The sequence below is a fragment of the Novosphingobium sp. 1529 genome, from assembly GCF_040544855.1.
Lineage (GTDB): Bacteria > Pseudomonadota > Alphaproteobacteria > Sphingomonadales > Sphingomonadaceae > Novosphingobium > Novosphingobium capsulatum.
Map to the genome: position 1 here is coordinate 114,759 of NZ_JBEPKW010000009.1, position 57,671 is coordinate 172,429.

A 57,671-nucleotide genomic window follows, 5' to 3' on the forward strand; every position below is an offset into this window, starting at 1 on the left:
GGGGACCGCGTGCCAGCGCACCGGGGCGCGGCAGCGGGCAGCGCGCGCGGCGTCGACCACCGCGGCGCAGCGGTCTTGCGCCACGATCAGCGTCAGCGCGGCGCGGCGCAGCAGGCCTTCGACCTGCTCGCCCGTGCCGGCGTCGGCATAGTCGTGGCCCAGCACCATTTCGTCAGTGCGGTGCACCGGGGCTGCGGCGGCATCGCGCAGCGCCAGCGCCAGGCCTTCGGCATCGCCACGTGCGCAGTGGAAGGTGAGCAGCAGATCAGCCATGGTGCGCCTCTGTCGGGAGGTCAGTCTGGTTGTCACGCTCGGCCGCGCTTTCCCCGAACCGGGCAAACAGGATCGGTAGCAGCACCAGCGTGAGCAGAGTGGAGGTGACCAGCCCACCGATCACCACGATGGCCAGCGGCCGCTGGATTTCCGAGCCGGGCCCGCTGGAAAACAGCAGCGGCACCAGCCCGAACGCGGTGATGCTGGCAGTCATCAGCACGGGGCGCAGGCGCCGTTCCGCGCCCTGGCGCACGACGTCTGCCATGGGCAGGCCCTCTTCCCGCAGTTGGCGGAAATACGCGACCAGCACCAGCCCGTTGAGCACGGCGATGCCAAGCAGCGCGATGAACCCGACCGAGGCCGGCACCGAGAGATATTCCCCCGAGAGCCACAGCGACACGATGCCGCCGACCATGGCAAAGGGAATGTTGGCGAGGATCAGCCCCGAGGCGCGCAGCGAGCGCAGCGTGGCCAGCAACACACCAAAGATCAGCAGCAGCGCCATGGGAATGACCAGCATCAGCCGCGCGGCGGCGCGCTGCTGGTTTTCGAACTGGCCGCCCCATTGGATGCGATAGCCTGCCGGCAGCGGCACGGCTCGCGCCACCTGCGCCTTGGCATCCTCGACATAGCCGACCAGATCGCGCCCCGAAACGAAGGCCTGGACCAGGGCAAAGCGCGAGGCGTTTTCATGGTCGAGCTTGACCGGCCCTGCCGTGCGCGAGACGTGTGCCATATCGGCGACGCGCGCCACGCTGCCCGATGGGGTGACCATCTGCATATCGGCAAAGCGGGTGGGATCGCTGCGCAAGCTGTCATCGCCACGGATCACGATCGGCACGCGCCGCTGCCCTTCGGCGACGATGCCGGCGGGCATCCCTTCCACCCCGGCGCGCAGAGTGTCTTCCAGCTGATCGACCGGCATGCCCAGCCGCCCGGCCGCGACGCGATCGATGTTCAATTGCAGGTAATCGACATTGTCGTTGGCCACGGTCAGCACTTCAGTGGCGCCGCGCACACCCTTGAGCGTTGCCTGGATGCGCGTGGCCAGATCCGCCAGCACGCGGGTGTCGGGGCCAAAGATCTTCACCGCCAGATCGCCGCGCGCGCCGGTGAGCATTTCGGACACGCGCATTTCGATGGGCTGGGTGAAGGTGGTCTGCACGCCGGGCAGGCCCTCGGTCGCCTTGCGCAGTTCCTCGACCACGAAATCCTTGTTGCCGCGCCATTCGGACTGCGGCTTGAGCACCACGAAGCTGTCGGTTTCATTGAGGCCCATGGGATCGAGGCCGATCTCGTCAGAGCCGGTGCGGGCGATCACGTCGGCCACTTCGGGCACGGTCTTGAGCGCGCGTTGCACTGCCATGTCGATCTGCGTCGATTGCGCCAGGTTGATCGTGGGCAGCTTGGTCAGCTGCACGATGACCGAGCCTTCATCCATCGTCGGCATGAAGGTCTTGCCCACCGCGCCATAGGCCAGCACTGCCACGGCGAGGCCACCGGCAGACAGGGCATAGACCAGACCCTTGCGGGCAAAGGCACCATCGAGCAGGCGGCGATAGCGTGGGGCCAGCCAGCGCATGATCCACGGCTCGCCATGGTGGCCCTGGCCCAGGCCGAACGAGGCCAGCACCGGCACCAGGGTGAGCGCCAGCAGCAGCGAGCCGACCAGCGCGAACACGATGGTCAGCGCCACCGGGGCAAACAGCTTGCCTTCCAGTCCCTGGAGCGAGAGCAGCGGCAGGAACACCAGGGCAATGATCACGATCCCGGCCGAAACCGGCACGATCACATCGGCCGTGGCGCGGAACACCTGGTTGAGCCGGGGCAGGCTGTCATTCTTGGCCTGGCCCAGCCGCTCCACCACGTTTTCCACCACCACCACAGCGCCATCGACCAGCATGCCGATGGCGATGGCCAGGCCCCCCAGGCTCATCAGGTTGGCCGAGAGCCCGAACAGGTGCATGAGCAGGAACGTGATCAGCGCGGCCATCGGCAGCGTGGTGGCCACGATCGCCGCCGCGCGCCAATCACCCAGGAACAGCACCAGCAGCACGATCACCAGGATCGTCGCCTCGACCAGCGCCTCTTCCACGGTGAACACCGCGCGGCCGACCAGGTCAGAGCGATCGTAGAATGTGTGGATGGTAGTGCCGGCGGGCAGGGCGTGTTGCAGTTCGGCGAGGCGGGTCTTCACCCCCGAAACCACCTTTTGCGCGTCGGCCCCGCGCAGGGCGATCACCAGCCCTTCGACCGTCTCTGCCTTGCCCCCGCGCGACACCGCGCCATAGCGGGTAAGGCTGCCGGTGCCGACTTGCGCCACATCGCCCAGACGCAGCACGCGCCCTTGCGGATTGGCGATGACCAGCGCGGCCAGGTCAGCCTCGGTCTGGATCGCGCCGACGGTGCGCACGATCAGCGCTTCCTCGCCGGTGACCAGGCGACCGGCGCCATCGTTGCGGTTGCCGCTTTCGATCGCCGCCTTGATCTGCGCGATCGACAGGTGCGCGGCGGCCAGCGCGGTGGGATCGGGGCGCACCTCGAACGTGCGGACAAAGCCGCCCAGCGCATTGACATCGGCCACGCCGGGCACGGTGCGCAGCGCGGGGCGGATCGTCCAGTCGAGCAGCTCGCGCTTTTGCTGAAGCGACAGGGGGCCATCGATGGTGAACATCAGCACGTCGGATAGCGGCGTGGAAATCGGCGCCATTCCGCCGCTGACCGAACCGGGCAGATCGGCCATCACGCCTGAAAGCCGCTCGGCCACTTGGTTACGCGCCCAATAGATGTCGGTCCCGTCGACGAAATCGATGGTCACGTCGGCAATCGCGTATTTCGCGGTAGAGCGCAGCACCGCTTGGCCGGGAATGCCCAGCATTTCGGTTTCGATCGGCGTGATCACCCGGCTTTCGACTTCCTCGGGCGTCATGCCCGGCGCCTTGAGGATGATCTTGACCTGGGTTTGCGCGATATTGGGATAGGCATCGACCGGCAGGCCGATGAAGGCCCAGGTGCCCAGGAGCGCCACGGCCAGCGCCAGGCCGAGCACGAGCAGCCGATAGGAGAGCGAGAGCGCGACTAGCTTGCGCAGCATGGGGCGGGCCTGCTCAGTTCGCTTCGGCCAGCGCCTTCAAGGCGCTGGTGCCATGAACGACGACGGCCTCGCCGGCGCGCACGCCGTCCTTGAGGATGACCTGGCCATCGGCCGCGCCCAGGCGGTGCACGGTGCGGCGCTGATAGCCACGCGGCGTGGCGATAAAGACCACCTCGTCCACGCCGATCGTGGTCACCGCGCCTTCGGGCACGGCAACCGCCCCGCCGCTGGCCGCACCCCACACGGTGATCGAGCCGACCCGACCGGCCACGATGCCGGGATCGGCGGGCAACTGCGCCTTGAGCGTGGCGGATCGGGTGGCGGGATCGATCGCGTTGCCCACCGCCGTGACCGTGCCGGTCACGCTGCCACTGCCACCGGCCACTGGCAGGCGCACGGTCTGGCCCACGCGCATCTGGCCGATCAGCCGCTCGGGCAGCTGGGCGGTTGCTTCATAGCGGCCGGCCGCGTCGATCACGAACGGCGCAGTGGTGCCATCGACCGGCATGCCGGCCTGGATATCGGCCTTGGTCACCCGGCCGGCGATCGGCGCGGTCAGGGTATAAGTGCCGCTGCTGCCGCGCGCGCCGACCAGCGCCAGGATGCGCGCCTTTTCGCTGACGTCGGCGCCGGCCTCGGCGGCGACGGCGCGGGCTTCATCGGCGCGGGCCCCGGCGATGATGCCTTCGCGGTTCAATTGCGCCAGGCGCGCCGCGCTCGATTGCGCCACCCCGGCGCGGGCATGGGCGCGGGCGAGATCGGCTGACAGGGTCATCACGTCGCGGCTGGCGACCACGGCCAGGGCCTGGCCCCGCGTCACCGCATCGCCTTCGACCACCAGGGTGCGCAGCACGGTGCCGGGCAGGGTGGCGGCCACGGCCACGCGGGCATTGGCCGGCGGCGCGATCATCGCGGGAAGATCAGCCAGCGGTGCCTGATCGGCCGCGTGGGCCGGCGCGGTGGCAATGCCAAGCGCGGCTGCCTTGGCCGGATCGACCACGAGCAGGCCATTGGCGGCTGGCGCGCTGGCCGGCGTTTGCGCGGTTTGCGACGTGGCCGGGGCAGGCGCCCGCGTAACCCACCAGGCGCCCGCCGCCGCCACAGCCAAGGCGGCCGCGCCGCCCAGAATCGCCCGTTTCAATGCCCTGTTCTGCATGGGGCCCGGTTATCGTCCCGGCCTGACGAAAACCTGACGGGGTAGCGTTTTGGTGGTGTTTTCTCAGGCCTCGTCAGGCAAATGCGCGGGAAAACGCAGGATCAGCGTGCGCGCTTCCGGCGCGGTGGCCAATTCCCCGCCATGGCCGGCCATGATCCGCTCGACGATGCTCAGGCCCAGGCCGGCGCCATCGCGGCTGGCATGATCGGCGCGGGCATGGCGCCGCGCCAGCCGGGCCAGCGCTTCGGGAGCAAGCCCGGGGCCTTCGTCTGTCACGCGCAGGCAGCGGCCCGGCCCGACCGCAACCCGCACCAGGCCGCCTGGCGGGGTAACACGCACGGCGTTTTCGATCAGGTTGCGCAGCGCGGCGGCCACGGCCTCGCGGTGGCCTTGCACGGTAGTCGCGGCCATCTCGGCCGGCTCGTCCAGCGCGATCTCGCGCCCCTGGGTGATGATCTGCGGGGCGAGCGCGGCCACCACGTCTTCGGCCACGCCGGCCAGGATAAAGCTTTGCGGGGGTTGCGGGGTGGCGGCCTCTGCCTCGATCTGGGCCAGCAGCAGCAGCTGTTCGACCAGGCGCCGCATCGCGCCGATCTCGCGCCGCAGGTGGGCGCGGTCCAGTGGCTCGGGGCTGTCGAGCTGCATCGCCATGATCGCCAGCGGGGTGCGCAGTTCATGGGCAACATCGGCGGCAAAGGCTTCGTGCTGGGCAGCAGCATCGTCCAGCCGGGCGAGCAGCGCGTTGATCGAGGTGACGAAAGGCGCCACTTCCACGGGCAGCTCGGCATGCGGCAGGCGCAGCCCGCGCCGGGCCGGGGCATGGGCGATGCTTTGTGCGGTACGGTCCAGCGGGCTGAGCGCGCGGTTGATCACCCAGCTCGTTGCCAACAGCGTGGGCACGATCACCACCAGGATCGGCAGCAGCACGTGATCGCGTATCTCGCGCCAGGCCGCTCTAGTGTTGGCGCCGGTCAGATCCTGCGGCGTGATGTCGTATTCCCAGAACAGCGCAAAGATCAGCGTGGCCACGGCAAACACGCAGATCACCGCCAGCCCGGCCGACAGCCGCAGGCGGATCGAGCCGCGCCCCTGGCCCAGCGCGGCGATCATTCCTGCTGGTCCTGCAACAGATAGCCCAGCCCACGGATGGTGTGCAGCATGCTGCCCAGGCCCTTGTCCTCCAGCCGGCGGCGCAGGCGCGAGGCGGCGGCATCGACGGCGTTGGGCGAAACCGCGTCATCGAAGTTATAGAGCGCGTTCTCGATCTGGCTGCGCCGCACCACGCTGCCCGCGCCGCGCATCAGCAGTTCGAGCAGGTCCGCCTCGCGCCGGGCGAGGTCAAGCCGCTGGCCAGCGACGCTGGCCACGCGGCTGGCGGTGTCAAAGCGCAGCGGCCCCACCTCGATCACCGGATTGGCGCGCGGGCCGGGGCGGCGCAGCAGGGCGCGCAGCCGCGCCGCGATCTCGGCGGTTTCGGCCGGCTTGACCAGGTAATCGTCGGCCCCGGCATCCAGCCCGCCGATGCGATCATCCAGCCCGCTGCGCGCGGTCAGCACCAAGACCGGCAGCGCCAGCCCCTCGGCTCGGCGCCGTTCCAGCCAGGCGCGGCCATCGCCATCGGGCAGGCCCAGATCGAGCAGCAGCGCATCGAACTGCGCGCAGGCGAGCGCGACGTCGGCATCATCCAGACTGGTCGCGCGATCGCAGACGATGCCGGCGCGCGACAGCCCTTCGCCCATCAGCCCCGCCAGCCGCACGTTGTCTTCCACGATCAGCACCCGCATGGCCGGCGTGTTTAGCCATTAGGCGCCGCCAATGCCATGGTCCTGCAACAATTCCCTGCTGGAGCGGGCCGGCAGGGCACATTCCACTCTGCGATTAATCGCGTGGTGCGTATGACCAATTCTTGACGATTCGCCTGCGCAACCTCTAGCGGGCGCGAAGACTTGCTATGCAACCGGAGTGCGTCCCGTTCGCCAAATCGCTGCCTTGCCCTATCGCACTATCGGTGATGGCCTTTCTGCGCCCATCGAAGTGCTCCTCGTCACCTCGCGCGGGACGGGCCGCTGGGTCATACCCAAGGGCAATTTCGGCAAGAGCGAAGCCGCCCATGCCGCCGCCGCCCGCGAGGCGGAGGAGGAGGCCGGTGTGATCGGGGCGATCTGCCCCGCCGCGCTCGGCCGGTTCGAATACCGCAAGACCCTGCGTTCCGGCGCGTCGGTGATGGTCCAGGTCCAGGTTTTCCCCCTGGCCGTGACCGAGGAACTGCCGCACTGGGCCGAAGGGGAACAACGTACCCGCCAATGGTTTTCGCTTGCTGCTGCCGCCGACGCGGTGGACGAGCCAGACCTGCAGGCATTGATTCGCAGCTTCCGGGCCACGGAATTCCGGGCCCTTGCCACCACCGCACCGCTTGTCCGCCGCTTGGGCAGCGTGAAAGAAAGACTGGGCATGTTTCACTGGTTCCAGAACCTGTTGCCGCGCCAGGGCAACTTCTTCGAACTGTTCGAGGCGCACGGCCAAACCCTGATCGCCGGCAGCAATGCCTTGGCGCGCCTGCTTCAGGGCGGGCCGGGCATGGCCGACCATGTGCGCGAGATTGCCGAGCGCGAGCACGATGCCGACGCGATCACCCGCGAAGTTCTGGTGACCGTGCGCCGCACGTTCCTCACGCCGTTCGATCGCGGGGCAATCACCTCGCTGATCAGTGCGATGGACGATTCGATCGACCAGATGCACCAGACCTCCAACGCGATTTCGCTCTATGAAGTGACCGCGTTCGAGCAGGAAATGGCCGATATGGCCGCGATCATCGTGGAATGCGCGCGCGTGATTGCCGAGGCGCTGCCGCTGCTGCGCTCGATCCACGCCAATGCCGCGCGCCTGCACGAGCTGACCGAGCGACTGGTGCGCCTGGAAGGCAAGGCTGACGAGATCCACGACGCCGGCCTGTCCAAGGCGTTCAAGGCCCACGGCCAGACCGCGCCGATGCAGTTCTTCGTCGCCCGCGAAATCTATAGCCACCTTGAACGCGTGGTCGACCGCTTCGAGGATGTCGCCAACGAGATCGACGGCCTGGTCATCGACCACGCCTAAGGAGCCGGGTTCATGAACCATGTGGCCGTGGCGCTGCCCCTGATCATCGCACTGGTGATCATGGCCTTGGCGTTCGATTTCATCAACGGACTGCACGACGCGGCAAATTCGATTGCCACGGTGGTGTCCACGCGCTTGCTCACACCGGTGCAGGCCGTGCTGTTTGCCGCGTTCTTCAACTTTGCCGCCTATTTCACCTTTGGCCTGAAAGTGGCCGAAACGGTGGGCAAGGGCATCATCGACAAGGACGTGATCACCCCGCAGGTGATCTTTGGCGCTCTGGTCGGCGCAATGACCTGGAACGTGATCACCTGGTGGCGCGGCATCCCCTCCTCGTCCAGCCACGCCCTGATCGGCGGGTTGCTGGGCGCGGGCACGATGCATGCCGGCACCAGCGCGATCGTGTGGAAGGGGGTTACCTCCACAACCTCGGCCATTGTGCTCTCGCCGGTGGTCGGCCTGGTTGTCTCGATGCTGCTGATGCTTTTGTCCTCGTGGCTGTTCGCCAAGGCTTCGGCGCGCACGGCGGAAGGCTCGTTCAAGAAGCTGCACCTCATTTCGGCGGCGGCCTATTCGATCGGCCACGGTGCCAACGACGCGCAAAAGACGATGGGGATCATCGCCGTGCTGCTCTATTCGCAGGGTATGCTGGGCGGCACGTTCCACGTACCCGGGTGGGTGGTGATCTCTTGCTACATCGCCATGGGTCTGGGCACGCTGTCGGGCGGGTGGAAGATCATCGAAACGATGGGCAGCCGCATCACCAAGCTGTCGCACCACCAGGGCTTCTGTGCCTCGGCCGGCGGCTCGATCATGCTCTTCGCCGCCAGCGCCTTTGGCATTCCGGTCTCGACCACGCACACCATCACCGGCTGCGTCGTCGGCGTGGGCGCGGCGCGCCGTGCCTCGGCCGTGCGCTGGAGCGTGGCGCAGCGCGTGGTCGTCGCTTGGCTTGTGACCATTCCCGCCTCGGCTTTGGTCGGCGCGATCTTCTACGAGATTGCCAAGGTTTTTTGAGCGCTTGAGGAGCCGACCGGCTCCCCTGGCGTTGCGTGGCCATGATGTATTTCGAACACGCCGTGGTCGCGCTCGCGCTGCAGTTCCTTATCCGCCGCTGCGGCGGATCGTGGTGGCTGGGCGCGGCGATCGCATCTGCCTATTTCATCGGCCGGGAAGTGGCCCAGGCGGAATATCGCTGGATCGAGATGTTCGGCCAGGGCCGGCGGGCCAATATGCCGTGGTGGGGGCCACTCGATCTGCGCGTATGGCCCAAGCTGGACCAGTGGATTGACTGGATCGGGCCGCTCGTGGCGACCAATGGTCTGGCGCTGATCATGCAGCTGTGGCCGCGCTGGCGCTGAATCCCGGTCGGAACGGTTTCGATCCGCTATTGCGAAGTGTGCGGCGAACGCTATCGCAAACCTTTATGCACCAGCACTCTACGTTGGCGGAGCCAAGCGTGCGAACGTGCGGTCGGAGTCTTGCGTGCCCCCTCGTGACAAACTTTACCTACCCGAAGTCACTCTCTGCGCCGCCACGTCTGTCAACGTTGCAGCGACCGTGTCGGCCTTGCGGGCAAGCCTCGATCACGTTGCGGTAGCGGACTGTGTGCTTCTCACGGATGCCGATGTCGATCCGGGCGACAGTCGCATTCGCGTGGCCCGCATCGCCCCGCTGCGATCCTCGGCGGCATACTCCGATTTCATCCTGACCAGATTGCTCGATCATGTTTCCACCAGCCACTGCCTTGTCGCGCAATGGGATGGGCATGTGCTGGACGCACGGCACTGGCAGCCGGCATTTCTGGATTTCGACTATATCGGCGCCAGTTGGCCGCAATTTGCCGATGGGTATGATGTTGGCAACGGAGGCTTTTCGCTGCGCAGCCGGCGGCTGATGGAAGCATGCCGCGCGGCGCAGTTTGAGCAGGTCCATCCTGAGGACATTGCGATCGGACGGGTCAACCGTGCGTGGCTGGAGCAACAGGGCATGCGCTTCGCCCCGCGTGAAATGGCCGACCTGTTTGCGGCCGAACGCGCCAGCGATCCCCAGTGCACGTTCGGCTATCACGGGGTTTTCAACATGCCTCGCGCACTGGGCATGGCCGCGTTCTGGGATATCTATCAGTCGCTCGATTACCGCGGCACGATCCGGCCAGATTTCTGGCCCCTGGTGCGTGCCGTCAGCGCAGGACGCGGCGGATTGCGGCGGGGTTGGCGCATGATATCCGATCGCTATATCGCGGGCCACTATGCCTGAGCGGTGCAGTATCGAATCTGATGCCGATGGCGCGATGACCACAGGCGTCACCAGGTTGCCGCTGCATCGGCGCATCGCGCGCCGTGTCATGCTGTCTTGGCTGACTTTTCGCGTCTATTGCGACACGTTCCTGGCTGAGCCAAACCAGTTTGCCACCGCAATCAAGTGGCTCATCCTGGGCAAGCGCGTAAGGGCGCGCAGCCAGCTTGCAGCGCTGCTCGGCCTGTCGCCACGGGCGTACCGACTGTGGGTGCTGCGGCGGGAAACTGGGACGCCCGCCGTGCAAGCCCCGCATTTGTCGCCGCCGATCGTGGCACTCGTGGATGCGGTGGGCGCGCACGATGCGTCTGCCTTGCGTGACACATTGGATTGCCTGCGGGCATTGGGTGTTCCTGCCCACTTGGTTGGTTCCGAAGCACATCCTGATCTCGAAAGTGTCGCCGCGCGTATTGCGTGGGACCAGCAGCCATGGCTCTTGCCGATGCGCGTGGGAGATATCCTGGCTCCCCGCGCGCTGGAGCGTTATCGCCACGGCATCGCGCAAGGCAGTCCTGCGGTCATCTATGCCGACGATGACATCATTCCGGCGGGGTCGCGCCATCGTCGCGATCCGCATTTCAAGCCGGCGTGGAACGCGCCGCTGTTCGAGCATTGGGATTTCGTAAGCGGCGCGTGCGTGGTGCAAGCCCGGCCTGAGGATCTGCGGGCGGTGACAACCGCGCCAGATTGGGTATCGGCCTTGGTGACGCGGATCATTGCCAGCGCAGCAACAGAACCACTTCACCTGCCTGCCATGCTGCATCACCGGCGGATGCGGCCACAACCGGTGCTGCCGCCGCAACCAGTCAATCCGCCGCGTGATCTCCCCTCGCTATCGGTGATAGTCCCGACCCGTAACGGCCTTGATCTGCTGCGCACGTGTCTCGATGGCCTGGCCAAGACTCGCTATCCGGATATGGAAGTGATCGTGGTGGACAACAACAGCGATGACCCCGAAACGCTGGAGTTTCTGGCCAAGCTGGACTCAAACCGATACCGCGTCCTGCGCCATCCTGGCCCATTTAACTACTCGGCAATCAACAACCGTGCTGTCGAACAGGCGCGCGGGACGCTGATCTGCCTGCTCAACAACGATATCGAAATCACCGATCCGGATTGGTTGGCCACCATGGCCGCCACGGCTATCCGGCCCGACGTGGGGGCAGTGGGTGCGCGGTTGCTCTATCCCGATGGGCGCATCCAGCACGCCGGCGTAGTCCTCGGCGTTGGCAAGGCGGCGGGCCATGCGCACAAATTGCTGCGCCCCGAAGAGCGCGGGTATCACTGGCGCCACGCCCTGCCGCAATTCACCTCGGCCGTGACAGCCGCTTGCCTGGTGGTGATGCGGGAGCGCTTCATGGCCGTAGGGATGCTCAACGAGGTTGATTTTCCAGTTGCGTTCAATGATGTCGATCTTTGCCTGCGCCTCAACGCGCGGGGCTGGCAATCGTTTTACGAGCCGCGTGCGACATTGATCCATCACGAATCCGTGTCGCGCGGGCATGATCACGATCCTGTCAGCGCCGCGCGCTTTGCCGGTGAGTTGGCCGCGCTCAAACGCCTGTGGAGAACAGACGCTCTGTGTGACCCGTACCACCATCCCCAGCTCAGCGATGCTAGTGAACGTTTCGCCATCGCGCTCTAAACTGATCGCCGCACCTTGTGGGCATCTGGGCAAAGCTGGCTGCTGAGACACGCCGAAGTCGAAAAGGAAGCACACGTTGCACAACCCATTGCCTGGAATTCCCTTGGTGGAATCGCCGCTGTTTCCGCAATTGAAGGCGACGATGGCGCTGACGGATACGGAGATGGGGATCGCCGATAGCCTGGCGACGCGTGGATTTGCCGTGTTCGACTTTCCCGATGCCGCGCTCGACGCGCGCATCGACCGGATCAAGGCCAATCTCGGACCGCGGTTCGGGATCGCCTTCGAAGATGCCCAGAGTGACAAGACGGGCGGCGAGCGCCGCGTTCAGGATGCGTGGCAATTCGACGCCGATGTGCGTGCCATTGCCACGAACCAGGTGGTGCTGGACCTGTTGACCAAGCTTTATGGCCGCCAGGCGTTCCCGTTCCAGACGCTCAACTTTCCAGTCGGCACGCAGCAAGACGCGCATACCGACATGGTCCACTTCTCCAGCCTGCCGGAGCGGTTCATGTGCGGGGTGTGGTTGGCCATGGAAGATATTGGCCCCGATGCCGGCCCCCTGTTCTACCTGCTAGGTTCGCATCGCTGGCCAGCGCTGAACAATGGCATGATCGGCCGCCGTGGCTTCGGTAGCAAGTTGTCGTCTGCACAGGATCCTTTCGCCGAGGCATGGCGAGCCCTTGCCGAGGCGAATGGCGCAGCGCCCGAGACGTTTCTCGCGCGCAAGGGGCAGGCCCTGATCTGGACGGCCAACCTGCTGCACGGGGGCAGTGTGCAAAACGACCCACGGCTGACGCGCTGGTCGCAGGTGACGCATTACTATTTTGATGACTGCATCTATTACACGCCGGCGTTCTCCGACGAGTTTGTGGGGCGGCTGGATGTGCGCCGGCCTTATGCGATCACCGAAGGAGCGATGCGGCAGGGCAGCTATCTGGGGGTGCCGTTGCCGAAGCCAACAAAGCGCGGATGGCGCGGTTTGCTTCGCCGGTTGCGGGGTAGAAAGTGATGGGGCAACGGTGGGGCAGGGTTGTTACGCAATGATACGGAGCTTGCGCATTCCTGTGTGGTGGGAAGCCCTTTCGGATCATCGGTTTTATCCTGCTGATGGTGTTGGCAGCGCTTGCACTGCCTTGTGCCATGGCCTAGCGATGCGCTGCTATCTGGCGGGCGTAGGGAGCGATCTTGCGCCTACTCGTTCTATGCAGGTAATATGAGCGCTGAAACGGCCTATTCGACGAATGTTGTAGTGTCACCACAAAGTTCGGGCGTGCCGGGCTGGTTGAAACGGCATCGTTGGTTTGTTATTTTTGTCATTCTGCCAACGCTTGTTGCGGGGATCTATTATGGGTTCTTTGCAGGTGACATCTATGTGTCGGAATCGCGTTTTGTTATCAAGGCGCCCGATGAAAAGCGACCGCAGCTTTCTTCGCTGGCGAATTTGATCCAGACGACGGGGCTTTCTGCGGGGCAGGAACAGGCAAACGAAGTTCTGGAATTTGTGCGTTCGCGCGATGCGCTTGCTGCCCTGGATCGGCAGGTTGCAGTGCGCCAGCGGTTTGCCAATGGCGGCGATTTTCTCGCGCGCTTCCCCAGCGTTTTTTCCGGCAACTCTTTCGAGTATCTCTATCGATATTACTCGAAAATGGTGGATGCCAGTCTCGATCCCCAGACCGGCACAGCGGTGGTAAAGGTCAAGGCCTTCACGCCCGAGGATGCCTATCAGATCAACCGGACCTTGCTTGCGCTCAGCGAAGACATGGTCAACCGGTTGAATGCCCGCGCGCATGACCGCGGCATCGCCGAAGCAGAGCGCCAGGTACAGATCGCGACCGAGCGCACCCGCAAGATCACGGCTACGTTGACTGGTTACCGCAACCAGGCAGCCCTGATCGATCCGGCCAAGCAGGCCAGCGGTGTGATCGAGATTGCCAATCAAATGGTGGCGCAGCGTGCGGCTTTGCAAGCGCAGTTGGATACCATGGAGCGCGAAACGCCGCGCAATCCGTCCATTCCAGCCCTGCGCAATCGCATCGCGGCCATCTCCGCGCAGATCGCGCAGCAGAACGGCAGGGTGGTTGGCGGTGCCGGCACAATTGCATCCAAGCTCGGCAATTACGAAGATTTGCTGGTCGAGCAGAAGTTCGCAAACGAAAGCCTGATGGCTGCGAATGCGGGCCTGGTCCAAGCGCGTGCCGATGCCCAGAAACAGCAATTCTACCTTGAACGGGTTGTGGAACCCAACAAGCCTGATACCGCCCTGTTGCCGCATCGCCTGCTGAGCATTTTGACGGTCGCTGCGTCGCTCCTGTGTCTCTATTTCGTTGGCTGGATGCTGGTCATCGGCATTCTCGAGCACGCGCCAGAGAATTGATGCGATGCGCAGCGCCAAGCCGTCTCGTCTTCGCCAAAGTCTGCAGGTTCAGGGGCGTGTCATCCATGCACTGATCATCCGCGAGTTGATCACGCGGTTCGGGCGCGAGAACATCGGTTTTCTATGGATGATGTTCGAGCCTTTGCTTTTTGCCGGACTGGTCGCCATCATCTGGCGCCTGATGCGTGGATCGGAAGAGCATGGCATCAGCATCGTCGCTTTCGTCGTGACGGGCTATATCCCGCTCACGCTTTTCCGCCATGTCGTGGCGCGCAGCGTGGCGATTTTCCAGGCCAACAGCGGCCTGATGTATCACCGCCAGATTCAGGTCCTCGACTTTGTCATCGTGCGTTTTCTGATCGAGATGCTCGGTACCATGATGGCTTTTGTGTTCATCGCCACCATTCTCGTCTGCTTTGACGCGTTCCCCATCCCGGCCGATCCGGGTCTGATGATTGCGGGCTGGCTTGTATATTGCGCTTTCTCGTTTTCCTTGTGCCTGTTGATCGCGCCGTTGTCGGAAATGTCTGAAGTTCTGGAAAAATTCATTCCAGTTACCACCTACATCATGATTCCGTTTTCAGGCTCGTTCACGATGGTGTCCTGGCTGGCGCCCGGGCTTCGTCAGTACATCTTGTGGTCGCCGTTCGTTAACGGCGTCGAAATGATGCGCGGCGGCATTTGGGGCGAAAAAATCGTGGTTTATTACGATGTCTGGTACACGCTGGGCATCTCGCTGGTGATTTCGGCAATTGGTCTGGTACTAATTCGCCGTGTTCGTCGAAAGCTTGTCGTTGAATGATTGTTTGTGAAAACATCTGCAAGTCGTACCCGATGGGGCACGGCCGCAAGCACGTATTGCGCGACATGAGTCTGCGTGTCGATCCGGCCGACAAGATAGCTCTTTTGGGACGGAACGGGGCCGGAAAATCAACCTTCATCAAATTGCTGGGCGGGGTAGAACTTCCGACATCCGGCGTAATTCGGCGAAGCATGTCAATCTCTTGGCCGCTGGGTTTCAATGGCGGCTTTCAGGGCAGCTTGACTGGTTACGATAATGCGCGGTTTATAGCCCGCATTTACGGGAAATCCTATAATTGGATGAAGGATTTCATCGAGGATTTTACGGAACTTGGCCGCCAGTTGACTATGCCGGTAAAGACGTACTCATCCGGTATGCGCGCGAGATTGGCGTTCGGATTGTCTTTAGCTATCGATTTTGATTGCTATCTTATCGACGAAATCATTCTTGTCGGTGATGCCAATTTTCGAGAAAAATGCCATTATGAACTTTTTGAGCGTAGAAAAGACCGAACGCTGATTTTGGCATCACATGACATGGTGTCGATCCGTGAGTTCTGCAATCGTGCCATTCTGTTCAGGGACGGCCGAGCAACCGAAACGAACGATGTGGACCAGGCAATCTGGGAGTATGAGCGCCTTTAGACGGCTCTTTCCACCACGGTCGCGGTGTTGACATTTTGTGGCATTCGCCGGGATGAATACCGAAGCATGCACGTGGGTTGGTCTGACCGGGACATGCCGAGAGCGCGGGCAGTGGGCAACTGAAGACAGAGGCGATGGCGATCAGGATCCTTCACGGCTTACGCGCACGTTACCAGGGATGGAACGCGGGGCGTGGCAGTGCGGCCATCGCCGCGCAGCGCGCGCGTATCGTTACTGAGCAGAATCGCCGTGCGGGGCTGTTTGACGCCGCATGGTATCTGGCCACCAACCCCGACGTTGCAGCGGCAGGGGCCGATCCGTTCTTGCACTACATGAAGTTTGGCCACAAGGAGGGACGCAACCCAGGTCCCAACTTCGACACCGCCCGCTATGCGGCGATGTATCCTGAAGCGGCGAATGCCGGGATCGTGCCGCTGTTGCATTATCTCGATCACGCGCGCTCTTCCGCCGGCGCGGGCGCTGCTGCAGCAAGTCCTTCCGCTGTACGGCACGAAATCGTCAAATCCTTCGCCATCGTGCCGGGCGCCGAAGTCGCGGTGCTGGTTTCGCACAGCGCGTCGGGCCGGTTGAAGCCGCATGTCCTGCCCTACATGCGCCTGCTGTCGGATCAAGGCATCGCCGTCGTGCTCGTCGCGGTGGTTGATCGGCCGCTGGAACTGCTCGACGCCGAGATCGCGGTCGCTGCAGGCATCATCGTGCGCGAGAACGCAGGCTATGATTTCGGGGCTTGGGCGCACGCGCTCGAGATCGAGCCGCTACTCTATGGTGCCGGCCTGCTGGTGCTGGCCAACGACAGCGTGATTCCAACGGCAGAAGCGTCGGTTTTCGCCGAGATGATCTCCCGGGTGCGCAACTGCCCGGCTGACATTGTCGCGCTGACCGCGAGTCATGAATATGGCTGGCATGTGCAGAGCTATTTCATGGCGCTGCGCCCACGCGCGCTGTCGTCGTGGGCGTTCCAGCACTGGATGCGCGGCATTGAACGGCTGGAGGACAAGGATGCGGTGATCCGCGCCTACGAAGTGCCGTTCGCCACACGGATGCAAGCGGCGGGCCTGTCCGTGCACGCGCTCTATCCCAGTTCGCTGTCGGCCAATCCCACCTTCTTCGGCTGGCGCGAACTGATCGGTAAGGGGTTTCCTTTCGTCAAGCTGCTGATCCTGCGCGAGCAGTTCGCTGCTGCCGTCCCCGATTATCTCGATGTCCTGGAAGATATTAACCAGCATTGGCCCGAGGTACTGGCCGCGGCGGGCTTTGATGTCGATCTGGTCAGAACAACCATACGTGCCGCTGATGTCACTCCGCCCGGCATAGCCGACGCGCGCCTACTGATGCACGTGCCTGCGTTCCCCGCTGCCATCGGCCAGCCAGCGCTGCGCGTCGCGTTTTTCGGGCCATGGAATTATGACAGCGATCTGGGCGCAGCCAGCCGGAATGTGATCGCCGCCTTGCGACGCACCGGGGCGCGGCTCAATCTCCATCCGATCGAGCGGCCATTTCATAGCGACCGCAGGCTGTGTCCGGCAGTGCCATTGTGCGATTTCGGCGGACAGGCCGATGTCGCCGTGGTGCACCTCAATCCCGATTCCTGGCATCTGCTGACGCCCGAACAGGGACAACTGATCGCGGGCGCGAAACACCGGATCGGCTATTGGGCTTGGGCAACCGATACGTTGCCCGAGGATTGGCTGCGGCATCGCGGTCTGGTCGATCGGATATGGGCGCCTAGCCGCTATTGTGCCGAGATTTTTGCCACGCAGGCGCACCTGCCAGTCGATGTCGTGCCCCTGGCGGTGGTAACGTCCAAACCGGCAGCCCTGGAACGCGAAGGGATCCTGACGCGCTTCGGGCTACCAGTGGATGGGTGGGTGATCCTCCACGTATTCGATGGTGCCAGCCATTTGGCGCGAAAAGGTCTTCCCGCGTTGATCCATGCGTTTGCTGCGGCCCAACTCGGGCCGCGCGGGTGGACGTTGTTGCTCAAGACACAGTATCCGTTCGACCAGCCTGAGGCCGCAGTCGCGCTGGCTGAACTGGTGGCGGCAGTGCCGCATGTGGTCTTCGTTGACGGCCATCTTCATGCGCGCGAAACCGTCGAACTGATCGCCGCTGCCGACATTTACGCCTCGCCGCATAGTTCCGAAGGGGTTGGCCTTGTGGTGGCCGAGGCCATGGCGGCAGGAAAACCGGTAGTCGTGACCGACTTTGGCGGCAGCCGCGATGTCGTTGACGCGACTTGCGGCTACCCGGTCGCCTGGACGCTGCAGATGCTCGACGCCGATCTCGGGCGTCATCGTAAAGGGCACGGCTGGGCATCGGTTGATGAAGCGGAACTGACCCGGATGTTGGCAGCGGCGGCGCAAACGGTCGAACGGGGCGATGCCAGCATCGGCGAGGCTGCCCGCATCCGCATCGTGCGCGACCGATCATACGACGCCGTTGCGTCCAGCATCGTGCGCAGTTTCGACCTGATGATCCGCGGCGAGGGGATCGAGGGCGAGAGCAGAGGCAGCCGCCCCCAGCCGCCGCCGCCACCACAGCCGCTGGCGATTTCCGTCACCCATGGGACGCCGTTCGCCATGATCCCCCCTGCGCACGGTATTTATCCAGTGGCGCTGCAGGAAGATTTGCGCTGGCAGGGATCATGGCTGCCTGCCACTGGCGATGGCGACTGGCTGGTCTTCGCCCCGGGGGGTGCCCGCGCTGCGCCGGGCCTGGTCGACTTGATCCGCAAGGCGATCCACGACCGCCCCGATGCTGTGCTTTTCTATGGCGACGATGTCGCCACGATCGCGTCTCTGCGGGACCAAGTCCGGTTCAAGCCGGACTTCGACCGAACCTTGCTGCTGGCCCAGGATTACATTGGCGCGCCGGTCATCGTGAGGCGCGCGGCGCTCGATGCAATCGGCGGGATCGATGCCGGACGCGGCACGGCAGCGGTGTATGACCTGGTGCTGCGCCTGGCTGCAGCGGGGCACACCATCACCCGCATTCCGCAGGTTTTGTTGGGATTTTCGGGCGAGCGCCCGGTTGCCACACAGGCCGATCGCGCTGTGGCGCTGGAGGCACAGGGTTTGCCACGCGGCGCCCGAATCGCGGCGGGACTTGCCCCAGGGCTGTTGCGGCTGTGTTGGCCCGACACAACCGATTATGCCCCGCATGTCACGATCTGCATTCCCACCTGCCGCAGTGTCCGCCCGCAAGGCGGCACACACATTGAGGCGCTGCTTGCCGCGCTGGCCGATGTAGCTTGGCCGATGAACCGGCTGAGCGTGATCGTCGGCGACGACATGGTCGAGTCTCCGAATTGGGAGGCCAGCGATCGACCTTACGCATTGCAACGTATCCCAACCCCGCGTGCACCGGGCGAATTGTTCAACTATGCCGCGAAGATGAATCGCCTGAGCCGCGTCGCGACCGGTGACATCGTGGTGATGATGAATGACGATGTGCTGCCACATGGGCGCGATTGGCTGAAGGCGCTGGTCGGCTTTGCCGCGCAGCCTGATGTCGGTGGCGTCGGCGCGCGGCTGCTCTACGCTGACGGCGCGCTCCAGCATGTTGGCATCTATCCGGCGTTTGGCACAGTTGTGCACGCTTGGCTGGGCATGGATCCGGCGGCGCCCACTGCGCATCACTGGGCGCTGGCGCAGCGCGAATGGTCGATGGTCACAGGCGCGGTCTTTGCGCTCCGCCGCAGCGTTCTGGCCGAAGTTGCCGGCTTCGACGAAGCCTTCAGCCTGGAATTCAACGATATCGATTTGTGCCTGCGCATCCGCAATCTGGGCTATCGTATCGTTTCTAACCCTGACGCGGTGTTCACCCACGCGGAAAAGGCCTCGCGCGGGGATGCGTTGCCCCCCGGCGGTGAGGTGGCGCTGTTCCTGAGCCGCTGGGGGCGCTGGCTGGCCCAAGACCCGGCATCGCACCCGTGCTTCGCGCGCGATCGCGTTGATCTCGTGCCTGCGCCCGCACCCGACGCTTGGTATCTCGCTGCCGAATCATGAATCGGCAAGGCATTGGGCTTGTTATGCGGCATGCCTGATCTTTCCGGCGGCCGCCGCGGCACGCGGCCTCTGCCCAACAACGCGCCTTTGCGGATGAACTGTCGTCGAAGTGAGCAGGATCGCGCTACGGCAATATGTGGCTCATACCGCGCAGCGGATCCAAGTTCTCAATCGGGTCTGGCGATCGCAAAACCGTTGGCGAGAACCGCGCCGATTGAACATCGTACGCGTTTCTTGCCGATTCTTTGATCCACCGTACACCTTATGACGACGACACCTTCGTCGCCAAGGGGATAGGGCCATCCGCGATCTTTGCTGCCGCGCGCGCGTCCTTAACTACGGCTTGCAACAACCCGTGGAGCTCTTCTGCCTGGCGGGTGTGATCGGTAATACGATGTTTGTGGGCGTTGTGCGGAACTGCGCCCTTGGCGTGGCGAGCGAGCGCCCGCTCGACGGCGGCGCGCAGCATGGTGCCATCATCGTCCAGCGGAATGATGTCGCCGTTCTCGCCATCGACGATATCCTCGACAACGCCGCCGGCGTCGGTGGCGATCACCCACACGTCGCGCATCAACGCTTCGCGCACGGTAAGGCCAAAGCTTTCCTTCCACTGCGTTGGAAATAGCAGGACGTCGACCCGCTCCCAGAAGGTGTCCATGGTGTCCTGGTCATAGGCGGGCAGCAGCGTCAGCGTACCACCGATCGGCCAGTCCTCGGCATGCAAGCTGGCAAACCCCAGGCTCAACAGATTGTCGACCAGCGCCAGTTCATAGTCGCTGCGATCGAGATCGGCGAACACTTGCTTGATCAGGTGCGCACCCTTGATCCTGGAATTGCCGCCCACAAAGCCGAAGCGCAACTGCGGCGAGGGCAGTTTCTGGAAATCGGTAGGGCGGGCAACACCATTGCGGTTGACCTTGAGCCGCGCGGGATCAAAGCCGTTGGCGGCATAGATATCGCGGAAGAAAGCGCTTGGCGTCAGCAGCAGATCCGCCTGCAACAACGCTTGCCGGAGGCGGTACTGGCGGAAGATGTTAAAGCCGTCATCCTTCACGCAGGTGCCGCACACGTTGAGGTCGATCTTGGTCTGGTGGCAATATGTGTCGTCACCGCGCACCATGAACTGGCGGCCGCAGATCCACCAGGCATCATGAAGCGTCACCACCACCGGAATACCTTCCGCCTTGCAGGCTTCGATCAGCCCTGCCCCCAGCGTCTGGATCGAATGAAGGTGTACGACATCCGGGGCTGCCTCGCGCAAAACGGCGCGGAAGGCCGGTAGCGTATGGTCCGTTTCGAAATCGAGTTGCGCATCAGCGGTGTCTGGCACCGTGATGGCAAACACCGGCATTGTGCCGATGTGATAGCGGACAAGCTCGTAAGGCGTCGCCGTCGCCCCGAAGGGAGCAGTGGTGAAGACCACCACTTCCGTATCGTCCCGCGCGTGCAGTCGGTGCGCCATCTGTTCGGCGACGATCGTTGCCCCACCAAAGCTGCGCGGTTCGAAGAAGACATTCGCGGACAGCACGCGCAACGGCTTGCGCGGTACGGGTGGCAAGACCTGCGAAAGTTGCGTCGCGGCGATATGTGCGGGATCGTACAGCGCGTGCACTGCTGCCTCGGCAGCTGCCCCGACACGCTTGCGCAATTCGCGGCTCTCGACCAGACGGCGCAATGCAGCGCGCCATTCGCGGTCATCGGCTGCCAGAAAACCTGTCTTGCCGGGATCGATGGCATCGACGAACGGTGCGCGGGGTGAACAGACCGCCGGCAGGCCGCACACGGCTGCCTCGATAAACTTGATGTTGCTCTTGGCCTCGTTGAACACTGTCGCTTCGAGCGGGGCAATCGCGATGTCGCAAACCGCCATTAACGTCAGATAATCGGCGTAATTGGTCTTGCCGAAACGCTCGACCCGATCGGCGTAGGCATCGAACGCCTCTGGCAAGCCCAGTTCGCCGATGATGCGCAATCGCACTTGCGGGCACGATTTCAGGATGTCCAGCAGGGCTGGCGCGGCCACGCGGAAATCGGCATCGTGGGTGTTCGTACCCGAGCCATACACGATGCGAATATCTTTCCCGGGCGGTGGTGCTGCCGTCCGCGCGATCTGCGCCGCATCCAGCGTATCGGAATCCAGCGCGTTCTCCACAATGAACACGCGCTCCACACCCGCCTCGCGCATCGCCGCCGCCAGTGCCGAGGTCGAGGCAATCGCGCCATCGCACGCCAGCATTGCCGCCCGATAGGCTGGCACGCCCGACAGGACATCGCGTTGGATTTGTGGGGAAACCGCCTGCAGCCCGCTGTTCTCGATATAGCTGTTGGGATCGAAGATCAGGTCATCGACTTCCCACAGCGTCGGTACGCCTTGTGCCTGAAAGCGCTCGATCATCCGCAGCGGTCCCGGATAGGCCGGGACGCGATAGAAGATCGCGAGTGTCGGGGAGGCGATAGCCGCCTCGCACTGCTGCTCGTCGCGCCAGTCGATCACGGTCACGGCATAACCGAGCTGCTTCAGCAGTTCGCTTTTCTGGTCGACGCGATACTTGCGGCATTGGGCGATCGACAGTTCGGCGATAATCAGGACGTGCGGGCGCAGAGCCACCGTGCCGGCGCCAACAGCCGCATTCATTTCGGCAATCATGCGCCGATAGCGCAAGGCTGACTGAAGATAGCGTACACCATGCGCGGAGATCGGATGTGTTGACGCGTTGGGCCGGTAGGCCGGCCCGGTATCGCGCGCCTCGTCTCCGCCATGGCGGATGTAGTGCAGCAGCGGGTTGCGCTTCCACGTGGCCAGATCGGGGTGTGCGTCCAGATACCACGCCACGTCGAACAGGGGATTGGGAGCGCGCTTTTCGCGCCATCCGAACTGCATGAAATGGCGGAGCGGGTCCACGCCGGCCGCCGCGACATCGGGATAGCGATCGACATACCACTGGGCGTCAAACAAACCGGATGCATCGACCTCGGCGATCTCGGCGGAATCCCTGGCGATGTCGGCTCGGCGCTTTTGCTTGTCGAGCAGTTTAGACAGAGTAATGATCTTTCGCATGTGCACAAATCACTGCCCGATATCGTTAACGCACGCAAGACGATTCTCCAGTGCCGGGCGATGCGACACGGGGGCGCAGCCATGACCAGCGGCACCTCTGTCCGTCGCGTTACGCCGCTGGGTTGACGAACTGCACGGGCGTGTTTCTCGGCTGGCCTGGGCGCATGGCCCTAGGCGGCGGGCTATCGCAGGGCCGCGCGGACAAATTCCACAACGCTTTGGGGGCTAGACCAAAAACCGCCATTTCCGCGTCGGCTCTTCGCACAATATTTCCGCCGCCCCGCGTGTGTTGTCAGCCGGCAATGGGGCAGGGCGGGGCATGCGTCAGGTCAGAATGGTCTCGAGGGCCTCGCGCCACCGTTGGCCGACCACGTGGGGGGAATAGAGTGCCTCGATGCATCGCTTGCCTTGGGCGATCAGGCCTCTGCGCCAAGGTTCGTTTTCGAGCATCCGGCGCATCATTTTCGCGGCTGCGGCAACATCGGGCTCTGCCCATTGTTGGCCGGTGCCATAAGGATATTCCCCTGCCGCTAAAGTGCGCAGGCATGCTGGAACCAGCGCGGCCGTATCCCACTGCGTAAAGTCGAGGTTTCCCGAGTGTGCGGTCACGATCACCGGCAGGCCCAACGCCATGGCTTCGGCAATGTTGCGGCCAAAGCCTTCGGCGCGGTGAAGCGACATAAAGCAATTGCAGGCGCGGTAGAGATCGAGCAGGGCGCCACGTTCCAGCGAACTGTCGATGAGGAAGAGCCGCGGATCCTGCTTTGCGCGCTTTTCGAGCGCGACCCACGCCGCAGAATCTTTCGCGCGAATACCCTTGATGACGAGGCCGACCGGCTCGTCGCCACGGGGAAAGGCGCGGTCGAATGCGGCAAGGCACGCATCGGGATTTTTCCGCGCGCTGTAGGATAGCGCGTCATAGGCGAACACGAACAGGAAGCGATCTTCAGGAAGGCTGAAATCCGCACGGCTCAAGCCGGCCGTTTCGTGGGTGGTGACGGCCATGGGCATCTGCCGCACCGGCAGTGGCGATGAACGCAGATAGGCATCGCGGGTGTACAAGGTCGACGCCCAAACCTCGTCCACATGCTTGTAGGCCTGTCGCCATGCCTCGGGAAACTCGGGCAATTCCCAAGGCCAGAAACCGACCAGGATTTGCCCCTCGAACGCCGCTCTGCCGATTTGGTGGACGGCCTTGACCGTATCGATGCCGGTCGTACAGAATACGGTGTATCGGAAAGGAAGGTTATCGGAAATGGCGTTATCGAGGCCACCTTCCTCGTAACCGAGCTGCGAGCCTTGCGCTATGTCGCGAATGGTGAACGGCACGCCCGCTGCCGTCAACGCTTGTGCCGCCATGCGAACATCCTCGCCGATCCCAAAACGGGCGCGAGGATAGCCGACCAGATTGACGCCGAACGGTCGCCTTGGATCGGGCGGGGGGCGTTTCCCTTCGGCAAGACCAATTCGCGGATCGGCAAGAACGGCCCAGCGGATGGCACCCCGCTCCTTGATCCAAGTGGCGAACTCAGGGGCGGCGGCGCCTACAAAGCGCTGATGCAAGTGGGGTAGTTCGTCCCATAGCCACTGCATGATCAAGGGAGTATCCGTACCGGCTGGCCTCGCCAGCAGGGCGCGTGCTTGTGCATCTGTCAGCAAGGACGACCAGTTGTACTTTTCCATGGCCGTCAAGAAATACCACCGCAAGATGCGATCCTGACCTGCAGGACGATCCAATTCGCCAGGTGGAAAACCTTCGCGGCGCGCCGCTTCCCGCATCAGCCAGGTGATCGGCATTGGCTGATGCCTTGGCAGCAGGGGGAACGGAGTATGCCAAGGCTTCAGTGCCTCGCGGGCAGCGTCATCAATGGGAAAGTCGGTTTCGCTAAAGCCATGAAACAGAAACCAACCCATCAGGGCACTGCGGCCGGAGCGGCGCGACAGATCGAAAGCGGCTTGCAAATCGGGGCGTTCGGCCCAGGTTTGTCTCGTAATCGCGGGTAAATGCAACCGGAGTGGAGTCCTCATTCGCCTGGCAAGACGTCTGGCATAGGGCATGATGCTCAACAATTCGACGCCATCCTTATCGTCAGTCGCCATCAGATCGACTGCAACATCTCGCAATATAAAGGTTATTGTGGAGGTGTTCCGTTTCAAGGTGGGCATACCATGTGGCGGCGGCATAGCAAAGCCGCTTGGCCCGGGGATATCGTCAGGTGCCTGCGTCTCCGTGCGGTTGGAGTGTTGCCATGAGGCCGGGGCGTGGCGAGATGTCGGCATGCGCAGGCACGCTTGCGCGCGCGTCCCCTGCTTGCCTGTTGCGCACCTTGGTATTAGAGGACGGTTCTTGACGCCGGGTCGTATGCGCAATGCGTTGCGATACCGCTATGCGGCATGATGTAATGGTTGCCAATAGTGGGGTAACCATGTTGCAATTTCGAGAGATCGTATGCGTGTAACGGCCTTTGACATCTCCGGCCCCAAATTGTTTTTGCCAAAACAATTGTCAGATGGTCGTGGGTATTTCGCAGAAACCTTTCGCGCAGATGTTTTTGAACAGCACTGTGGTGCATTTGATTTTGTTCAGGACAACGAATCCCTGAGTGAAAAGGCGGGAACCATCCGCGGATTGCATTTTCAGAGCGAGCCCCACGTTCAAGGCAAGCTGGTCCGCTGCACGGCAGGCGCGCTGTTCGACGTGGCTGTGGATATTCGCGCCGGCTCATCGACTTACGGCCAGTGGATCGGCGAAACTCTGACGCCACTTAACGGCAAGCAGCTTTGGGTGCCGCCGGGCTTCGCCCACGGCTTCTGCTCGCTCGAACCGAATACTGTGATTGCTTACAAGGTTACTGGCTATTACAGCGCCGCGTGTGACAAAGGCTTGGCTTGGGACGATCCTGCGATCGGCATCGCCTGGCCTGAGGCTGCCGATCCCACCACGCTTTCGGCCAAGGATCGCAGTCAGCCTCGCCTTGCAGACCTGCCAGTCTATTTCGGTTCAGAATATACCGCCTAAACAGGCCTGGGTTTTCTTGCGGAGCGAGTTTTTGCCCTATGCGTGTCATTGTTACCGGCGGAGCCGGCTTTATCGGCTCTGCGCTTGTGCGCCATCTGGTGCTGGAAAAAAACTATGACGTACTGACCATCGATGCGCTGACCTATGCCGGCTGCGAAGCATCGCTGCGCGCCGTGGATGGAAAGGCCAATCATCGCTTTTTGAAAGCGGACATTCGCGACGGTGCTGCCATGGCCGAGGCAATCGGCTCGTTTCGCCCAGACCGGATCATGCATCTTGCCGCTGAAAGCCATGTCGATCGCTCGATCACGGGGGCAGCAGATTTCATCCAGACCAACATTGTCGGGACGTTCGTGTTGCTTGAAGCGGCGCGTGCCTATTGGAACGAGCTCGATCCGCAAGCGCGCGCCAGCTTCCGTTTCCTTCATGTCTCGACGGACGAAGTCTACGGTTCCCTCGGCGCGGACTGGCTGTTTACCGAAACCACGCCGTACGATCCTTCGTCGCCCTATTCCGCGTCGAAGGCCGCGTCCGATCATCTCGCCAAGGCCTGGCACCGCACCTATGGCCTGCCCGTGGTGGTGTCGAACTGCTCCAATAACTATGGGCCTTATCATTTCCCCGAAAAGCTCATCCCGCTAACCATCCTCAACGCGCTCGAAGGAAAGCCGCTGCCGGTCTATGGCCAGGGTGAGAACATTCGCGATTGGCTGTTCGTGGATGATCATGCCCGGGCACTCGACATGATCGCTGCTCAGGGACGGGTTGGTGAAACCTACAATGTCGGCGGTCGCAACGAGCGCCGCAACATCGATGTGGTGCGCCGCATCTGCGCCGTGCTCGATGGCCTCGTTCCGGGGCCGGCTTCTCGCGAAAACCTGATTGCCTTCGTGACCGATCGCCCCGGGCACGACGCGCGCTATGCGATCGATGCAACCAAGCTGGAAACCGAACTGGGTTGGCGCGCGCAGGAAACGTTCGACACGGGAATTGAAAAGACGGTGCGCTGGTATCTCGACAATGCGTGGTGGTGGCGTCCCTTGCGCGATCGCTACGATGGCCAGCGGCTGGGATTGGCAACGGTTCAATCCGGAGTGGCTGCATGAGGATTGCCGTTACCGGTCGAAACGGCCAAGTCGCGTCCAGCCTGATCGAGCGCGGCGGCATTGCCGGGCATGAGATCATCCCGCTCGCGCGGCCGGATATGGATCTTGCCAATGCGGATTCGGTTGCGCGTGCGCTGGATGCCGCCGCCCCCGATGTGGTGGTTTCCGCAGCCGCCTACACCGCCGTGGATAAAGCCGAGAGCGAGCCCGAACTGGCAACCGCCGTGAATGTTCTGGGGGCGCATGCGGTGGCGGCGGGCGCTGCTCGCCTGGGCGTGCCGATCATTCATCTTTCGACGGATTACGTCTTTGATGGCAGGGGCGCTCGGCCCTACGTTGAAGGGGACATGACCGAGCCGACGGGCGTATATGGGATGTCAAAGCTGCTGGGCGAAAGGGCTGTGTTTGCAGCCCACCCAGGCCGGGCGGTCGTGCTCCGGGTCGCCTGGGTCTATAGCCCTTTCGGCACCAACTTTCTCAAGACGATGCTTCGCCTCGCCGCGACACGTGACGAGATCTCGGTGGTTGACGACCAAGTCGGCAACCCGACCAGCGCACTGGATATTGCTGACGGCATTCTGGCCGTAGCTGCCAATCTGCTGACGAGTAATGATCCTGCGCTGCTTGGGGTGTTCCACATGACCGCGGGCGGACACGCAAGCTGGGCCGATTTTGCTTCCCGCATCTTTGCCGAAGCGGCCGCGCGTGGTTGGCCGACCGCGCGAGTTCGGCCGATCCCGAGTGTCGAATATCCGACGCCGGCGGCGCGGCCCGCCAACTCGCGGCTCGATAGCGGGCGGATTGCCAGCGTTCATGGGGTGACTTTGCCGGACTGGCGAAATTCCCTTGAGACGGTCATGAACCGCCTGCCGCCGAATGGGGCGGGCGCGGCGCTGCCTCGGGCAGAGGAAGGACTTCGGTGAAGGGAATCATTCTGGCCGGCGGCAGTGGCACCCGGCTCTATCCGATGACGCTGGCGACATCGAAGCAGCTTATGTCGGTCTATGACAAGCCGATGATCTATTACCCGCTGAGTACGCTGATGCTCGCGGGAATTCGCGACATCCTGATCATTTCCACGCCGCGTGACCTGCCGGCGTTTCGCGCGTTGCTGGGTGACGGGGCCCAGTGGGGACTGCGCTTGGAATATGCCGAGCAGCCGAGCCCCGATGGACTGGCGCAGGCGTATGTCATCGGCGCAGACTTCATCGCGGGGGAGCCCTCTGCGTTGATTCTGGGGGACAACATCTTTTACGGTCACGGCTTGCCGGAATTGCTTGGTTCGGCCAGCTCGCGGAAGAGCGGCGCGACCGTGTTTGCCTATCACGTGACCGATCCGGAACGGTATGGCGTCGTGTCGTTCGACCAGTCGATGAAAGCGCAGTCGATTGAGGAGAAACCGGACAATCCCCGGTCCAACTGGGCGGTGACCGGCCTCTATTTCTATGACGCGCAGGTCGTCGATATCGCTGCGAACCTCAAACCGTCCGCGCGCGGCGAACTGGAAATCACCGACGTTAACCGCGTCTATCTGGAGCGTGGTGCGCTTTCCGTCGAGATCATGGGGCGTGGTTATGCCTGGCTCGATACCGGGACGCCAGACAGCTTGCTCGACGCGGCCGAATACGTGCGCATCCTGGAAAAGCGCCAGGGGTTCAAGATCGCCAGCCCCGAGGAAATCGCATTTCGCAATGGGTTTATCGACGCCGCAGGTCTTGAAAGGGCCATCGCCAAGCTGGGCAAATCTGATTATGGGCGCTACTTGCGCACAGTGCTGGCCGATTCCGATGTACGCTGATGGACGGGGCCGACCGTCTCCGTGCACTTAGGGGGCTTGGCGAGCGCGTTATATCTTACGGAAGTCGTTCATGAATTTCTATCGGTCACTCCTGTTGAGCACCACTTTGCTGTTGGGTGCTTGCGCAACGCTGCCGTCCAGTGGCCCTACCGGTAGCGAGGTGAGCAAGGGGGTGGCGCGCAACACCCAGCTGGGCGTGTCACTTGTGGAAGTGGACAGCGCCGCGGCAATCCCGCCGCTTCCTGCGGTGGCAACGTCGCGGCTAAGCGATCGGCCCGCGCCGCCTACCGACATGGTCGGCCCTGGCGATGTGCTGAGTGTGGCGATCTACGAGGCCGGTGTAACGCTGTTTTCCGGCACACCGGCGTTTGGCGGCGCGATGGCGACTGGCGTCGACACTGGCTCGCGCGCGCAGACGCTGCCGGAGTTGCGCGTTGACGACTATGGCGACATCAATATCCCCTATGCCGGCAAACTGCGCGTGCTTGGCAAAACGCCCGCCGAAATCCAGGCCCAGATCCGCCAGGCCTTGCGAGGCTACTCGCAAAATCCTCAGGTGCTGGTCACGCGGCGGGAAGTGATCACCAATTCGGTCATCGTCGGCGGCGAAGTGGCCAAGCCCGGCAGGCTGGTGCTCAATACCAACCAGGAAACGCTATCGGACGTGGTTGCCCTGTCGGGCGGGTATCGGGGCAAGGCCAGCGATCTGATTGTGCGGATCAAGCGCCGCGACGAAACGGCGGACTACCGCCTGAGCACGCTGCTGGAAAACCCGGCGCTCGATGTCAGGGCTTATCCCGGCGATCGCTACACTCTGATCTACGACCCGCTGTCGTTCTCGGTTCTGGGTGCGGCGGGGCGGATGGAGCAGATTCCGTTCGTCACGTCATCGATGACCTTGGCCCAGGCCGTGTCTGCCGCGGGCGGGCCAAATCCCAATCTGGGGGACCCCGCGGCCATCTTCGTGTTCCGCTATGTCGATGATCCCGATCACACCGGCCAGCGCAAGCCGGTGGTCTATCACATCAACATGATGAACCCCGGCAGCTACTTCCTGGCGCAGAACTTTGCCATGCATGACAAGGATGTGCTGTACTTCGGCAATGCGCGGGCCAACCAGCCGAGCAAGGTCATCCAGTTGATCAGCCAGCTGTTCTCGCCGGTGGTTGCCGTGACCAGTGCTGTTTCGGTTGTGAAGAACTGATCTTCCGGCAGGCCCCGGCTGGCGCAGGGGCCTGCGCGAATCAGGCCGCCTTGACGACCGTATCGATCGCGAGCAGCCGCTTCCACAGTTCCTCGAAATCAGCGAGGGGCAGGGCATTGGGGCCGTCTGACAGGGCCTTGTCCGGATCGGGGTGGGTTTCCATGAACACGCCCGCGACGCCGGCGGCCACGGCGGCGCGGGCGAGCAGGGGGACGAATTCGCGCTGGCCGCCCGAGCGCTCGCCCAGGCCGCCGGGCTGCTGGACCGAGTGGGTGGCATCGAACACCACCGGGCAGCCGGTATCGGCCATGATCGCCAGGCCGCGCATGTCGGACACCAGGGTGTTGTAACCGAACGAGGTGCCGCGTTCGCACAGCAGGAAAGCATCGGGATCGTGCCCTGCGGCGCTGGCGGCATTGCGGGCCTTGTTGACCACCTGCTGCATGTCGGCCGGCGCCATGAACTGGGCCTTCTTGATGTTGACCGGCTTGCCGCTGGCCGCGACCGCGGCGATGAAATCGGTCTGCCGCGCGAGGAAGGCGGGCGTCTGCAAGACGTCGACCACGCTGGCGACTGGCGCTACCTGCGCCGCCTCGTGCACGTCGGTGATCACGGGAAGGCCGGTCTCGGCGCGGACCTTTTCGAGGATGCGCAATCCTTCGTCGATGCCGAGGCCCCGGAACGATTTGTCGGAACTGCGGTTTGCCTTATCGAACGAGGCTTTGAAAATGAGCAGCAGCCCCAGCCTGTCCGCCACACCGGCAAGCGTTTCGGCGATGGAAAGCGTCATTTCCTCGCTTTCGATGACGCAGGGTCCCGCAAATGCGAATAGGGAAGACTGCGGTCGAATCGTATGGCCACAAAGGTGCATATGGGAGAGCTCGCCTGCCGAAAAATTGTGTAATTCACTGCCGGATCGGATGCAGTTTACACGGCCCGAACACAATAGTGATTTCACAACCCTTGGCGGGTATTGAAAATTCTGGCAACAGGTGGGTGATGATATGGCAGCCAATTCCCCCTGCGCACACCGCCATAGCGTGCACGCGAGACCTGCTTTGAACGAGATGCCCAACAAGCTGATCGACGTGCGCTATGCCGCATCTGCGTTGAAGACGATCGACATCGAACTGGATGCGCTGGAGACCTTGCGCGATGCCCTGCGCGCACCGCAGCTGCGCGAGGCGGTGGAGCAGGCGATCACGGCCCTGGCCACCACGCGTGGCCGCGTTGTCGTGACCGGCATGGGCAAGAGCGGGCATATCGCGCGCAAGATCGCCGCGACCATGCGTTCTACCGGCACGTCAGCCGTCTATCTCCACCCGGGCGAGGCGAGCCATGGCGACCTGGGCATGATCACGCCCGAGGACATCGTGCTGGCCATCACCTGGTCGGGCGAGACCAGCGAGCTCAACGACATTTTTCACTACTGCAACCAGTATGGCGTCACGCTGATCGTGGCGACCTCGTTTCCCGACAGCACTGCGGGCCGGGCCGCCGATATCTGCCTGTCGATGCCCCCGGTGCGCGAGGCATGCCCCAACGAACTGGCGCCGACATCGTCCACCACCACGCAACTCGTGCTGGGCGATGCGCTGGCTGTCGCGCTGATCGAGGCGCGCGGCTTCACGCCTACCGATTTCCGCGTGTTCCACCCCGGCGGCAAGCTGGGTGCGCAACTGTGCGTGGTGGGCGACATCATGGGCACGGGCGAGGCGGTGCCGCGCGTGACCAGCGACGAATCACTGAGCAACGCCACGCTGGAGATGAGCCGCAAGCGCTATGGCTGCACCGCGGTGGTCGATGGCACCGGCCGGCTGATCGGCGCGTTTACCGATGGCGACCTGCGCCGCTGCATCGCGGCCTATGACCTCAGCGACCAAATCGGCCTGCACATGTCACCCAATCCGCTGCGGGTGGCGCCCGATACCCTGGCATCGGACGCGCTGCGCCTGCTCAACGAGAATGCCGTGTCGGTGCTGTTTGTCGTCGAAGGCGAGATCTTGGTGGGCATTGTCCACATGCACGATATCGTCAGGGCCGGCGCCGCCTGATAAGCGGCAGGCATGTCTTCGTGTTCCTCTGCACTGATTGTCGTTCCCGCGCGCCACGGTTCGACGCGCCTGCCGGGCAAGCCCCTGCTGACCATCGCCGGCCGCACGCTGCTCGAACGCGTGCATGCCGTGGCCAGGGCTGCGGCAGAACGCGCCGGGAATTGCGCGGTGGTGGTTGCCACCGATGACGCGCGCATCGCGGCGCATGCCCAGGCGATCGGCGCGGCCGTGACGATGACCGACAGCGCGCTCGATTCGGGTTCCTCGCGCGCCTATGCCGCCGCCGCCGCCTGGCCGGATCGGCCTGACCTGGTGATCAACCTGCAGGGCGATGCGCCGTTCGTGCCGCCAGCGGTGGTGGCCGGGCTGATCGCCACATTGCGCGGCGGCGAAGCAGACGTGGCGACGCCGGTCTATCGGCTCGATTGGCAGCGGCTGGACCGCTTGCGCGCGCATAAGCAGACCGCGCCGTTCAGCGGCACGACCTGCATCCGCGACGCGCAGGGCCGCGCCTTGTGGTTTTCCAAGACGATCCTGCCGGCCATGCGCGATGAGGCCAAGCTGCGCGCCAGCGAGCCGCTGTCGCCGGTGTGGCAGCATCTCGGGCTCTATGGTTATCGCCTGGCGGCGCTGGAATGGTTTGCCCAGGCGCCGCAAAGCCCGACTGAGCGCCTGGAAGGCCTGGAACAGTTGCGCTTTCTCGAAGCCGGGCGGACGATCGCGACGATCGCGGTCGATCCGCCGCTTCATGCCATGTCGGGCATCGATACGCCGGCCGATCTGGCCCTGGCCGAGGCGGCGATTGCCCGGCTGGGCGATCCCTATCCGCTGTGACCATGGGCAGCGACCTGCGCGGGGCAGGGCCCCGTTTCGTAATCGTGCGCCATGGCAACACCTTTGCCCATGGCGAAGCGCCGCGCCGCATCGGCGCGCGCACCGACCTGCCGCTGACCCCGGCCGGCGAGGAACAGGGCGCGGCGCTCGGCCGCCACTTCGCCGCGCAAGGCTGGCACTTTGCCCGCGCGCTGGTTTCGCCCCTGGCGCGCACCCGCGCCACGGCGGCGGCGATCCTGGCCTGTCAGCCCAATGCGCCGGCACTGGTGCCCGAACCGTGCGATTGGCTGCGCGAGATTGACCATGGACCGGATGAGAATCAGGGCGAGGACGCCGTGATCGCGCGCATCGGCGCCGAGGCCCTGGCCGCCTGGGACGCGCATGGCGTGGCGCCGCGCGATTGGCAGGTCGATGCGGAAAGCCGCCTGGCAGCCTGGCACGCGTTCCTGGCCACGGCCACCGGCCCGGCACTGCTGGTAACCAGCAATGGCGCCGCGCGGTTTGCGCTGCTGGCGATCGGCGCGGTGGCTGATCGCCCGCTCAAGCTGGCGACGGGCGCCTATGGCGTGATCTGCCGCGATGCCGACGGCACGCTGCGGGTGGAAAGCTGGAACGTTCGGCCATGAGCGCAGCGCCCCTGTTGCGTGCGCCGCCCTTTCCCTGGGCAGACGCTGGCGTAAGCGGCGAGAGCGTCTCGTCGCCCTCTGCTGCGGCCATAGAGGAAGCGCGCGCCTTGTTTGCCGATATTCGCGCCGCGCGGGTGGGGGGCTGCTTCTGGGGCGCGCCGGTTGAAGCGCCGGGGCCGTGGCCCGTGGTCTTGCGCCCGCGCGATCGGGCACAAATGGCGGCGCTGGCCGGCCGCGCGCCGGATCAGGCGTTGTGGCTTGTGGCCGATGAAGCCGCCGCGCTCGATCCCTGGTCCGTGCTTGATCAGGCCGCGCGGCTGGTGGCGCATGGCGACGACGAGTGGATCGCCTTGGCGCGGTGTGCCGGCGTGGCGGTGGACGTGCTTTCGCCTGGCCGCTTTGGTGCGCCGGGCGATGGAGACGCGGCGCTGGACCATCAGGCGGCGCTGGCCCTCGCCAGCATACGCTATCGCGACCCGTTCACTGGCGGGGAAGCCGGGCTCGCCGCAACCATCGACGTTCTGGCCACCTGGCGCGCGGTGCTCGACGGCAATCGCGGCATTGCCGTGGCCAGCGGCATGGCCTGGTGGAAGCGGGCAGAGATTCGCCGCTTCCTGTGGCATCCGGCGCAGCGGCTGCGCTTCTTCCGCAATCCAGGTCTTGCCCTGGTCCGGGCGCAGCGGGCCCACGGCGCCGTGGCGATCTGGCCCTCGCGCGTTTCGCCGCAACTGATCGCGCGGGCGCGGCAGCGCGGCGTGCCGCTGGTGCGGGTGGAAGACGGCTTCGTCCGCTCGGTGGGATTGGGGGTAGACCTGGTGCCGCCTTCGTCAGTGGTGGTCGATGCCCAAGGCATTCACTTCGACCCCGCCGCGCCCAGCGACCTCGAAACCCTGCTGGCTACGGCCGCTTTTCCCCAGCGCCTGCTCGATCGCGCGCGCGCCCTGCGCGCCACGATCGTGGCCGCCGGGATCAGCAAGTATGCCGCCGATACTGCCGCCAGCGTGCCGGCCCGGGCCGCGCCAGGTCGCCGCCTGGTGCTGGTGCCGGGGCAGGTGGAAGACGATATGTCGGTCAAGGCTGGCGGGCATGGTCTTGCCTCCAATCTCGAACTGGTGCGGCGCGCGCGCCAGGCAGAACCCGACGCCGAAATCTGGTTTCGGCCCCATCCCGATGTCGATGCCGGGCATCGCCGCGGCGCCGTGCCCGATGCGGCGATCCTGGCCCATGCCGATCGCGTGGTGCGCGGCGGCGGCATGGCGCCCTTGCTCGATGCGGTCGATGCCGTGCATGTTCTCACCTCGCTGGCCGGGTTCGAGGCGCTGATGCGCGGGCGCGCGGTGGTGTGCCATGGCACGCCGTTCTATGCCGGCTGGGGGCTGACGCGCGATCTGGCGCCGGTGCCCGATCGGCGCGGGCGGGCGCTGTCGCTCGATGCGCTGGTGGCGGGCGTGCTGATTCTCTATCCACGCTATCTCGATCCGGTGACCGGCCTGTCATGCCCGCCCGAGGTTCTGGTCGATCGTATGGCCAGCGCGCGCGCTACCAACCGCCTGCGCTGGATCGCCCCCTTGCGCCGCATCCAGGGGCGGATCATGGCGGCCCTGCGATGACCCAGATGATCCTTGATGTTTCCCGGCTCATTTCCCGGATGCACTATTCGACGCCGTCGGGGGTGGATCGTGTGGAAATGGCCTATGTGCGCGGCCTGCTGGCGCGCTTTGGCGATGGGCTCGACTTTGCCGCGGTCCATCCCACCGGGCTCTATGGCCGCCTGCGCCGCGATGCGATCCTGCCCTATTTCGACGAGTTGGAGCGCCGCTGGTCGCGCGAGGAAAATAGCCCGGACCGACGCTCGGTGCTATCGAACCTGCCCTTGCTGTTCCAGCTGCTGCCCCATCGGGCGCGGGGCAGGGAAGAGCGCGCGGTCTATATCCAGGTTTCGCCGCACCATCTGGCCAAGACCGGCAAAATTCGCCGCATCCTGGCGCAGGAAAACGCGCAGTTCGCCTGCCTGGTCCATGATCTCATCCCCATGGAATTTCCCGAATATGCCCGGCCCGATGGCGCCGCGCTGCACCAGCGGCGCATCGAGACGGTCACCAGCCTGGCTGATCTGGTGATCGTCAATTCAGCGGCGACCGGGCGCGCGATGCAGCCGTGGATCGCGCGGTCGGGCCGGTCGATCGCGATGGCGGTGGCGCTGCTCGGCACCGTGCCGATGGCGCCGGCGACGCCGTGGACGGGCGATGGCCGCCCCTATTTCGTCTGCCTGGGCACGATCGAGCCGCGCAAGAACCACCTGCTGCTGCTGCATGTCTGGCGGCATCTGGCCGAAACCTTGCCAGCCGAGCGCGTGCCCAAGCTGGTGATCATCGGCCGGCGCGGCTGGGAAAATGAGCAGGTGGTCGATCTTCTGGAGCGGTGCCCCGCGCTCAAGGGCCATGTCGAGGAATGGAGCGGCTGTCCCGATCGCCAGCTATCGGCGGTGCTGCGTGGCGCGAAGGGGCTGCTGATGCCCTCGTTCGCCGAAGGCTATGGCATGCCGGTGGCCGAGGCACTGGCTGTAGGCACGCCCGCGTTGTGCAGCGATATCGCCGCCTTGCGCGAGGTGGGCGGCCTCGTGGCGGACTATCTCGATCCGTTGGACGGGCCGGCCTGGACCCGGGCTATCGTGGATTTTGCCGAAGATGGGCCGATGCGCCAGGCGCAACTGCGCCGCATCCCTGGCTGGCACAATCCCACCTGGGACGAGCACCTCGATACTGTCGTCGCGGCACTGGCGCGGCTGCCGGGCTGATGCATGGCTGGTCTGCGCAACGGCAGCGGCGGTCTGATCTCTTGAAAATTCACACGAAGACACGAAGGCACGAAGAAGTGCCCTTTCATCCTTCCTTCGTGCCTTGGTGGCTTCGTGTGAATCTTGAAGCCGGTGCGGAACTTTGCCGCAGTGCGAGGCTTTAAGAAGAAGCGGGACCCCGGATCAAGTCCGGGGTGACGAAGAAAAGAAACGAATACATCTACTTATCGTCACCCAGACATGATCCGGGGTCCCGCTCAATGCTGGAAACTCGCCCGGCGCAGCAGGCTCAGGCCGGCTGATTGTCGCGGTTGGCGGCCTGGCGGTTGATTGCGCGGGTGATGTCCTTGACGAAGCGCGAGTGGCGCACCGCCTTCAGGAAGATGTTCTGGATGAGATTGCCGGTAAAGCGGCAGGGGCGCTTGATCTGGATCAGCAGGATATAGCGATCCTCGTCGGTCTCGTTCCACACTTCGTGGTTGAACATGTCATCGAACAGGAAGGATTGGCCGTCTTCCCAGTGGAGCACGTGCAGTCGCTCGCCCTCTTCGAGGTTCATGCGGCACTTCTCGCGCTCGCGCGGGGCCTTGAGCGCGAGGTGATAGGTCAGCATGCCCTTGGTCATGCCGAAATGGCGGGGAATGTGGCCGCCTGCCTCCATGACCGAGAAATTGGCCGTGACGAGGCCGGGAATCGCTTCGATCAGGCGGGCGGTGATCGGCGCGCGCGCGGCGTTGGCGGCCATGCGATAGCCATAGCCCTTCAAGAAGAACGTACGCCAGCGGCGGTCCTTGGCAATGCGGCCATGGTCGAACGACAGATCGCCAAGCGATGGGATGTCCTTGGCGCGAATCGCCAGGGCTTCGTCGCGAATGGCTTCCCAGTGCTGTTCAAGCTGCGCGATCCAGGGGAAGAATGCCTTGTCCTGCACCGCCGAATCCGGGATCAGCGAATTGCGCATTATTAGCGCATCGACCTTGGGCCGCAGCTCCTTGCCGATCTGGTAGGGCGACTTGCCCAGCAGCGGAATTTTCCAGCCGCGCGCGTTGACGGTCTGCTGCCACTGCGAAGGTTGGCGTTCACCTGCCATGTGCGTCACTTCAGCGAGTTGATCCTGGTGGCGAACACCCGATCCCAGAAGATCGCCGAGACGGCATAGTTGCCGTGCCCATCCACGAAGTGGTGGCGCATGTGGTGCCGCTTGAGCGCCATGGCGATGCGGCCGCGCATCGGCCACTGGTGGCAGGCATAGTGCAGCGTGTCATAGACCACGTAGCCGCTGATAAAGCCGAGGAACAGCCAACTGCCCGCCGGTCCGATCGCCAGCCACGCGGCCAGCCACAACACGCCCGCCACCGGCAGGCTGGCCGGCAGCGGCATGAGATCGCGCAGCCCGTCGTTGGGATTGTCGTGGTGGTTGCCGTGGATCAGGAACACGAATCGCTGCACCGCCGCGACATTGACATGCCAGTGGAACAGGAAGCGGTGCATGGCATATTCGAACAACGTCCAGCCCAGCAGGCCGGCACCGATCAGACCCAGCGCGTGAAGCGGGCTGGCCGTGCCCCAGGCAACCCAGGCAATTCCGGGCAGAATCATCGCCCAGGCGAGAGCGAACGTGCGCCACGAAATCAGCGTCAGGCGCTCAAGGCCGTCACTGCGAAACAGCCTGATGCGCTGCGGTATGTTTTCGGAAGAAAGCATCTTGATGATGCTGGACATCATCGCCCATGCATTGTCAAGCATTGATGCTGCTAAATGCTACTTCGTTGCGACGACCGGAAGCCGTTACAAAAAGGACATAATACCGGTGGTTAATTACTCCAAATCGGTTTTAATTGTCGGGGCGTCGGGGGGATTGGGCACGGCCATCGCGCAGCGTCTTGCCGGGCCCGATATCCTGCTTGTGCTGTGGGGCAGAGACCTTGCGCGCCTGCAAAACACCGCAACATTGTGCAGTGCAGCCGGAGCCGTGACGCAGACGCGTTCGCTCGACCTGCGCGATATTGCCGCCGCCCTGGCCGCGATGGCGGCAGACGATGCGGCCACGCCGTTCGACATGGTGGTCTTTGCCCAAGGGCGCGGTGACATTCGCGCCGCTGATGACCGTGTGGAGCAACCTGGCCTGGTAGCAGAGCTGGCCTTGGTTAATTTCACCGGCCCGGCCACGCTGGCTGCCGCGATGGGCCAGGCCATGGCAGCACGGGGCAAGGGGCGCATCGTCCTGATCGGTTCGGCCGCCGGGTTTCATTCCTTGCCCTTTGCCACGGCCTATGCCGGAACCAAGGCAGGCCTGGCGCGGTTTGCCGATGCACTGCGCCTGGCGCTGCGCGGCCATGGGGTCAGCGTCACGCTGGTATCACCGGGTTTCATCGATACGGCGGCCGGGCGCCAGGTGCCCGGTCCCAAGCCGATGCTGATGGCGCCCGACGTGGTTGCCGATCGCATCGTGCGCGCGGCCGAGCAGGGGCGCGCGCATCTCGTGCTGCCCTGGCCCTTCGTGGTGCTGCGCTGGTTGGATCGGCTGTTGCCACGGGCCTGGCGCGACCGGTTGCTGCTGTCGCTCGCGCCGCCGGCTTGAGCGCAAGGTGCGCTAGCGCGCGGGTTCGAGCATCATGTCGAGGATGGCGTGGTGCAGGCCGGCAGGCGTCAGGTCTGCCGCAGTGTCATCGCCGCGCATCGGCTGCCCTGCATCGTCGAACCGCATGATGACAAAGGGCGTGTGGCGCTTGCCCGCCGGCGTGGTGGCGCCGGGAATGCTGGGGCAGTGATCGCCGAAGAACACCAGCGCCGCCGGCTTTCCACGCTGCCTTGCCAGTGCGGCAAGGCCATCGGCCAGGCGCGCCAGCATGGCATCGCTGTTGCGGACCAGGCGCAGATAGCCCGGCACCAGTTCTTCCTGGCCATCGCCTGCCCAGGGGCCGTGGTTCTCGATCGTCACGGCATAGAGCAGCGTCGGCGCGCTGGCGGCCTGCAACGTGTCGAGGATCACGTCGGTCATTGCGGCATCGGTCACATAGCGGCCCTGATCCGGCGCGGGCGGGGCGAAATGCGTTTCTCCCACCAGGCGGGCAAAGCCGCCTGCGGGCATGATGCGGTCGCGCCCGTAAAAGCGCATGTCGTGCGGGTGCAGAAACGCGCTGTCCCACCCGGCCGGGCGCAGCCGTGCCGGCAAGGCCCACGATCCTTCGCCCTGTGCGGTGAGGAATGGATCGAAGCGGCGAAAGCCCAGTTCGGCCTCTTCCCGCCCGAACAGCACGCCATATTCGGTGCGCATGGTATAGGCGCCAAAGCCGCTGACATGCAGGCGGCCGTGCTGCCAGGCCAGGCCGCGCGCCGCGTCGAGCCCGGGCAGCGCCAGCGCCGCATCATCGAACAGATCGGCCGGATCGGCAAAGCTTTCGCACTGGATCACCACCACCAGTTCGGGCGCATCGTCGCGCGCCGGGCGGCCTGACGCGGGGCAGGGCGGCGGGTCGCGCGTGTCGCGCCAGCGCCGCCAATAGAGCAGCAGCACCGGCACCAGGCCATGGCGGGCCACGTCGCCATGCGGGTCGGGGGTGGCGGCAATGGCCCGGAACGCTGGGCTGCCCTGCAGGATGGCGAGCATGCCGACCGCGCCCAGGGCAAGGGCAAGGCCGGCAAGATGCATCACCCCGTCGGCCCGGAACAGCAGGCAGAGCAGGGCGACCAGTGCGAGCGCGACCAGGCTGGCCACCGCGCGCTGCCACGGCGCCACGGCGGAGAGATAGAACTGCGGATGGCGAAACACCGCGCCGATCAGGGCGAGATCGGAAAACAGCAGCGGTTCACCCAGCATGGTGTTCTTGGCGTTGGAGGCAACGGTGAACAGGGCGCCCAGCCCGAGGCTGAGCGCGCAGGCCACCAGGGGATTGCCGCAAAGCGCCAGGATCGCCCCGAACACGCCAAGCAGCACGCCAGCGTTGATCACCAGCCCGGGCACGCTGCGCAGGCCATGGCGCGGCCGCGGATGGACCAGCGCATCGAGCGCAGCGCCGCCGCAGACCAGCGCCAGCGCTGCGACAACAACCTGAAATATATGACTGTGCAACGTCACGCCTGTTCCATATCCGCGGCGTCACGGACTTACCCGGCTGCGCCGGCGCGGCTCATAGCCGGGGCGGCGCCGGCTGTCATCCACCACGCCGGGACGAATCGATCCGGTGTGGCGGCGGGAACTTGTGGTTGGCCATTCGCGCGGGTAACGCTTCGGGCAGAAGACCGGGGCGGGCGGCGAAGATGGCCGTGCCGCCGCGGCGGTCATCGGCGCGCCGGGTCTTCTCGACGGAGTATCGCTTTCGAATGCAAGAGTTGCCAATTGCGCCCGACACGATCCGGGCTGCCGATACCACGCCCGATCACGACGCGGCGCCGCGCACGATCCTGCTGCTGCAAGGCCTGATGGGGCCGCTGTTCCACGAACTGGGCAAGGCCTTGTTGCGGGCCGGGCACACCGTGCACAAGATCAACTTCAACGGCGGCGATCGGCTGTTCTGGCGCCTGCCCAACGGCGTGGACTATCGCGATTCGCTGGAGCGCTGGCCGGCGTTCTTCGCGCAGTTCCTGGCGGACAAGGGCGTGACCGACGTGGTGCTGTTCGGCGATTGCCGCGATCATCACCGCCCTGCCACCGGCATCTGCAAGGAGCGCGGCGTGCCGGTCCACGTGTTCGAGGAAGGCTATGTCAGGCCCGATTGGGTCACGCTGGAACTGGGCGGGGTGAACGGCAATTCCCGCCTGCCGAGCGACCCCGCGTGGTATCGCGCCACCGCTGCCACGCTGCCGCCGGTACCACCGCACGCCCAGGTGCCATCCTCGTTCCGCCGCCGTGCGGCCGAGGGGCTGCTCTACAACTGCGCCGACGTGTTCACGCGGTGGCACTATCCGCACTGGACCAATCATCGCCCGTGGCATCCGCTGGTCGAGGCGATGGGCTGGTGGCGCAAGCTGTCGCGCCGCAAGCTGCGCCAGCGCGAGGCCGATGCCCTGCTGCACCGCCTGAAAACAGCGGGAGAGCGCTATTTCCTGTTTCCGCTGCAACTCGATTCCGATGCGCAGATCCGCCTGCATTCACCGTTTGCCGGGATTGCCGACGCGCTGCGGCTGATCCTCGAATCCTTTGCCGCCAACGCCCCGGCCGATGTGCGGCTGGTGGTCAAGGAGCATCCGCTCGACAATGGGGTGCGCGATTGGCAGCAGGAAACCGCCGATCTGGCGCGCCTGTTCGGCGTGGCTGACCGGGTCGATTACCTGAGCATGGGCGATATCGTGCCGGTGACCCGCAGGGCGCTGGGCGTGGTGACCATCAACAGCACGAGCGGCACCCTGGCCCTGGCCGAGGGCATCCCCGTCGTGGCGCTGGGCCACGCGGTCTATGACATGCCCGATATCACCTATCAGGACGGCCTCGACGCGTTCTGGACCAACCCGGTGCCGCCCGACGCCACCACGTTCGCCGCGTTTCGCCGCGTGCTGATCGAGCGCTGCCTGATTCCGGGCGGGTTCTTTTCTGCGCCGGCGCTGCAAAAGGTGGTGCGCCACGCCGTAGCCCGGTTGGAGCGTCGACCGATCGCGCCGGAATAAGCCCCGGAACAAGCCGATGCGTTCCGTGCAAGTGACGCATGGGGAAAGCAGGGCGGGCTGCCCGCTGTCCTGTCCAAGCTGCACGACGCGGTGATCTGCCCATCGCTTCGTCGCTGTTAACGATCATCATGGCGGTGAAGCGGGCAAAAAAAAGGCCGATCTCGCGACCGGCCTTGGAAAGTTTGGGAGAGGATGCCTGAAAGGCCCGCTCTAGATGGGCCAGATCGCCGGGGCTGACAAATGCGAATAACGGCGTTGCAGTTGCATTTCGCGCAATTATCATATTTATAGACAGTGTTTGCGGGGCTTGGGTTCCGGCAGCAAAGTCCGCTAGAGTGGGCAAGGCGATGGAAGGGAGCGCTTGAGCCATGACCGAAAGCCTGGCCTGGCCCAGCCTACGGCAGTTGCGCTGCCTGGTCGCCTTGGCCGATTGCGGCAATTTCACCCGGGGCGCGGCGGCGATGGGTGTGTCGCAGCCCTCGTTCTCGCAACAGATCCACCTGCTGGAAGGGTTGCTGGGCGGCGCCGTGGCCGAACGGGGCGGGCGCATGGTGCTGACGCCGCTGGGCCGTGAGGCGGTGGCGGCGGCGCGGCGCGTGCTGACCGAGGCCGAAGGCTTTGCCGATCTCGCCCGGCGCCATCGCCAGGGCGAACTGGCCGGCACGCTGCGCCTGGGCGTCTCGCCCACGCTCGGGCCCTATATCCTGCCGCAACTGGTGGCGCGGCTGCACGCTACGCATCCCGATCTCAAGGTGCACGTGCGCGAAGGATTGCCCGATGCCCTGCTCGAACATCTGGGCGATGGGCGCCATGATACCGTGCTGGTGCAGCTGCCCGTCACCGACGCGCGCTTTCATATCGAGCGGCTGTTTCGTGAACCGATGTTTCTGGCGATGGCGGCCGACGATCCCATGGCGGCGGTGCGCATGGTGCGGCCCGAGCATCTCGCCGGGCGCGGTCTCTTGACCATGCAGCCCGAATACCGGCTGAGCCAGCAGGTGGCAGCCCTGGCCGAACGCTGCGGCGCGCAGGTCTTGCGCGATTACGAGGGCACCAGCCTCGATGCGGTGCGGCAGATGGCCGGAATGGGCATGGGGCTGGCACTTTTGCCCGAACTCTATGTGCGCCAGGAAATCGCCGAGGGCGGTGACGTGGTGGTGCGTCCCTTTGCCGGCGGGCGGCCCTATCGCGAGATCGGGCTGATCTGGCGCATCGGCGCTGGGCGGTCGGGCGACCTCATGCTCCTCGCCGAGACATTGCGGAGCATTGCCCAGCGATAGGAAAAACCTATCGGATCGATAGGTGACCACCGTATTGGCGGATCACGCGGCGATCGTCATCTTGATGGGCACACCTTTAGCCCGCCAAGGAAAGCCGCCCGTTCATGGACGCCCGCGACCATACCGCCGCCCATTCGCCACACCATCACGGCGCCCACCATAGCCACCGTCCCACCATGCGCGATCTGCGCCGCTGGGCCAGCCTGGTCATGGCGCCCGACAAGGCTTTCATCCGCTTGGCGCTGGTGTTTGGCGCGGCGATCTCGCTCTTGTCGCTGGCCACGCCGATCTCGGTGCAGCTGCTGATCAATGCGGTGGCCAACATCGCGCTGCCCGCGCCGCTGTTCACGCTGGCCCTGGTACTCTTTGCCCTGCTGCTGCTGGCAGGCGCGCTGATGGCGCTGCGCGTGGCAGTGATGGCGCGGTTCGAGCAGCGCTTCTTTGCCCGGCTGATGGCCGAGATCACCACGCGGGCGATCCATGCGCAGAACCCGTTCTTCGTCGATGCGCGGCACGGCGATCTGTTCAACCGCTTCTTTGACATGGGCACGGTGCAAAAGGCGCTGACCAGCCTGGTCATCGGCGGCTTTGCCATCGTGCTGCAAAGCCTGGTCGGGCTGGTGGTGACGAGTTTCTATCACCCGTTCTTCCTGGCGTTCAACGTGGTGCTGGTCCTGGCCGTGCTGGTGATCTGGCGCGCCTGGCTGCTGCCCTCGCTCGACAGCGCCGTGGCCAAGAGCCACGCCAAGCATGCCGCCGCGCATTGGCTGGAAAGCCTGGGCGCTTCGAACGGGTTCTACAAATCCGGTCGCCATATCAGCTTTGCGATCGACCGCAGCGAGGCGATGACCGCCACTTATGTGGCCGCGCACCGCCGCCATTTCCGCCACACCTTCAGCCAGACGCTGTGCCTCCTGCTGCTCTATGCGCTGGCCAGCGCGGGTCTGCTCGCGATGGGCGGCTGGCTGATCCTGCAGGGCGAACTGTCGGTGGGGCAGCTGGTTGCGGCCGAGCTGATCCTGTCGGGCGTGTTCTATGGCATTGCCCAACTCGGCGGCTATCTCGAGGTGTTCTACGACCTGGCCGCGGGCCTGGAGGAACTCGCCCTGTTTTGGGACGTGCCACAGGAAGCGCCGCCGGCGGCCGATGCCATCGGCCCGGCCCATGGCGCGATCCGCTTCCAGGGCGTGGTCCTGGGCAATCATCGCCTCGACTGTGCCATCGGCAGCGGCGAGCACATCGGCGTGCTGGCCGCGCCTGGGGTGGAGCGCAGTGTCGCCACCCTGCTCAAGCGGCTGGCCACGCCCGAGCGCGGGCTGGTGCGCGTGGGCGGCGCAGACCTTGGCAGTTTCGACATGGTGCGCCTGCGCGCCGATGTGATCGTGCTTGATCGGCCCACGATCGTGGAAATGACCGTGCGCGATTATCTGCGGCTATCGGGATCAGGGCGTGCCGATGCGCAGTGGCAGGGCGGGGCGATGCTTGATGCCCTGGCGCTGGTCGGGCTGGAAGAGCGCGTCAGCGCTTTGCCCCAGGGCCTCGATACCATGCTGTCGAGTTCGGGCTGGCCGCTGGCGGTCGGGGAAACCATGCTGCTCAAGCTGGCCGGCGCGATCCTCGCCAGCCCCCGCGTGCTGATGCTCTCTCCGCTCTACGACATGCTCGACCCGGCGCGCCTGTCGCGTGTGCTGAATGCCTTGCGCCCGCAAGGCACCACCGTGCTGCACTTTACCGACCGGCCGGGCGGGCCATCCCACGATGCCTGGCTGCGCCTGGGCGAAACCGCGCAGCAGCGCAGCGCTGATCGCCCCGCTGTTGAACCCGTCGCCCCGCCCACTGCCGGCAAGGAGGATTGAGCCATGGCGAGCCATGCCCAAGACATGACGCGCTTTTCCACGCTGGCCAGCTTGCGCCCGCCCCGCACCGCAGTAGCGGTGGCCTGGATGATCGGCATTGCCATTCCGCTGGTGGTGCTCGGCTTGCTGTTCGTGCCCTGGGTGCAGACCGCGCCCGGCACGGGGCAGATCGTCGCGCTCGATCCGGCAGACCGGGTGCAGCAGGTGACCGCGCTGGTGCCCGGCCGGGTCGAGCGCTGGTATGTGACTGACGGGCAAAGCGTTAAGGCGGGTGACCCGATCGCGCGGGTGGTGGACAACGATCCCGGCCTGCTCGAACGCCTGGCGGCCGAGCGCGCCCAAGTGCTGGCGCAGATCACCGCCAGCGAACAGGCCATGGCCGTGGCGCGCATCGATGTCGGCCGCTCTGCCCAGTTGCTGGCCGATGGCCTGGCCGCGCGGCGCGATTTTGAAAACGCGCAGATCAAGGTCGCCGAACATGGCGCCAAGCTGGCCGAGGCGCGCGCCAAGCTCAGCCGCGTCGACATTGCCCGCACGCGCCAGTCGGCGCAGCTGGTGCGCGCGCCGCGCGATGGGCGCATCCAGTCGCTCAATACGGCGGCCGGTGCCACGCTGGTAAGCGCGGGTGATTGGCTGGCCACGGTGGCGCCGGAAAGCGCAGTGCGCGTGGTGGAACTGATGGTCGATGGCCGCGACGTGGCGCTGGTGCGGCGCGGCCAGCCGGTGCGGCTGCATTTCGAAGGCTGGCCGGCGATCCAGTTCAGCGGCTGGCCCTCGGTGGCGCAGGGCATGTTCGATGGGCGGGTGCGCAGCATCGATCCTTCCGCCCAGGCCAGCGGCCTGTTCCGCGTGCTGGTGGAGCCGATGCCGGGCAAGCCGGCCTGGCCCGGCAACCAGTTCACCCGCCTGGGTTCGCGGGTGCGCGGCTGGATCCAGATGGAAACCGTCTCGGTCGGTTATGAACTGTGGCGCCAGCTCAACGATTTCCCGCTGGAATTCCAGCGCCCGGTGGAAACTGGCCCGCGCAAGGGCGCCGGCAAGGGCCTGGCCGACAAGGACGCGGCCAAGAAGGCCAAGCCCGCCAAGGATAGCACCAAGGACGGCGGGGAGGAAGAAAAGTGATCCGCACGTTGCTCGCTGTTGTCGCTCTGCTGTGCAGCCAGGCGGCCTGGGCCGGCGAATTGACCCTCGATACCGTGCTGCGCGCCTCGGCCCGGCATCAGCCGCTGGTGCTGGAAGCCATGGCCCGCCAGCGCGCTGCCGATGCCCGCACGCTTGCCGCGCAAGGCCTGTTCGACATGGTCTTCGATGCCGAAGTGCAGGCCCGCCCACTGGGCTATTACGACAATGCCCTGGCCGAGGCGAAGCTGACCAGGCCGTTCGCCACCAATGGCGGGCAGGTCTATGGCGGCTATCGCGTGTCGAGCGGGCGCTTTGCCGTCTATGATGGCAAGAACGTGACCAATGCCCTGGGCGAAGTGCGTGCCGGCGCGGTGTTTTCCCTGCTGCGCGACCGGCTGGTGGATGAACGCCGCACCAAGCTGGCACAGGCGCAGGCCGATGCCGAGATCGCTGGGCTGGACCAGGCGATGGTGATGATCGGCGTGCAGCGCCGCGCGGCCGATGCCTATCAGCAGTGGGTGGCGGCCGGCCTGCGTATGCGCACTTATCGCGATCTGCTGGCGCTGGCGCGCGAACGCCAGGCCTCGATCGAACGGCAGGTGACGCTAGGCGCGCGCCCGGCAGTGCTGGCGGTGGAAAACCGCCAGAACATCGTGCGCCGCGAAGCGCTGCTGGTGCGCGCCGAACAGGATCTCGCCGTGGCGGCCCAGGCGCTTTCACTGTTCTGGCGCGATGACCTCGGCCAGCCGGTGGTGGCCCAGCCGGAAGACTTGCCCGCGGCCTTTCCCGAAGGAGTGGCGCCGCGCCTGGCGGATACCGCCACGGTCCTGGCGGGACGGCCCGATCTGCAGATCCTGCTGAACCGGGCCGAGCAGGCGCGGTTGCGCGGTGACCTGGCTGGCAACGACCTGCTCCCCCGGCTCGATCTGCGGGTGGAAGCGGCCAAGGATTTCGGCAGCGGCAGCCCCACGCGCGTGCCGGGCGAGGTGATGTTCGGGGTGCGCCTGTCGATGCCGCTGGAACAGCGCGCCGCGCGCGGCCGCCTGGCCGAGGCGCAGGCCGATGCCGACGCGCTTACGCATCGCCTGCGCCTCGCTGAACAGCAGATCACCGCCGATCTCGCCAGCCTGCGCGTACAGGTGAGCGGAGCCGAGCGCCTGGCCACGCTGGCCGGTGACGAGGCAGGCCTGGCCCGCCGCATGGCCGAGGCCGAACGCCGCCGCTTTGCCCTGGGCGCCAGCGATTTCCTGCCGGTGAACCTGCGCGAGGAAGCCGCCGCCGACGCACAACTGCGCCAGATCGACGCACAATACCGCCACGCCGCCGCCCGTGCCGAACTCGCCGCCAGCCTGATGGACAGCGCCAGCCTGGGCTTGGATTGAACGGTTACTCGGCTTTCCACCGAATAGCGGTAGCTTCAAGGCCTGGGTCCACTATGATCGGCCCAATGGCATATCGATGGCGATCGTGCCACGGATCGCGGAGTGTAGGCCGATCGTGCGTGTGCGGACAATCGATCTCAGCGTCGGGTATTTCGGGCTGCAGATCGCGTTCGGTATCCAGAGCGCCAGCCTGAGCCGGGTTTTCCAGGGCCTGGGCGCGTCGGTCGATCAACTGGCCATCCTGTGGTTGGCCGGGCCAGTGACCGGGTTGCTGGTGCAGCCGGTGGTTGGCGCGCTGAGCGATCGGGCACCCACGCGGTTCGGGCGGCGGCGGCCCTACATCCTGCTGTCGGCGCTGGTGGTGATCGCGGCACTGGCCGCCTTGCCGCTGGCGGCATCGCTGGTGGTGGCGGTGGCGGCGGTGTGGATGCTCGAAGCGGCGATGAACGCACTGCATGCGCCCTATCGCGCGCTGGTGGCCGACACATTGCCGCCCGACGAACACGCGCGCGGCTATGCGATGCAGACTGTCTTCATCGGGCTGGGCGCGCTGGCGGGCGCCTGCGCACCGATCCTGCTGGCGTGGGGCGGCTGGTCCAATGTTGCGCTGCCGGGCCAGACCGCACCCTCGATCCGCGTTGCATTCGTTGCCGCTGCCATCGCCGTGGCGCTGTCGGTGGGCTGGACTGTGGCGCGGGTGCAGGAACCCCCTGCCAGTGGCGCCGGGGATGACAAAGCGAGGGCCGCGATGGGCCGCAAAGCGGAAGTCGCCGCGCTGTGGCACGCGCTGCGGCCCGTGGCGGTGATCCAGTTTTTCAGCTGGTTCGGGCTCTATCTGTTGTGGGTCTATGCCACGCCGGTAGTCGCCGCGCAGCTTTATGGTGCCACGTCGCCATTCGACGCGGCCTATGGCAAAGGGGCAGACTTCGTGGGCGTGCTGTTCGGCACCTACAACGGCGTTGCCGGGGTGTTTGCCTTCCTGCTGCCCAGGCTGTTCCGCCGCTTTGGCGTCACCCGTGTGCATGCCGCGGCGCTGGCGCTGGGGGCAGCGGGGCTGAGTGGTTTGGCGTTGCTCACCCATCCTGCCGGGCTGATCGGTTGCGCGGTGTTGATCGGCATCGCCTATGCCTCGATCCTCAGCGCGCCGTTCGTGCTGGCTGGGCGGGCGGTATCGAGTGCGACGGCGGGCATGTTCATCGGGGTGATGAACATCTTCATCGTGGTGCCGCAGCTGTTTGCCGGGGTGAGCATGGGCTGGGTCATCGCGCATCTGCTCGGCGGAATGGCCTGGCCGGTGCTGCCCCTGGCCGGAGGGCTGATGGCTGCCGGCGCGCTGCTGAGCCTGTGTCTGTCAGGCATGGACGAGCGCGTTCCCGCAGCGTAGTGCAAGCTAATGCAAATGCTGGGCAGATCATGGCGCGGGTAAAGCGCGGCGGGCCAACGCTGGGCGGTGTTGCCGCAGAAGCAGGTGTATCGGTGGCTACCGTATCGCGCGTGCTGACCGGGCACAGCGCGATCAGCGAGGAGACGCGCGAGCGTGTGCTGAGCACCGCTGACCGGCTGGGCTATGTTCACGTGCCGCAGCGGGTGCGCCGGCATCAAACATCGCTGTCAGAGCAGATCTGCCTGGTCGTGCCGTTGGCAACCGCGCACGGCAGCCAGTTGGCCAACCCGTTTGAACTGGCGCTGATCGGCGGGGTTGGCACCGCGCTGCGGGAGCGGCGGCGCGATGTCTCGATCGTGTGGCAAACACCCTATGACGATGCCACGCTGGCGCAGTTTTTGGACCAGAGCGCCTATGCCGGGACGATCTTCCTGGGCCAGTCGCAGTTTCACGATACGCTCAACCGCTATGCCGCCATGGGCAAGCCGCTGGTGGCCTGGGGGGTGGAAGTGGCGGGGCAAAGCTATTGCTCGATCGGCAGCGACAATCACGAAGGCGGTTTCCAGGCCACGGCGCATCTGTTGCGCAAAGGGCGGCGGCGCATCGCCTTTATCGGTGCGATGCCGCCCATCCCTGCCGCCCGCACGCCGTTTTCGCAGATCGCGATCCGGCTCGACGGTTATCGCGCGGCACTGGCTGCGCACGATGTGCCGTTTGATCCCGACATGGTGCAGACGCCCACGGCCGGGCAGTTTGAAGGGGCAGAGGCGGTCGACAATCTGCTGGAGCGGGGCATCGCATTCGATGCGATCGTTGCCGCATCTGACCTGGTGGCGCTCGGCGCGATCCAGACGCTGCGGCAGCGGGGCATCCGCGTGCCCGATGATGTGGCGGTGATCGGCTATGACGATATCGACGCAGCCGCGCTGTCGACGCCGGGGCTCACCACCATCCGGCAGGATGTGATCAAGGCGGGCAATCTGCTGGTGGCCAAACTGCTGCGCATCATCGACGGCCATCGCGCCAAGTCGGAGCGGTTGCCGACGAACTTGATGATTCGGGAATCCTGCGGGCGCTGAGCATCTGTCGTTTGTGCAAAATAATGATGATGTTCATGTATAAGGCGTTGGAAAAGTTATCATAAAATCAGATAGTATGTGCCTCGTCATGTAAATTGCAATCGTTTGCAGAAAATATTTGCATAAGTTTGCAAGTCGGGTCACTTTCCCTCGCATCAGGTGTGCCGCCCAGCAGAGGCGTCTAGGAGGGGATTATCATGCGTGCATGTCGTTTGGCATTGATGGCTTCGGTTGCGTGGATGGGGCCGATGACCCCCGCGCTGGCGCAATCCGCCCCGTCTTTAGCAACTCAGTCTTCGGCTACCCAGTCTGCCGCCGACGCGCCCGCCGCCGGCGCGGCACAGGGCAGCGACCTTGGTCTCAACGAGATCATCGTGACCGGTACGCGCACGGGCACCCGCAAGTTCGAAACATCGTACGCCATCACCACCATCGATCCGCAGGCGATCGCGCAGAAGGCGCCGCTCGGGATTGCCGATCTCATCGCCTCGACGCCGGGTATCTATGTCGAAAGCTCGGGCGGGGAAGTTGGCAACAACGTCTATTCGCGCGGTCTGCCGGCCGACAACTATCGCTATCTGCCGCTGCTCGAAGATGGCCTGCCGGTGTGGGAGGAAGGGGCAGGGGCCTTTACCAACGCCGATGAGTTCTTCCGCGTCGATGCCACGATCGACTCGCTCCAGATCGTGCGCGGTGGCTCGGCCTCAATCACCGCGTCGAATGCGCCGGGCGGCGTGGTCAACGTATTGACCAAGCGGCCGACCCGCACATTCCAGGGCATGGTCAAGAGCGAGATCGGCGATTGGGCTCATTATCGTCTCGATGCCAATGTCTCGGGCCCGCTGACCGATCGCCTGTCGTTTGCGATCGGCGGCTTCTTTCGTGAGGACAATGGCCTCAGGGACCCCGGCTTTACCGGCAACAAGGGTGGCCAGTTCCGCGTTGGCCTGCAGTATGACTTTGTCGATAGCGGCTCGCTGTTCGTCAGCTATCGCAAGCTCAACGACAAGAACATCTTCTATACCGCCATTCCGCTGGCCAGCCCCAGCCAGGGCCTGCCGGGCCTTGATGCCGGCACGGGAACGCTGGTCAACAATGCCTTTGGCCGGCTGACCGTGCCCGATGGCAACGGCGTGTTCGACAAGAATGTCGATCTCACCCAAGGCATCCACACCAATACCGACACCTTTACCGCCATCTTCAACAAGCCGCTGGGCGATGGCTGGGAGATCAACGACCGCGCGCGCTACACATCCGGCACGGTTGATTTCAACGGACTGTTCAGTTCCGGCGTCGCCACCAGCCAGGGCTTTCTGGCGAACGCGCTGACCCGCTTGCAGGCCGCGCGGCCGGATACGGTATCGGCCGTCTATCGCGATGCCAGCAATGGCCAGACGGTGGCGGCATCGGCACTGGGCAATCAGCTTGCCCTGACCGAGAGCATTTTCAACACCGTGGTGAACGTCAAGAACGTGATCAACGATCTGACTATCACCAAAAAGCTCGACACCGGCATGGGCCAGCATACCCTGACTGCGGGATATTACTTCAGCCATTTCAACCAGACGCAAAACTGGAACTGGAATGATATCCTGGTCGAAGGCGTCAACCGTCCGCGCTATTTCGATGTGGTCGGGCTGAACGCCGCGGGGCAGCAAACCGTGGCGCTGACCAAGGACGGGCTGCTCAATCTGCACAGCAATTTGCAGCGCTTCCATGATGATGTGACGGTCAATGCGCTGTACCTGACCGATGCCTGGCAGGTAACCGATAAGCTGCGCATCGATCTGGGCGCGCGGTATCACCATGTCGCCAAGGAAGGCACGATCGCGCAGACCACCAGCGCCAATCTGGGCGATCCCTCGACCATTGCCGATGACAACGTGCTGGTCTTCACCGGGGCCAACACGCAATATCGGTTCAAGACCGGGCAATGGGCCTTTTCTGCTGGCGCCAATTACGAGTTCAGCAAGCGTGTTGCGGCCTTTGCCCGCTATAGCCGCAGCTTCCGCGTGACGCCGGAGTTCGTCCAGTGGTTTGGCGGCGTGCCGGTGGAAAATCGCATCGACCTGGTCGAAGGCGGCGTGAAATACGCGACGCGGCCGTTCTCTGCCTTTGTCACCCTGTTCTACAACCGGTTTCCCAACGTCGCCTTCCAGACGACCGTTGCCGGGCCGAACGGGCAGGCGCAGACCATCAACCAGAAGGCAGCGGCGGAATCGCGCGGTATCGAAGTTGAACTCTCGCTTCGTCCGGCCGATTTCTTCGAACTGGCAGCCAGCGGCAATTACCAGAAGATCACCTATACCAGCTTTGCCGGACAGGACGCGAACGGCCCGTTCGATTTTAGCGGCAACCAGATCGTGCGCCAGCCAGAGGTGCAGTTCTCGATCCGGCCGACGCTGCATCTGTTGCGCGACCGGGTGAACATCTTTGGTGAGGCGGCCTATACCGGCAAGCGTTATGTCGACGTGGCCAACACCATCGTCCTGCCGCATTATACCGAGGTGCGGCTGGGTGCGAACTGGAAGATTACGGATGCGCTTCAGGCCCAGGTGGTGGCGACCAACCTGTTCAACACGGTTGGCTTGACCGAGGGCAATCCGCGCGCCGGCTCGATCGTCGGGGTACAGGAAACCGCGTTCCAAGGTCGCCCGATCTTTGGCCGCCGCGTTCGCGCCAGCCTGACGTATAACTTCTGATGGAACAGCGGCTTGGCATGATCGCCGGGATCGCGGCGCTGGTCGTGGCCACTCCTGCCCTGGGGCAGGAGTGGCAGACGGTCACCTCGCCCGATGGCCGGATTGTGGTTGATCTGGCGGTTGACCATGGCGAGGCGGTGTACCGTGCGCGGTATAACGGCAAACCGATCCTCGATCGTTCGCGGCTCGGCTTCCGGTTCAAGGATGCCGCGCCGATCGATCATGACCTCGCGCTGGTGGCGAGCCGCTCGACCGAACTCGACCGGCCCTGGACCCAGCCATGGGGCGAACGGCGGCAGATGCGCGAGCACTATCGCGGCCTGGTTGCCACGCTTGCCGCGCCAGACGGCCGCAAGCTGGGCGTCGAGATCCGCGTGTTCGATGATGGCTTCGGTTTCCGCTATACCCTGCCAGGCTCGGCGCAGCAGCCGCTGGTGATCAGCGATGAGGAGACCGAGTTCCACTTCGCGCAGAATTACCGCGCCTGGTCGATCCCGGCCTATCGCGAGAAATACAGCGAGTACGAATACAGCCGCTCGGCGCTGTCCGCGATTCAGACCGCGCAGACGCCGCTGACCCTGGAAGGCGATGGCGTTGCCCTGGCGGTGCACGAGGCGGCGTTGGTCGATTTCCCGTCGATGAACCTGCGAATGCCCGATGAAAACAGCCGCACTCTCAAGGCCGATCTCTCGCCTTGGTCCAATGGCGATCGGGCGCGGACGCATGGTGGAGCGGTAACCCCGTGGCGGGTGGTGATGGTGGCGCCCGACGCGGCGAATCTGGCGGATTCGACGATTGTCCTCAATCTCAACGAGCCCAACCGCCTGGGTGACGTATCCTGGGTGAAGCCCGAAAAATACATCGGCATCTTCTGGGCCATGCACACCGGGCTGTTGACCTGGGAGCCGGGGCCAAAGCTGGGGGCCACCACCGCGCGGGCCAAATCCTATATCGATTGGGCGGCGCAGCATGGCATTGCCGGCGTGCTGGTCGAAGGCTGGAACGTAGGTTGGGACGTGCCGGAATGGTGGAAGAACGGCCATTCCCGTTTCGTGTTCGACCGCGCCCAACCGGCCTTCGATATGGCCGAAGTATCCGCCTATGCCCGCGCCAAGGGGGTGGACCTGATCGGCCATCACGAAACCGGCGCGCAGGTGAAGGACTATCTCAGCCAGCTTGAGCCCGCGCTGGATTACTACGATCGCTATGGCGTGCGGGCGATCAAGCTGGGCTACGTCGGCACGCGGCTCGACCAGACCGAATGGCCCGACAGCCAATACGCGGTGCAGAGCCTGCAAACGGTCGTCGCCGCAGCGGCACGGCATCATATCGCCATCTTCCCGCATGAACCGGTCAAGGATACCGGCCTGCGCCGCACCTGGCCCAATCTGATGAGCCGCGAAGGCGCGCGGGGGCAGGAGTATAACGGCGGCAGCCCCGATGGCGGCAATGCACCCGACCATACCACCATCCTGCCGTTCACGCGGCTACTTTCCGGCCCGTTCGATTACACGCCCGGCGTGGTCCATTTCGATTATCGCGCCAACCGGCCTGACAACCGCGTGCCGTCCACGCTGGCCAACCAGCTGGCGCTCTATGTCGTGTTGTATAGCCCGGTGCAGATGGCGGTTGACCTGCCCGAGCATTATGACGAGCACGCCGACGCCTTTCGCTTTATCCACGATGTCCCGACCGATTGGCAGGAAAGCCGCACGCTGCAGGGCGCGATTGGCGAATACGCGGTTGTTGCCCGGCGCGATCGGCATAGCCCGGATTGGTATCTGGGCGCGATCACCAATGATACCGCCCGCAGGCTGACCGTCCCACTCGATTTCCTCGACGCCGGCGCGCGGTATGAAGCGACGATCTATGCTGATGGGCCCGGCGCGGACTGGCGCACCGCGCCCGAAAAGATTGCGATCCGCCGGCAAACGGTCACGGCGCGAGACACCCTTTCGCTTGATCTGGCGCGGGGCGGGGGGCAGGCGATCCGGTTTCGCATGCTGCGCTGATAGTCGATCAGCCTGGGCGGCTTGGACAAATTACGCAACCCCTGCCGGGCTGGACCAAAAACCGCACAGACTGCCATATTTGAGTTCGCAAATTAATCTTCCGGTGCGATTCGGACAAAGACGCCGTCGTGTTCGGCCGACAGGCGGACCTGGCACGAGAGCCGCGAATTGGCGCTACGGTGGGCAGAGGAGTCGAGCAGATCATCCTCGTCGCCCGAAATGCCGCTTTGGCCCAGCGGGCCTTCGACATAGACATGACATGTGGCGCACGAGCAGCAGCCACCACACAGGGCCAGCAACTGGTCGAAGCCATTGTCGCGAATGGCTTCCATCAGCGAAGTATCGGTATTGGCTGAAATCGCGGTAGTATTGCCCTGACGATCCACAATATTGAGTGTGATCACGAATATAAAGCCCTTGGAATGTGATCGTGCGGGCGCGTATCCAGACGCGCCCGGCACAGTTTCAGTTGGTTTTCCAGCGCAAGATGAATGGCTCGCATCCGCCGACTATGCCGCCGCGGTGGCGCAGCGTCTGTCCCGGTTCCAATTCGAACTGAGGAATGCGGGCAAACCACTCCTCAAGCAGCACTTTCATTTCCATGCGCGCCAGGAACTGTCCGGGGCAGGTATGATGGCCGCTGCCGAAGACCATATGGTTGCGCACCTTGCGGTCGAGGTCGAAGTCGAGCGGCCGTTCGTTCATTTTGGGGCTGAGCGCGTACAGTTCGGTGGGGGCGACCACCATGTCTCCCGCGCGCAATTGCACCCCATCGACAACCGTATCGGCGATCACTTCGCGCGCAGAAGAAACCAGCGGCAGGCGACGCAGAGACTCGTTGATCGCGGCGTGATGGAGGCCGTGATCGGTGGCGAGGCGGGCTTGGATGTCCGGCGCCTGGGCCAGGGCTCGCATGGTAAAGCTCATGAAGTTTACCACCGTGTCCAGCCCGCCGACAAGCACCTGGATTGCCAGGCGGGCTGCCTCGCTCAGCGTCATTGGGCGGCCGTTGACTTCGCTCGTCGCGATGTGAGTCAGCAGGTCGTCCCCGCCTGAAGCGCGCCGCTCCTCCAGGATTGGCGCGACATAGGCCTTGAACGCCTCGGTCGCCTGGGCCGGGGTGATGCTGCCGTCGGGGCGGGTGAACTGGTCGGCCAAGTGCTTGAGCCGGGGAAGATGCTCCACCGGCAAATCGACCAGTTCCATGAATACCCGCAAGGGCAGCTGTTCTGCGAACTCATGCACGAAATCGCAGCGTCCATTGGCGACAAAGCCGTCGATGAGGTCGGCCGTCAGCTTGCGCACCTTGGGCTCCAGCGGGTGGATTGCCGCACCATAGAGCTTGTCGTTCAAGACTTTGCGAAATGGACGATGCTCGGGCGGATCGAGCGAAAGCGGAATGAATTCGGCATAGGCTTCGCCTGCGGTCGACTTGGGCACCAGCACCACGCGGCTGGAAAAGCGCGTGGCGTCGGAATAGACTTGGCCGATCAGTTCTGGCGAAAGGGCGATCCAGTGCCCTTCGTTGTGCGGGGTCCACACGATCTCGTGTGGTGTCGATTGCTGCAACTCGGCCCAGGCCACGTGCAAGTCGAACTGGCCATGGAATGGGTTGTAGATATCGAAGTCGACGATCCGGTCCGGCGGCAGATCGACCGCCGGTGTGGCGAGAGTGGCGGTGTCGGTCATTCAAGCCTCCGCCTTGGCAAATGCGCCGCTGGGGAGTTTGGGCGCGATGTCCTGCGCCAGGCGGCGCATCGATTCGTTCCAGGGCGTGGGATTGTCGATGTAGTCGTAGCTGTAGAGCAGCATGGTGCCGAAGCCCCCGCCGAGCTTGTCAGTCCAGGCTTCCAGCTTTTCGGCCACGGTCTCGGGCGAACCGACGATCCAGAAGTTGTCGGCCAGGAATTCGGGCGTAACGTCCGAAACAGACTTGTCGGTCCCCTCGACCAGCGCTTCGGCAATGCCGAATGAGTGGTAGGTGGGCAGCAGATATTCGGTCCACGCCCGGCCCATACCCCCTTCCAGGGCCAGTTTGCGCGCCTCGGCATCGGTATCTGCAACGAACACGTCGCGTACCACGCGGTGCTTGGTGCGGTCTCCCGGGCGTCCGGCCTCCGCTGCTGCCTTGGCGAAGATATCGAAATGGTCGAGCAGCGCCGAATTGCTCGAGAACACCGAGCAGGGCGAATACCCGTGGGCGCCGGCATAGCGGATCGAGGGAGAATTGGGGCTGAGACCGGTCATCGCCATCGGCATGGTGCCACCCCATGGCTTCTGGTCGCGCACCGGGTGCGCCGCGTCACCCTCGGGCAGGCCGGCATTCCAGAATTCGCCTTCATATTCGAAGGGTTCGCCCTTCCACACCATTTCCATGATCTTGACGGACTCGCCCATCATGCGGTGGTTCTTCGACATGTCCTTGATGCCGCGCAGCCGCGCATCGCTGGGATAGGCGCCGGGTGCCACGCCCATCTGGTAGCGGCCCTTGAGGATGTGGCTGAGCCAGGCGGCCTGGGCGGCCAGCGTGGCGGGGTGGTAATAGGGCAGTAGGTGGGCCAGCGGGCCCAGCTTGATCCGTTCGGTTTGGCGCGCAGCGGCGGCGATCACCAGTTCCGGGCTGGGAATGGCTTCCCAGTTCAGCGTGATGTGCTCACCGATCCAGTATTCGCTGAAACCTGCCTGATCGGCCGTAACAGCCTGCGCGACGGCCCAGTCGAACACTTCGGCGGGCGTGCGCTCGGGTGGCAGGAACGGCGTCTGGAACATACCAATTTCCATGGCATCTCTCTCCTTTGTGGATCAGCGTCGGGCGGCTGAATTATTACAGTTGTAATATGGATATGCCGTTTATGCCGATTCGTCCAATCCTAATTCGGCGATATCGATGGAAATTAGCACAGACGTTATAGCGTTGACATTTTATCCGGCCAGATTAGGCCCTTGGTGATGCCCACCACGACCGCCCCAGCCCGCAAGGTCCGTCCGCTAGCCACCGGCACGCGCGAGCGGTTGATTCTGGAAGCAGAGGCGTTGTTCGGCGAGCGCGGCATCGATGGCGTGACGATGCGGATGATCTGTGAAGCGGCAAACCAGAAATTTGCCGGTTCAGTGCAGTATCATTTCGGGGACCAGCTCGGGCTCCTCTATGCCGTGTTCGAATATCGCGAGGAGCAACTTCAGCCGCAGCGCGAAGCGTTGCTCAAGGCTGGACGCAAGACGGGACAGCTGGACAATTTGCGCTATCTTTTACGGATTTTGTTCGAGCCCAATTTTGCCATGTATGAAGAAAAGGGCGTCATTTCCTATATGCGGTGCCATGCGGCCTATCTGGCGACGCA

45 protein-coding genes (2 of these 45 cut by a window edge) are annotated in these 57,671 nt (G+C 64.5%); 31 read left to right on the forward strand and 14 right to left on the reverse strand.

Annotation, left to right across the window (positions count from 1 at the left end; all coding sequences use genetic code 11):
* The 5 genes from ABIC78_RS16120 to ABIC78_RS16140 all read right to left on the reverse strand — a co-directional run.
* Nucleotides 1-273: the 5' portion of a DUF3240 family protein gene (locus ABIC78_RS16120; RefSeq protein ID WP_054130760.1), read on the reverse strand. It extends 27 nt beyond the left edge of the window; 273 of the gene's 300 nt are visible here — the first part of the coding sequence; it begins with the start codon at nucleotides 271-273; its stop codon lies beyond the left edge, outside the window.
* Nucleotides 266-3,367 carry an efflux RND transporter permease subunit gene (locus ABIC78_RS16125; RefSeq protein ID WP_171792808.1) on the reverse strand — a complete coding sequence of 1,034 codons (3,102 nt, stop codon included), beginning with the start codon at nucleotides 3,365-3,367 and terminating at the stop codon, nucleotides 266-268. The genes ABIC78_RS16120 and ABIC78_RS16125 overlap by 8 nt, the downstream gene beginning before the upstream one ends.
* 13 nt (nucleotides 3,368-3,380) lie before the next feature.
* The gene (locus ABIC78_RS16130) at nucleotides 3,381-4,508 is read right to left on the reverse strand and encodes an efflux RND transporter periplasmic adaptor subunit (RefSeq protein WP_354490791.1); all 1,128 of its coding nucleotides are present in this window, start codon (nucleotides 4,506-4,508) and stop codon (nucleotides 3,381-3,383) included.
* Between the two features lie 78 nt (nucleotides 4,509-4,586).
* Nucleotides 4,587-5,633: an ATP-binding protein gene (locus ABIC78_RS16135; RefSeq protein ID WP_171792806.1), complete on the reverse strand. Its 1,047-nt coding sequence runs from the start codon at nucleotides 5,631-5,633 to the stop codon at nucleotides 4,587-4,589.
* On the reverse strand, nucleotides 5,630-6,307 hold the full coding sequence (locus tag ABIC78_RS16140) for a winged helix-turn-helix domain-containing protein (protein ID WP_169041767.1): 678 nt from the start codon (nucleotides 6,305-6,307) through the stop codon (nucleotides 5,630-5,632). Before ABIC78_RS16140 ends, ABIC78_RS16135 begins: the two co-directional genes overlap by 4 nt.
* A 178-nt stretch (nucleotides 6,308-6,485) precedes the next feature.
* Here ABIC78_RS16140 and ABIC78_RS16145 point away from each other — a divergent pair, with 178 nt between their 5' ends.
* The 10 genes from ABIC78_RS16145 (at nucleotide 6,486) to ABIC78_RS16190 (ending at nucleotide 19,413) form a co-directional block, all read left to right on the forward strand.
* A complete protein-coding gene (locus ABIC78_RS16145; protein WP_231627533.1) occupies nucleotides 6,486-7,619 on the forward strand; it encodes a DUF47 family protein in 1,134 nt (377 codons plus the stop codon).
* A 12-nt stretch (nucleotides 7,620-7,631) separates the two neighbouring features.
* Nucleotides 7,632-8,636: an inorganic phosphate transporter gene (locus ABIC78_RS16150; RefSeq protein ID WP_054130756.1), complete on the forward strand. Its 1,005-nt coding sequence runs from the start codon at nucleotides 7,632-7,634 to the stop codon at nucleotides 8,634-8,636.
* A gap of 41 nt (nucleotides 8,637-8,677) precedes the next feature.
* On the forward strand, nucleotides 8,678-8,980 hold the full coding sequence (locus tag ABIC78_RS16155) for a hypothetical protein (protein WP_054130755.1): 303 nt from the start codon (nucleotides 8,678-8,680) through the stop codon (nucleotides 8,978-8,980).
* A 247-nt stretch (nucleotides 8,981-9,227) separates the two neighbouring features.
* Complete coding sequence (locus tag ABIC78_RS16160) at nucleotides 9,228-9,878, forward strand: DUF5672 family protein (RefSeq protein ID WP_354490795.1); 651 nt, start codon at nucleotides 9,228-9,230, stop codon at nucleotides 9,876-9,878.
* A gap of 34 nt (nucleotides 9,879-9,912) precedes the next feature.
* Complete coding sequence (locus ABIC78_RS16165; RefSeq protein WP_354490797.1) at nucleotides 9,913-11,562, forward strand: glycosyltransferase family 2 protein; 1,650 nt, start codon at nucleotides 9,913-9,915, stop codon at nucleotides 11,560-11,562.
* Between the two features lie 76 nt (nucleotides 11,563-11,638).
* Nucleotides 11,639-12,574: a phytanoyl-CoA dioxygenase family protein gene (locus ABIC78_RS16170; protein WP_354490799.1), complete on the forward strand. Its 936-nt coding sequence runs from the start codon at nucleotides 11,639-11,641 to the stop codon at nucleotides 12,572-12,574.
* Between the two features lie 204 nt (nucleotides 12,575-12,778).
* Complete coding sequence (locus tag ABIC78_RS16175) at nucleotides 12,779-13,939, forward strand: KpsE/RkpR family capsule polysaccharide export protein (RefSeq protein ID WP_171792804.1); 1,161 nt, start codon at nucleotides 12,779-12,781, stop codon at nucleotides 13,937-13,939.
* Between the two features lie 4 nt (nucleotides 13,940-13,943).
* Complete coding sequence (locus ABIC78_RS16180; RefSeq protein ID WP_168352674.1) at nucleotides 13,944-14,741, forward strand: ABC transporter permease; 798 nt, start codon at nucleotides 13,944-13,946, stop codon at nucleotides 14,739-14,741.
* Complete coding sequence (locus tag ABIC78_RS16185) at nucleotides 14,738-15,385, forward strand: ABC transporter ATP-binding protein (RefSeq protein WP_168352675.1); 648 nt, start codon at nucleotides 14,738-14,740, stop codon at nucleotides 15,383-15,385. The genes ABIC78_RS16180 and ABIC78_RS16185 overlap by 4 nt, the downstream gene beginning before the upstream one ends.
* A gap of 332 nt (nucleotides 15,386-15,717) precedes the next feature.
* Nucleotides 15,718-19,413 (forward strand): glycosyltransferase, encoded by a 3,696-nt coding sequence (locus ABIC78_RS16190; RefSeq protein WP_354490824.1) that lies wholly within the window; start codon nucleotides 15,718-15,720, stop codon nucleotides 19,411-19,413.
* Nucleotides 19,414-19,675: 262 nt separating this feature from the next.
* Here the strand turns inward: ABIC78_RS16190 and ABIC78_RS16195 are convergent, their stop codons facing one another.
* Both ABIC78_RS16195 and ABIC78_RS16200 read right to left on the reverse strand, forming a co-directional pair.
* Nucleotides 19,676-22,471: a glycosyltransferase gene (locus ABIC78_RS16195; RefSeq protein ID WP_354490802.1), complete on the reverse strand. Its 2,796-nt coding sequence runs from the start codon at nucleotides 22,469-22,471 to the stop codon at nucleotides 19,676-19,678.
* Between the two features lie 324 nt (nucleotides 22,472-22,795).
* Entirely contained in the window at nucleotides 22,796-24,628 is a 1,833-nt protein-coding gene (locus tag ABIC78_RS16200) for a glycosyltransferase (protein WP_171792802.1), read from the reverse strand.
* Between the two features lie 292 nt (nucleotides 24,629-24,920).
* Here ABIC78_RS16200 and rfbC point away from each other — a divergent pair, with 292 nt between their 5' ends.
* The 5 genes from rfbC (at nucleotide 24,921) to ABIC78_RS16225 (ending at nucleotide 29,598) form a co-directional block, all read left to right on the forward strand.
* The gene (gene rfbC, locus ABIC78_RS16205; RefSeq protein WP_168352679.1) at nucleotides 24,921-25,490 is read left to right on the forward strand and encodes a dTDP-4-dehydrorhamnose 3,5-epimerase; all 570 of its coding nucleotides are present in this window, start codon (nucleotides 24,921-24,923) and stop codon (nucleotides 25,488-25,490) included.
* A gap of 38 nt (nucleotides 25,491-25,528) precedes the next feature.
* Entirely contained in the window at nucleotides 25,529-26,596 is a 1,068-nt protein-coding gene (rfbB, locus tag ABIC78_RS16210) for a dTDP-glucose 4,6-dehydratase (RefSeq protein ID WP_354490805.1), read from the forward strand.
* Nucleotides 26,593-27,519, forward strand: coding sequence for a dTDP-4-dehydrorhamnose reductase (rfbD, locus tag ABIC78_RS16215; protein ID WP_171792801.1), 927 nt, complete (start codon nucleotides 26,593-26,595; stop codon nucleotides 27,517-27,519). The genes rfbB and rfbD overlap by 4 nt, the downstream gene beginning before the upstream one ends.
* Nucleotides 27,516-28,394, forward strand: coding sequence for a glucose-1-phosphate thymidylyltransferase RfbA (gene rfbA, locus ABIC78_RS16220; RefSeq protein WP_054130745.1), 879 nt, complete (start codon nucleotides 27,516-27,518; stop codon nucleotides 28,392-28,394). The genes rfbD and rfbA overlap by 4 nt, the downstream gene beginning before the upstream one ends.
* A gap of 70 nt (nucleotides 28,395-28,464) precedes the next feature.
* Nucleotides 28,465-29,598 carry a polysaccharide biosynthesis/export family protein gene (locus ABIC78_RS16225; RefSeq protein ID WP_171795178.1) on the forward strand — a complete coding sequence of 378 codons (1,134 nt, stop codon included), beginning with the start codon at nucleotides 28,465-28,467 and terminating at the stop codon, nucleotides 29,596-29,598.
* A gap of 40 nt (nucleotides 29,599-29,638) precedes the next feature.
* Here ABIC78_RS16225 and kdsA read toward each other — a convergent pair whose 3' ends face one another.
* Nucleotides 29,639-30,469 carry a 3-deoxy-8-phosphooctulonate synthase gene (gene kdsA / locus ABIC78_RS16230; protein ID WP_054130743.1) on the reverse strand — a complete coding sequence of 277 codons (831 nt, stop codon included), beginning with the start codon at nucleotides 30,467-30,469 and terminating at the stop codon, nucleotides 29,639-29,641.
* 196 nt (nucleotides 30,470-30,665) lie between these two features.
* Here kdsA and ABIC78_RS16235 point away from each other — a divergent pair, with 196 nt between their 5' ends.
* Genes ABIC78_RS16235 through ABIC78_RS16255 form a run of 5 tightly spaced genes read left to right on the forward strand, consistent with a single transcriptional unit; the run spans nucleotide 30,666 to nucleotide 35,909 of the window.
* Complete coding sequence (locus tag ABIC78_RS16235) at nucleotides 30,666-31,652, forward strand: KpsF/GutQ family sugar-phosphate isomerase (protein ID WP_107716770.1); 987 nt, start codon at nucleotides 30,666-30,668, stop codon at nucleotides 31,650-31,652.
* A 12-nt stretch (nucleotides 31,653-31,664) separates the two neighbouring features.
* A complete protein-coding gene (gene kdsB / locus ABIC78_RS16240; protein WP_171792799.1) occupies nucleotides 31,665-32,486 on the forward strand; it encodes a 3-deoxy-manno-octulosonate cytidylyltransferase in 822 nt (273 codons plus the stop codon).
* 2 nt (nucleotides 32,487-32,488) lie between these two features.
* On the forward strand, nucleotides 32,489-33,112 hold the full coding sequence (locus ABIC78_RS16245) for a histidine phosphatase family protein (protein WP_171792798.1): 624 nt from the start codon (nucleotides 32,489-32,491) through the stop codon (nucleotides 33,110-33,112).
* Nucleotides 33,109-34,722 (forward strand): capsular polysaccharide export protein, LipB/KpsS family, encoded by a 1,614-nt coding sequence (locus tag ABIC78_RS16250; RefSeq protein ID WP_171792797.1) that lies wholly within the window; start codon nucleotides 33,109-33,111, stop codon nucleotides 34,720-34,722. The genes ABIC78_RS16245 and ABIC78_RS16250 overlap by 4 nt, the downstream gene beginning before the upstream one ends.
* Nucleotides 34,719-35,909, forward strand: coding sequence for a glycosyltransferase family 4 protein (locus tag ABIC78_RS16255; RefSeq protein ID WP_171792796.1), 1,191 nt, complete (start codon nucleotides 34,719-34,721; stop codon nucleotides 35,907-35,909). Before ABIC78_RS16250 ends, ABIC78_RS16255 begins: the two co-directional genes overlap by 4 nt.
* A 289-nt stretch (nucleotides 35,910-36,198) precedes the next feature.
* Here the strand turns inward: ABIC78_RS16255 and ABIC78_RS16260 are convergent, their stop codons facing one another.
* Entirely contained in the window at nucleotides 36,199-36,999 is an 801-nt protein-coding gene (locus tag ABIC78_RS16260) for an aspartyl/asparaginyl beta-hydroxylase domain-containing protein (RefSeq protein WP_171792795.1), read from the reverse strand.
* 5 nt (nucleotides 37,000-37,004) lie between these two features.
* Nucleotides 37,005-37,634, reverse strand: coding sequence for a sterol desaturase family protein (locus ABIC78_RS16265; protein WP_309806041.1), 630 nt, complete (start codon nucleotides 37,632-37,634; stop codon nucleotides 37,005-37,007).
* 85 nt (nucleotides 37,635-37,719) lie between these two features.
* Between ABIC78_RS16265 and ABIC78_RS16270 the strand changes: the two genes are divergently transcribed.
* Nucleotides 37,720-38,490: an SDR family NAD(P)-dependent oxidoreductase gene (locus ABIC78_RS16270; protein WP_354490809.1), complete on the forward strand. Its 771-nt coding sequence runs from the start codon at nucleotides 37,720-37,722 to the stop codon at nucleotides 38,488-38,490.
* A gap of 12 nt (nucleotides 38,491-38,502) precedes the next feature.
* On the opposite strand, the gene ABIC78_RS16275 is transcribed toward ABIC78_RS16270, so the two are convergent.
* Entirely contained in the window at nucleotides 38,503-39,987 is a 1,485-nt protein-coding gene (locus tag ABIC78_RS16275; RefSeq protein WP_354490811.1) for an LTA synthase family protein, read from the reverse strand.
* Nucleotides 39,988-40,232: 245 nt separating this feature from the next.
* Here ABIC78_RS16275 and ABIC78_RS16280 point away from each other — a divergent pair, with 245 nt between their 5' ends.
* From ABIC78_RS16280 to ABIC78_RS16320, 9 genes are all read left to right on the forward strand, one after another.
* The gene (locus ABIC78_RS16280) at nucleotides 40,233-41,513 is read left to right on the forward strand and encodes a capsular polysaccharide export protein, LipB/KpsS family (RefSeq protein WP_171795179.1); all 1,281 of its coding nucleotides are present in this window, start codon (nucleotides 40,233-40,235) and stop codon (nucleotides 41,511-41,513) included.
* Between the two features lie 368 nt (nucleotides 41,514-41,881).
* Nucleotides 41,882-42,793 carry a hydrogen peroxide-inducible genes activator gene (locus tag ABIC78_RS16285; RefSeq protein WP_171795180.1) on the forward strand — a complete coding sequence of 304 codons (912 nt, stop codon included), beginning with the start codon at nucleotides 41,882-41,884 and terminating at the stop codon, nucleotides 42,791-42,793.
* Between the two features lie 176 nt (nucleotides 42,794-42,969).
* Nucleotides 42,970-44,649: an ABC transporter transmembrane domain-containing protein gene (locus tag ABIC78_RS16290; protein ID WP_171795201.1), complete on the forward strand. Its 1,680-nt coding sequence runs from the start codon at nucleotides 42,970-42,972 to the stop codon at nucleotides 44,647-44,649.
* A 3-nt stretch (nucleotides 44,650-44,652) separates the two neighbouring features.
* On the forward strand, nucleotides 44,653-45,771 hold the full coding sequence (locus tag ABIC78_RS16295) for an efflux RND transporter periplasmic adaptor subunit (protein WP_062787445.1): 1,119 nt from the start codon (nucleotides 44,653-44,655) through the stop codon (nucleotides 45,769-45,771).
* A complete protein-coding gene (locus tag ABIC78_RS16300) occupies nucleotides 45,768-47,153 on the forward strand; it encodes a TolC family protein (RefSeq protein WP_171795181.1) in 1,386 nt (461 codons plus the stop codon). Before ABIC78_RS16295 ends, ABIC78_RS16300 begins: the two co-directional genes overlap by 4 nt.
* A 76-nt stretch (nucleotides 47,154-47,229) precedes the next feature.
* Nucleotides 47,230-48,537 carry an MFS transporter gene (locus ABIC78_RS16305; protein WP_171792791.1) on the forward strand — a complete coding sequence of 436 codons (1,308 nt, stop codon included), beginning with the start codon at nucleotides 47,230-47,232 and terminating at the stop codon, nucleotides 48,535-48,537.
* 29 nt (nucleotides 48,538-48,566) lie between these two features.
* Nucleotides 48,567-49,616, forward strand: coding sequence for a LacI family DNA-binding transcriptional regulator (locus tag ABIC78_RS16310; RefSeq protein ID WP_171800894.1), 1,050 nt, complete (start codon nucleotides 48,567-48,569; stop codon nucleotides 49,614-49,616).
* Nucleotides 49,617-49,864: 248 nt separating this feature from the next.
* Complete coding sequence (locus tag ABIC78_RS16315; RefSeq protein ID WP_171795183.1) at nucleotides 49,865-52,318, forward strand: TonB-dependent siderophore receptor; 2,454 nt, start codon at nucleotides 49,865-49,867, stop codon at nucleotides 52,316-52,318.
* Nucleotides 52,319-52,335: 17 nt separating this feature from the next.
* The gene (locus ABIC78_RS16320; RefSeq protein WP_354490816.1) at nucleotides 52,336-54,330 is read left to right on the forward strand and encodes a glycoside hydrolase family 97 protein; all 1,995 of its coding nucleotides are present in this window, start codon (nucleotides 52,336-52,338) and stop codon (nucleotides 54,328-54,330) included.
* Nucleotides 54,331-54,422: 92 nt separating this feature from the next.
* Here the strand turns inward: ABIC78_RS16320 and ABIC78_RS16325 are convergent, their stop codons facing one another.
* The 3 genes from ABIC78_RS16325 to ABIC78_RS16335 form a co-directional block, all read right to left on the reverse strand.
* Nucleotides 54,423-54,734, reverse strand: a complete 312-nt coding sequence (locus tag ABIC78_RS16325; RefSeq protein WP_062787461.1) for a 2Fe-2S iron-sulfur cluster-binding protein — start codon at nucleotides 54,732-54,734, stop codon at nucleotides 54,423-54,425.
* A 61-nt stretch (nucleotides 54,735-54,795) separates the two neighbouring features.
* Entirely contained in the window at nucleotides 54,796-56,019 is a 1,224-nt protein-coding gene (locus tag ABIC78_RS16330; protein WP_169041793.1) for a cytochrome P450, read from the reverse strand.
* A complete protein-coding gene (locus ABIC78_RS16335) occupies nucleotides 56,020-57,111 on the reverse strand; it encodes an LLM class flavin-dependent oxidoreductase (RefSeq protein WP_062787467.1) in 1,092 nt (363 codons plus the stop codon).
* A gap of 168 nt (nucleotides 57,112-57,279) precedes the next feature.
* On the opposite strand from ABIC78_RS16335, the gene ABIC78_RS16340 reads away from it, so the two are divergent.
* Nucleotides 57,280-57,671 carry the 5' portion of a TetR/AcrR family transcriptional regulator gene (locus ABIC78_RS16340; RefSeq protein WP_062787470.1) on the forward strand. The gene runs 298 nt beyond the window's last position, so the window shows 392 of its 690 coding nt (coding positions 1-392); the start codon lies at nucleotides 57,280-57,282; its stop codon lies beyond the right edge, outside the window.

Coding starts and splice junctions, on each gene's coding strand:
- ABIC78_RS16125 (WP_171792808.1), bottom strand. CDS start 3,367: ATGCTGCGCAAGCTAGTCGCGCTCTCGCTCTCCTATCGGCTGCTCGTG.
- ABIC78_RS16135 (WP_171792806.1), bottom strand. CDS start 5,633: ATGATCGCCGCGCTGGGCCAGGGGCGCGGCTCGATCCGCCTGCGGCTG.
- ABIC78_RS16140 (WP_169041767.1), bottom strand. CDS start 6,307: ATGCGGGTGCTGATCGTGGAAGACAACGTGCGGCTGGCGGGGCTGATG.
- ABIC78_RS16150 (WP_054130756.1), top strand. CDS start 7,632: ATGAACCATGTGGCCGTGGCGCTGCCCCTGATCATCGCACTGGTGATC.
- ABIC78_RS16155 (WP_054130755.1), top strand. CDS start 8,678: ATGATGTATTTCGAACACGCCGTGGTCGCGCTCGCGCTGCAGTTCCTT.
- ABIC78_RS16165 (WP_354490797.1), top strand. CDS start 9,913: ATGACCACAGGCGTCACCAGGTTGCCGCTGCATCGGCGCATCGCGCGC.
- ABIC78_RS16175 (WP_171792804.1), top strand. CDS start 12,779: ATGAGCGCTGAAACGGCCTATTCGACGAATGTTGTAGTGTCACCACAA.
- ABIC78_RS16180 (WP_168352674.1), top strand. CDS start 13,944: ATGCGCAGCGCCAAGCCGTCTCGTCTTCGCCAAAGTCTGCAGGTTCAG.
- ABIC78_RS16185 (WP_168352675.1), top strand. CDS start 14,738: ATGATTGTTTGTGAAAACATCTGCAAGTCGTACCCGATGGGGCACGGC.
- ABIC78_RS16190 (WP_354490824.1), top strand. CDS start 15,718: ATGAAGTTTGGCCACAAGGAGGGACGCAACCCAGGTCCCAACTTCGAC.
- ABIC78_RS16195 (WP_354490802.1), bottom strand. CDS start 22,471: ATGCGAAAGATCATTACTCTGTCTAAACTGCTCGACAAGCAAAAGCGC.
- rfbC (WP_168352679.1), top strand. CDS start 24,921: ATGCGTGTAACGGCCTTTGACATCTCCGGCCCCAAATTGTTTTTGCCA.
- rfbB (WP_354490805.1), top strand. CDS start 25,529: ATGCGTGTCATTGTTACCGGCGGAGCCGGCTTTATCGGCTCTGCGCTT.
- rfbD (WP_171792801.1), top strand. CDS start 26,593: ATGAGGATTGCCGTTACCGGTCGAAACGGCCAAGTCGCGTCCAGCCTG.
- ABIC78_RS16225 (WP_171795178.1), top strand. CDS start 28,465: ATGAATTTCTATCGGTCACTCCTGTTGAGCACCACTTTGCTGTTGGGT.
- kdsA (WP_054130743.1), bottom strand. CDS start 30,469: ATGCACCTTTGTGGCCATACGATTCGACCGCAGTCTTCCCTATTCGCA.
- ABIC78_RS16235 (WP_107716770.1), top strand. CDS start 30,666: ATGCCCAACAAGCTGATCGACGTGCGCTATGCCGCATCTGCGTTGAAG.
- kdsB (WP_171792799.1), top strand. CDS start 31,665: ATGTCTTCGTGTTCCTCTGCACTGATTGTCGTTCCCGCGCGCCACGGT.
- ABIC78_RS16245 (WP_171792798.1), top strand. CDS start 32,489: ATGGGCAGCGACCTGCGCGGGGCAGGGCCCCGTTTCGTAATCGTGCGC.
- ABIC78_RS16250 (WP_171792797.1), top strand. CDS start 33,109: ATGAGCGCAGCGCCCCTGTTGCGTGCGCCGCCCTTTCCCTGGGCAGAC.
- ABIC78_RS16255 (WP_171792796.1), top strand. CDS start 34,719: ATGACCCAGATGATCCTTGATGTTTCCCGGCTCATTTCCCGGATGCAC.
- ABIC78_RS16260 (WP_171792795.1), bottom strand. CDS start 36,999: ATGGCAGGTGAACGCCAACCTTCGCAGTGGCAGCAGACCGTCAACGCG.
- ABIC78_RS16265 (WP_309806041.1), bottom strand. CDS start 37,634: ATGATGTCCAGCATCATCAAGATGCTTTCTTCCGAAAACATACCGCAG.
- ABIC78_RS16280 (WP_171795179.1), top strand. CDS start 40,233: ATGCAAGAGTTGCCAATTGCGCCCGACACGATCCGGGCTGCCGATACC.
- ABIC78_RS16285 (WP_171795180.1), top strand. CDS start 41,882: ATGACCGAAAGCCTGGCCTGGCCCAGCCTACGGCAGTTGCGCTGCCTG.
- ABIC78_RS16290 (WP_171795201.1), top strand. CDS start 42,970: ATGCGCGATCTGCGCCGCTGGGCCAGCCTGGTCATGGCGCCCGACAAG.
- ABIC78_RS16295 (WP_062787445.1), top strand. CDS start 44,653: ATGGCGAGCCATGCCCAAGACATGACGCGCTTTTCCACGCTGGCCAGC.
- ABIC78_RS16305 (WP_171792791.1), top strand. CDS start 47,230: ATGGCGATCGTGCCACGGATCGCGGAGTGTAGGCCGATCGTGCGTGTG.
- ABIC78_RS16310 (WP_171800894.1), top strand. CDS start 48,567: ATGGCGCGGGTAAAGCGCGGCGGGCCAACGCTGGGCGGTGTTGCCGCA.
- ABIC78_RS16315 (WP_171795183.1), top strand. CDS start 49,865: ATGACCCCCGCGCTGGCGCAATCCGCCCCGTCTTTAGCAACTCAGTCT.
- ABIC78_RS16320 (WP_354490816.1), top strand. CDS start 52,336: ATGATCGCCGGGATCGCGGCGCTGGTCGTGGCCACTCCTGCCCTGGGG.
- ABIC78_RS16330 (WP_169041793.1), bottom strand. CDS start 56,019: ATGACCGACACCGCCACTCTCGCCACACCGGCGGTCGATCTGCCGCCG.
- ABIC78_RS16335 (WP_062787467.1), bottom strand. CDS start 57,111: ATGGAAATTGGTATGTTCCAGACGCCGTTCCTGCCACCCGAGCGCACG.